Source organism: Paenibacillus albidus, assembly GCF_014644435.1.
GTDB classification, from domain to species: domain Bacteria; phylum Bacillota; class Bacilli; order Paenibacillales; family Paenibacillaceae; genus Paenibacillus_AQ; species Paenibacillus_AQ albidus.
Genome location: NZ_BMKR01000010.1, coordinates 173,015 through 229,714 on the forward strand (window position 1 = coordinate 173,015; position 56,700 = coordinate 229,714).

56 protein-coding genes, 1 pseudogene and 1 riboswitch (1 of these 58 running past the window's edge) are annotated in these 56,700 nt (G+C 53.2%); of the genes and pseudogenes, 14 read left to right on the forward strand and 43 right to left on the reverse strand.

From position 1 onward, the window contains the following. Nucleotides 1-826, forward strand: partial view of an oleate hydratase gene (locus IEY53_RS14230; protein ID WP_268240772.1) — the 3' portion only. It extends 794 nt beyond the left edge of the window; 826 of the gene's 1,620 nt are visible here — the last part of the coding sequence; its start codon lies beyond the left edge, outside the window; it ends in the stop codon at nucleotides 824-826. Between the two features lie 181 nt (nucleotides 827-1,007). Here IEY53_RS14230 and IEY53_RS14235 read toward each other — a convergent pair whose 3' ends face one another. The 3 genes from IEY53_RS14235 to IEY53_RS14245 form a co-directional block, all read right to left on the reverse strand. Beyond that, complete coding sequence (locus tag IEY53_RS14235) at nucleotides 1,008-2,162, reverse strand: glycoside hydrolase family 5 protein (protein WP_189025929.1); 1,155 nt, start codon at nucleotides 2,160-2,162, stop codon at nucleotides 1,008-1,010. A 389-nt stretch (nucleotides 2,163-2,551) separates the two neighbouring features. Further along, nucleotides 2,552-3,283, reverse strand: a complete 732-nt coding sequence (locus tag IEY53_RS14240) for a DsbA family oxidoreductase (RefSeq protein WP_189025931.1) — start codon at nucleotides 3,281-3,283, stop codon at nucleotides 2,552-2,554. 492 nt (nucleotides 3,284-3,775) lie between these two features. Continuing rightward, nucleotides 3,776-5,029, reverse strand: a complete 1,254-nt coding sequence (locus IEY53_RS14245) for a glycosyltransferase family 4 protein (RefSeq protein ID WP_189025932.1) — start codon at nucleotides 5,027-5,029, stop codon at nucleotides 3,776-3,778. Nucleotides 5,030-5,229: 200 nt separating this feature from the next. Between IEY53_RS14245 and IEY53_RS14250 the strand changes: the two genes are divergently transcribed. Next, complete coding sequence (locus tag IEY53_RS14250) at nucleotides 5,230-6,162, forward strand: glycosyltransferase family 2 protein (protein WP_189025934.1); 933 nt, start codon at nucleotides 5,230-5,232, stop codon at nucleotides 6,160-6,162. 163 nt (nucleotides 6,163-6,325) lie between these two features. After that, entirely contained in the window at nucleotides 6,326-7,474 is a 1,149-nt protein-coding gene (locus IEY53_RS14255) for an FAD:protein FMN transferase (protein WP_189025936.1), read from the forward strand. A gap of 69 nt (nucleotides 7,475-7,543) precedes the next feature. Here the strand turns inward: IEY53_RS14255 and IEY53_RS14260 are convergent, their stop codons facing one another. The 10 genes from IEY53_RS14260 to IEY53_RS14305 all read right to left on the reverse strand — a co-directional run bounded on the left by IEY53_RS14260 (nucleotide 7,544) and on the right by IEY53_RS14305 (nucleotide 16,191). Next, complete coding sequence (locus IEY53_RS14260; RefSeq protein ID WP_189025938.1) at nucleotides 7,544-8,254, reverse strand: HAD family hydrolase; 711 nt, start codon at nucleotides 8,252-8,254, stop codon at nucleotides 7,544-7,546. Between the two features lie 11 nt (nucleotides 8,255-8,265). Further along, on the reverse strand, nucleotides 8,266-8,733 hold the full coding sequence (locus tag IEY53_RS14265) for a GNAT family N-acetyltransferase (protein WP_189025940.1): 468 nt from the start codon (nucleotides 8,731-8,733) through the stop codon (nucleotides 8,266-8,268). Between the two features lie 98 nt (nucleotides 8,734-8,831). Continuing rightward, a complete protein-coding gene (locus IEY53_RS14270) occupies nucleotides 8,832-9,338 on the reverse strand; it encodes a metallophosphoesterase family protein (protein WP_189025942.1) in 507 nt (168 codons plus the stop codon). A 110-nt stretch (nucleotides 9,339-9,448) separates the two neighbouring features. Beyond that, entirely contained in the window at nucleotides 9,449-10,669 is a 1,221-nt protein-coding gene (locus IEY53_RS14275) for an anti-sigma factor (RefSeq protein WP_189025944.1), read from the reverse strand. Continuing rightward, complete coding sequence (locus IEY53_RS14280; protein ID WP_189025946.1) at nucleotides 10,662-11,165, reverse strand: sigma-70 family RNA polymerase sigma factor; 504 nt, start codon at nucleotides 11,163-11,165, stop codon at nucleotides 10,662-10,664. Before IEY53_RS14280 ends, IEY53_RS14275 begins: the two co-directional genes overlap by 8 nt. Before the next feature lie 380 nt (nucleotides 11,166-11,545). Beyond that, complete coding sequence (locus IEY53_RS14285) at nucleotides 11,546-12,832, reverse strand: AAA family ATPase (protein ID WP_189025948.1); 1,287 nt, start codon at nucleotides 12,830-12,832, stop codon at nucleotides 11,546-11,548. A gap of 2 nt (nucleotides 12,833-12,834) precedes the next feature. Next, on the reverse strand, nucleotides 12,835-14,283 hold the full coding sequence (locus IEY53_RS14290) for an RtcB family protein (protein ID WP_189025950.1): 1,449 nt from the start codon (nucleotides 14,281-14,283) through the stop codon (nucleotides 12,835-12,837). A 465-nt stretch (nucleotides 14,284-14,748) separates the two neighbouring features. Further along, nucleotides 14,749-15,516: a DUF3169 family protein gene (locus IEY53_RS14295; protein ID WP_189025952.1), complete on the reverse strand. Its 768-nt coding sequence runs from the start codon at nucleotides 15,514-15,516 to the stop codon at nucleotides 14,749-14,751. Next, nucleotides 15,516-15,734, reverse strand: a complete 219-nt coding sequence (locus IEY53_RS14300; protein WP_229696149.1) for a helix-turn-helix transcriptional regulator — start codon at nucleotides 15,732-15,734, stop codon at nucleotides 15,516-15,518. The genes IEY53_RS14295 and IEY53_RS14300 overlap by 1 nt, the downstream gene beginning before the upstream one ends. A gap of 196 nt (nucleotides 15,735-15,930) precedes the next feature. Continuing rightward, the gene (locus tag IEY53_RS14305) at nucleotides 15,931-16,191 is read right to left on the reverse strand and encodes a YqkE family protein (protein WP_189025956.1); all 261 of its coding nucleotides are present in this window, start codon (nucleotides 16,189-16,191) and stop codon (nucleotides 15,931-15,933) included. A gap of 85 nt (nucleotides 16,192-16,276) precedes the next feature. Here IEY53_RS14305 and IEY53_RS14310 point away from each other — a divergent pair, with 85 nt between their 5' ends. Next, nucleotides 16,277-16,630, forward strand: a complete 354-nt coding sequence (locus tag IEY53_RS14310) for a winged helix-turn-helix transcriptional regulator (RefSeq protein WP_189025958.1) — start codon at nucleotides 16,277-16,279, stop codon at nucleotides 16,628-16,630. 15 nt (nucleotides 16,631-16,645) lie between these two features. On the opposite strand, the gene IEY53_RS14315 is transcribed toward IEY53_RS14310, so the two are convergent. Next, nucleotides 16,646-17,149, reverse strand: a complete 504-nt coding sequence (locus tag IEY53_RS14315; protein WP_189025960.1) for a GNAT family N-acetyltransferase — start codon at nucleotides 17,147-17,149, stop codon at nucleotides 16,646-16,648. A gap of 47 nt (nucleotides 17,150-17,196) precedes the next feature. Then, nucleotides 17,197-18,036, reverse strand: coding sequence for an SDR family oxidoreductase (locus IEY53_RS14320; protein ID WP_189025962.1), 840 nt, complete (start codon nucleotides 18,034-18,036; stop codon nucleotides 17,197-17,199). Between the two features lie 172 nt (nucleotides 18,037-18,208). Between IEY53_RS14320 and IEY53_RS14325 the strand changes: the two genes are divergently transcribed. Further along, complete coding sequence (locus IEY53_RS14325) at nucleotides 18,209-19,303, forward strand: M24 family metallopeptidase (protein ID WP_189025964.1); 1,095 nt, start codon at nucleotides 18,209-18,211, stop codon at nucleotides 19,301-19,303. A gap of 314 nt (nucleotides 19,304-19,617) precedes the next feature. On the opposite strand, the gene IEY53_RS14330 is transcribed toward IEY53_RS14325, so the two are convergent. Further along, nucleotides 19,618-20,346 (reverse strand): queuosine precursor transporter, encoded by a 729-nt coding sequence (locus tag IEY53_RS14330; protein WP_189025966.1) that lies wholly within the window; start codon nucleotides 20,344-20,346, stop codon nucleotides 19,618-19,620. An 11-nt stretch (nucleotides 20,347-20,357) separates the two neighbouring features. After that, nucleotides 20,358-20,403: riboswitch (PreQ1 riboswitch) on the reverse strand. Nucleotides 20,404-20,696: 293 nt separating this feature from the next. Between IEY53_RS14330 and IEY53_RS14335 the strand changes: the two genes are divergently transcribed. Both IEY53_RS14335 and IEY53_RS14340 read left to right on the forward strand, forming a co-directional pair. Then, nucleotides 20,697-22,391, forward strand: a complete 1,695-nt coding sequence (locus IEY53_RS14335; RefSeq protein ID WP_189025968.1) for a methyl-accepting chemotaxis protein — start codon at nucleotides 20,697-20,699, stop codon at nucleotides 22,389-22,391. Between the two features lie 135 nt (nucleotides 22,392-22,526). Further along, complete coding sequence (locus IEY53_RS14340; protein WP_189025970.1) at nucleotides 22,527-22,697, forward strand: hypothetical protein; 171 nt, start codon at nucleotides 22,527-22,529, stop codon at nucleotides 22,695-22,697. A 338-nt stretch (nucleotides 22,698-23,035) separates the two neighbouring features. Here the strand turns inward: IEY53_RS14340 and cobS are convergent, their stop codons facing one another. The 11 genes from cobS to IEY53_RS14395 all read right to left on the reverse strand — a co-directional run bounded on the left by cobS (nucleotide 23,036) and on the right by IEY53_RS14395 (nucleotide 33,883). Then, a complete protein-coding gene (gene cobS, locus IEY53_RS14345) occupies nucleotides 23,036-23,854 on the reverse strand; it encodes an adenosylcobinamide-GDP ribazoletransferase (RefSeq protein WP_189025972.1) in 819 nt (272 codons plus the stop codon). Beyond that, a complete protein-coding gene (gene cobU, locus IEY53_RS14350) occupies nucleotides 23,851-24,417 on the reverse strand; it encodes a bifunctional adenosylcobinamide kinase/adenosylcobinamide-phosphate guanylyltransferase (RefSeq protein WP_189025974.1) in 567 nt (188 codons plus the stop codon). Before cobU ends, cobS begins: the two co-directional genes overlap by 4 nt. After that, complete coding sequence (cobT, locus tag IEY53_RS14355) at nucleotides 24,414-25,475, reverse strand: nicotinate-nucleotide--dimethylbenzimidazole phosphoribosyltransferase (protein ID WP_189025976.1); 1,062 nt, start codon at nucleotides 25,473-25,475, stop codon at nucleotides 24,414-24,416. The genes cobU and cobT overlap by 4 nt, the downstream gene beginning before the upstream one ends. A gap of 66 nt (nucleotides 25,476-25,541) precedes the next feature. Further along, entirely contained in the window at nucleotides 25,542-26,705 is a 1,164-nt protein-coding gene (locus IEY53_RS14360; protein ID WP_189025977.1) for an aminotransferase class I/II-fold pyridoxal phosphate-dependent enzyme, read from the reverse strand. Next, nucleotides 26,695-27,636 carry a D-alanine--D-alanine ligase gene (locus tag IEY53_RS14365; RefSeq protein WP_189025979.1) on the reverse strand — a complete coding sequence of 314 codons (942 nt, stop codon included), beginning with the start codon at nucleotides 27,634-27,636 and terminating at the stop codon, nucleotides 26,695-26,697. The genes IEY53_RS14360 and IEY53_RS14365 overlap by 11 nt, the downstream gene beginning before the upstream one ends. Before the next feature lie 14 nt (nucleotides 27,637-27,650). Continuing rightward, the gene (locus IEY53_RS14370) at nucleotides 27,651-29,105 is read right to left on the reverse strand and encodes an aminotransferase-like domain-containing protein (protein WP_189026042.1); all 1,455 of its coding nucleotides are present in this window, start codon (nucleotides 29,103-29,105) and stop codon (nucleotides 27,651-27,653) included. Nucleotides 29,106-29,222: 117 nt separating this feature from the next. Continuing rightward, nucleotides 29,223-30,245, reverse strand: a complete 1,023-nt coding sequence (locus IEY53_RS14375) for a glycosyltransferase family 2 protein (RefSeq protein WP_189025981.1) — start codon at nucleotides 30,243-30,245, stop codon at nucleotides 29,223-29,225. 246 nt (nucleotides 30,246-30,491) lie between these two features. Beyond that, entirely contained in the window at nucleotides 30,492-31,451 is a 960-nt protein-coding gene (gene cbiB / locus IEY53_RS14380; protein ID WP_189025983.1) for an adenosylcobinamide-phosphate synthase CbiB, read from the reverse strand. A gap of 40 nt (nucleotides 31,452-31,491) precedes the next feature. Next, nucleotides 31,492-32,229 (reverse strand): adenosylcobinamide amidohydrolase, encoded by a 738-nt coding sequence (locus IEY53_RS14385; protein WP_189025984.1) that lies wholly within the window; start codon nucleotides 32,227-32,229, stop codon nucleotides 31,492-31,494. Between the two features lie 56 nt (nucleotides 32,230-32,285). After that, the gene (locus IEY53_RS14390) at nucleotides 32,286-32,516 is read right to left on the reverse strand and encodes a hypothetical protein (protein ID WP_189025986.1); all 231 of its coding nucleotides are present in this window, start codon (nucleotides 32,514-32,516) and stop codon (nucleotides 32,286-32,288) included. 224 nt (nucleotides 32,517-32,740) lie between these two features. Beyond that, entirely contained in the window at nucleotides 32,741-33,883 is a 1,143-nt protein-coding gene (locus tag IEY53_RS14395) for a pyridoxal phosphate-dependent aminotransferase (protein ID WP_189025988.1), read from the reverse strand. Nucleotides 33,884-34,107: 224 nt separating this feature from the next. Here IEY53_RS14395 and lplA point away from each other — a divergent pair, with 224 nt between their 5' ends. Beyond that, on the forward strand, nucleotides 34,108-35,109 hold the full coding sequence (lplA, locus tag IEY53_RS14400) for a lipoate--protein ligase (RefSeq protein WP_189025990.1): 1,002 nt from the start codon (nucleotides 34,108-34,110) through the stop codon (nucleotides 35,107-35,109). Nucleotides 35,110-35,236: 127 nt separating this feature from the next. Here lplA and IEY53_RS14405 read toward each other — a convergent pair whose 3' ends face one another. After that, complete coding sequence (locus IEY53_RS14405; protein WP_189025992.1) at nucleotides 35,237-35,956, reverse strand: metal-dependent hydrolase; 720 nt, start codon at nucleotides 35,954-35,956, stop codon at nucleotides 35,237-35,239. Nucleotides 35,957-36,134: 178 nt separating this feature from the next. After that, a complete protein-coding gene (locus IEY53_RS35740) occupies nucleotides 36,135-36,260 on the reverse strand; it encodes a hypothetical protein (protein ID WP_268240773.1) in 126 nt (41 codons plus the stop codon). Here IEY53_RS35740 and IEY53_RS14410 point away from each other — a divergent pair. The 3 genes and pseudogenes from IEY53_RS14410 to IEY53_RS14420 all read left to right on the forward strand — a co-directional run. Then, nucleotides 36,241-36,550 (forward strand): annotated as a pseudogene (locus IEY53_RS14410) (EamA family transporter); the annotation flags it as partial. The gene IEY53_RS35740 and the pseudogene IEY53_RS14410 overlap by 20 nt on opposite strands. 15 nt (nucleotides 36,551-36,565) lie before the next feature. After that, on the forward strand, nucleotides 36,566-37,378 hold the full coding sequence (locus IEY53_RS14415) for a Cof-type HAD-IIB family hydrolase (RefSeq protein WP_189025994.1): 813 nt from the start codon (nucleotides 36,566-36,568) through the stop codon (nucleotides 37,376-37,378). A gap of 103 nt (nucleotides 37,379-37,481) precedes the next feature. Next, the gene (locus IEY53_RS14420) at nucleotides 37,482-37,742 is read left to right on the forward strand and encodes a LamG-like jellyroll fold domain-containing protein (protein ID WP_229696150.1); all 261 of its coding nucleotides are present in this window, start codon (nucleotides 37,482-37,484) and stop codon (nucleotides 37,740-37,742) included. Between the two features lie 46 nt (nucleotides 37,743-37,788). Here the strand turns inward: IEY53_RS14420 and IEY53_RS14425 are convergent, their stop codons facing one another. From IEY53_RS14425 to IEY53_RS14450, 6 genes are all read right to left on the reverse strand, one after another. After that, on the reverse strand, nucleotides 37,789-39,600 hold the full coding sequence (locus IEY53_RS14425; RefSeq protein WP_189025996.1) for a sensor histidine kinase: 1,812 nt from the start codon (nucleotides 39,598-39,600) through the stop codon (nucleotides 37,789-37,791). A 17-nt stretch (nucleotides 39,601-39,617) separates the two neighbouring features. Next, a complete protein-coding gene (locus IEY53_RS14430; RefSeq protein ID WP_189025998.1) occupies nucleotides 39,618-41,189 on the reverse strand; it encodes a helix-turn-helix domain-containing protein in 1,572 nt (523 codons plus the stop codon). A gap of 139 nt (nucleotides 41,190-41,328) precedes the next feature. Continuing rightward, nucleotides 41,329-42,162 carry a carbohydrate ABC transporter permease gene (locus IEY53_RS14435; protein WP_189026000.1) on the reverse strand — a complete coding sequence of 278 codons (834 nt, stop codon included), beginning with the start codon at nucleotides 42,160-42,162 and terminating at the stop codon, nucleotides 41,329-41,331. Beyond that, complete coding sequence (locus IEY53_RS14440) at nucleotides 42,159-43,106, reverse strand: carbohydrate ABC transporter permease (RefSeq protein ID WP_229696151.1); 948 nt, start codon at nucleotides 43,104-43,106, stop codon at nucleotides 42,159-42,161. Before IEY53_RS14440 ends, IEY53_RS14435 begins: the two co-directional genes overlap by 4 nt. Nucleotides 43,107-43,180: 74 nt before the next feature. Beyond that, a complete protein-coding gene (locus tag IEY53_RS14445; protein WP_229696152.1) occupies nucleotides 43,181-44,749 on the reverse strand; it encodes an ABC transporter substrate-binding protein in 1,569 nt (522 codons plus the stop codon). Nucleotides 44,750-44,947: 198 nt separating this feature from the next. Continuing rightward, nucleotides 44,948-45,721 carry an MBL fold metallo-hydrolase gene (locus IEY53_RS14450; protein WP_189026001.1) on the reverse strand — a complete coding sequence of 258 codons (774 nt, stop codon included), beginning with the start codon at nucleotides 45,719-45,721 and terminating at the stop codon, nucleotides 44,948-44,950. A gap of 146 nt (nucleotides 45,722-45,867) precedes the next feature. Here IEY53_RS14450 and IEY53_RS14455 point away from each other — a divergent pair, with 146 nt between their 5' ends. Continuing rightward, a complete protein-coding gene (locus IEY53_RS14455; RefSeq protein ID WP_189026003.1) occupies nucleotides 45,868-46,605 on the forward strand; it encodes a class I SAM-dependent methyltransferase in 738 nt (245 codons plus the stop codon). 145 nt (nucleotides 46,606-46,750) lie between these two features. On the opposite strand, the gene IEY53_RS14460 is transcribed toward IEY53_RS14455, so the two are convergent. The 4 genes from IEY53_RS14460 to cysT form a co-directional block, all read right to left on the reverse strand. After that, entirely contained in the window at nucleotides 46,751-47,824 is a 1,074-nt protein-coding gene (locus IEY53_RS14460; RefSeq protein ID WP_189026005.1) for a sulfate ABC transporter substrate-binding protein, read from the reverse strand. A 294-nt stretch (nucleotides 47,825-48,118) separates the two neighbouring features. Continuing rightward, the gene (locus tag IEY53_RS14465) at nucleotides 48,119-49,183 is read right to left on the reverse strand and encodes a sulfate/molybdate ABC transporter ATP-binding protein (RefSeq protein WP_189026006.1); all 1,065 of its coding nucleotides are present in this window, start codon (nucleotides 49,181-49,183) and stop codon (nucleotides 48,119-48,121) included. Nucleotide 49,184: 1 nt separating this feature from the next. Next, a complete protein-coding gene (locus IEY53_RS14470) occupies nucleotides 49,185-49,982 on the reverse strand; it encodes a sulfate ABC transporter permease (protein ID WP_189026008.1) in 798 nt (265 codons plus the stop codon). Further along, a complete protein-coding gene (cysT, locus tag IEY53_RS14475) occupies nucleotides 49,979-50,794 on the reverse strand; it encodes a sulfate ABC transporter permease subunit CysT (RefSeq protein WP_189026010.1) in 816 nt (271 codons plus the stop codon). The genes IEY53_RS14470 and cysT overlap by 4 nt, the downstream gene beginning before the upstream one ends. Before the next feature lie 216 nt (nucleotides 50,795-51,010). On the opposite strand from cysT, the gene IEY53_RS14480 reads away from it, so the two are divergent. Then, nucleotides 51,011-51,412, forward strand: coding sequence for a secondary thiamine-phosphate synthase enzyme YjbQ (locus tag IEY53_RS14480; RefSeq protein WP_189026012.1), 402 nt, complete (start codon nucleotides 51,011-51,013; stop codon nucleotides 51,410-51,412). Between the two features lie 141 nt (nucleotides 51,413-51,553). Here IEY53_RS14480 and IEY53_RS14485 read toward each other — a convergent pair whose 3' ends face one another. From IEY53_RS14485 to IEY53_RS14495, 3 genes are all read right to left on the reverse strand, one after another. Then, on the reverse strand, nucleotides 51,554-52,135 hold the full coding sequence (locus IEY53_RS14485; RefSeq protein ID WP_189026014.1) for a TetR/AcrR family transcriptional regulator: 582 nt from the start codon (nucleotides 52,133-52,135) through the stop codon (nucleotides 51,554-51,556). 5 nt (nucleotides 52,136-52,140) lie between these two features. Beyond that, on the reverse strand, nucleotides 52,141-52,773 hold the full coding sequence (locus IEY53_RS14490; RefSeq protein ID WP_189026047.1) for a YigZ family protein: 633 nt from the start codon (nucleotides 52,771-52,773) through the stop codon (nucleotides 52,141-52,143). Nucleotides 52,774-52,904: 131 nt separating this feature from the next. Beyond that, nucleotides 52,905-54,260 carry a glucose-6-phosphate isomerase gene (locus IEY53_RS14495; protein ID WP_189026016.1) on the reverse strand — a complete coding sequence of 452 codons (1,356 nt, stop codon included), beginning with the start codon at nucleotides 54,258-54,260 and terminating at the stop codon, nucleotides 52,905-52,907. Between the two features lie 308 nt (nucleotides 54,261-54,568). Here IEY53_RS14495 and IEY53_RS14500 point away from each other — a divergent pair, with 308 nt between their 5' ends. Beyond that, nucleotides 54,569-55,471 carry an NAD(P)-dependent oxidoreductase gene (locus tag IEY53_RS14500; RefSeq protein ID WP_189026018.1) on the forward strand — a complete coding sequence of 301 codons (903 nt, stop codon included), beginning with the start codon at nucleotides 54,569-54,571 and terminating at the stop codon, nucleotides 55,469-55,471. 234 nt (nucleotides 55,472-55,705) lie between these two features. On the opposite strand, the gene IEY53_RS14505 is transcribed toward IEY53_RS14500, so the two are convergent. Next, complete coding sequence (locus IEY53_RS14505) at nucleotides 55,706-56,518, reverse strand: alpha/beta fold hydrolase (protein WP_229696153.1); 813 nt, start codon at nucleotides 56,516-56,518, stop codon at nucleotides 55,706-55,708. Nucleotides 56,519-56,700 lie beyond the last annotated feature (182 nt).

Genomic DNA, 56,700 nt, shown 5'->3' on the forward strand with positions numbered 1-56,700 from the left:
TGTACGGCGGCAGGGTGCAGAGGATGTCATCGAGGTGAACGAGGGTGATCTTGTCATTGTGACAAATGGTTCGATGACTGAGGGGGCAAGCCTCGGATCGATGAATTCCGCCCCAAGCCTTAATGGCAAGGGCAGTTCATGGAAACTATGGGAGAACATTGCCCCCAAGAAACCGGGCCTTGGCAACCCTTCTTCCTTTAACGACCATGTGGATGAGTCGAAGTGGGAATCCTTCACCGTCACGTTCCACGATTCCACATTCTTCGATCTGATGGAGAAATTCACACGCAACCGTGCAGGTACCGGCGCTCTTGTCACCTTCAAGGATTCCAGCTGGTTTATGTCGGTCGTGTTGGCCTTCCAGCCCCATTTCCGTAACCAGCCGGAGCATGTGAAAGTCTTCTGGGGGTATGGGCTGTATCCGGACAAGGTTGGGGACTTCGTGAAGAAGAGAATGAGCGACTGCACCGGGGAAGAGATTATGGAAGAACTGATCGGACATCTTCATTTCGAAGAGCACAAGGAGGCCATCATGGCCACCGCCAATTGTATCCCGTGCATGATGCCTTACATCACCTCCCAGTTTATGCCAAGACTGAACAGCGACAGACCGAAGGTTGTTCCTGAAGGCTCCACCAACCTGGCGTTCATCAGCCAATTCTGTGAGATTCCGGACGATGTGGTGTTCACCGAGGAATATTCAGTCCGGGCAGCGCGTATCGCCGTCTATACCCTGCTCGGCATCAACCGGCCGATTGAACCGATCAATCAGTATCAATATGATGTACGGACATTGTTCAACAGCTTTGTAACTTCGTTTCGGTGATCCCCTGCCTGTCCAGAGATTACTCCAGCAATCACCCCCGGGTAACCGGCGGGTGATTGCTTTTTGCCTTTCCATACCCATGACAAAATTGGCATATCCCATCCCCCTTGTCGACCGCAGGCGCCGTCGATCCTGCTGTCGGCTTCGGTGTGGCCAATCCTGCTGCCTGTTTCGGAGCGGCTTACTTGGCACTGCCGTTCAGGGGCTTCATGACCCTGGCAAGCATTTTTTGCTTCGGCTTGTTCCATGTATTCCAGTCGTCTAACAGCAACCCGCCGGTATCTCCGCTGTTCGGATTAAGGCTCCAGTAGGTCCAATACAGATCATTCCGGCCGATGTAGTCGACAAGCGCGTTTTGCCACTTGCCCTCCTTCGAAGCCGAATCGACGTTGCGGCCTCCGAACTCCCCGAGCAGTATCGGCGCGATTTGTTCCTTGTGGATGTAGCCCCAATTAGCATCCCATACGCTGGACAGGTTGGCGGGAAATTTCTGATCGGCGAACCACGGCTGCGACGAAACACCCGGACCGTAATCGTGCGGTGAATAAACGAGCCGGTTAGGTACTTTCAGCCGGACCGGATATTTGCGCACACCCTTCAGATTGCCGCCCCACCAATAGGAGCCGCTCTGTCCTTTTACATTCGCGTCCACCCCTTCCACAACGATCAGCCAGTCCGGATTGACAGCGAGAATCGCATTGCCCGCCCGTTCTGCAGCCAACCGCCAATCGCTGGCTGAATCGCCGCAGCCCCAGCATACGGAACCGTGCGGCTCGTTATGCAAATCGGCGCCGATCACCGTGTCGTTGGCCAGGTAGCGCTTTGCCAGCATCGTCCAATCTTTAATCCATGTCTTTTCGGGAACCGACTGCGTATACCATCGCTCCGCTTGCCCCGAGGCGGTTGGGCGGTGGCGGTCAAGAATGATTTTCATACCGCGTTTTCCCGCCTTCTGGATGAGCTTGTCCAGCAGTTGGAGCGGCGTCAGCCCCTTCAGATCGGGATTTTTTGTATAGTCGATCCCGCTTGGCTTTTTACCGGGCAGCAGCATTTCGTTCGTATACGGAATACGCAGCAAGTTGTACCCTTCTTTGGCAAGCTGGTCCAGCATGCTGTCCATCGACCGTGTCCACAAGCCGTGGGGAGAGAAATTGTCCGTCTCCAATCCGAACCAGTTCACCCCGTTGAAACTAGCCGGTTTGCCCTGCGTATCGACGATGCGGTTGCCTGACGTGTGGTAGTAGCCCAAAGACGATGCGGGCTTGCCTGCAGGAGTCGCCCCGATGCCCGTTACGAGCACGGCCGCCAGCAGCAGGCAGGTTCCTATTCGTTTCATCCGATCCTCCCTTTCTATTATCCGTGATTAAACGGGCCTTTCACGATCTATCCGCAGCTGATGCGGACAGGAAATCCCTTACTCGGGGAGGATTCGTCGATTCAGCAGGACAAACGGACAGAGATTCCGCTATTTGTCCCCTCTCCCCTCATTCCAGGCTCAATCGAACGATATAACGGCTTCTGAGTCCGGATTCGCCAGGAAAGCAGACTTTTTCACAAAATAAGGTCCTCTCTGTCCGCTTCACTCCGCTGTTGAAGCCCAACCCTCCTGCACCGCCGGTTTCATCTGAAGCTTTTTGGCATTGTATAATTTCCTATACAACAAAAAAAAACCGGAGCCACCGGAAATTCCGGTACTCCGCCCCACTCCGCTCACCGCGGATGTTGTTATAGCTTGCAGGAGCCGTCCGCGCAGCCATCTTCGTTACCATTCGCTGACGCAGCCGGGTCCGAGCTGCCCAGCACTTGCAATGCCGGAGCCTCCTGCTCCTCGGCCCATACCGTATCAAGCACCTCCGTGAATACAGGACCGGGTTGAGCACCGGAAACAGCATATTTGCTGTTGAAGACAAAGAAGGGCACGCCGGTAACGTTGAGGCGCCGGGCTTCTTCGATATCTCCATTCGCTGCATCCGCATAAGTATCCGACTTCAGCAGGGTGCTGACCGCTGCGGCATCAAGTCCCACCTCGGCAGCGAGCGCCACCAACACTTCGTGGTCGCTAATATTAAGCGTGTCGGTGAAGTAAGCACGCAGCAGCCGTTCCGTCATCTCGGCAGCTTTGCCTTGGGCGGCGGCATAGCGGTTTAGACGGTGGCTATCGAACGTATTTGCATGCACCACCGTATCAAAGTTAAACTCCAGCCCGACCCCTCTGGCCTGCTCCGCCAGCTGCTCATTCATCGCCTTGGCCTTCTCGCGGGTCATGCCGTACTTGGTGGCAAGCATATCATGGATATCCTTACCAGGCTGTACTTTAGCATTCGGGTCCAGCTCAAAGCTGCGGAAGACCACCTCAACCTGATCGCGATGCGGGAACTGGCTGAGCGCGTGTTCCAGCCGTCTTTTTCCTATATAACAGAACGGACAGGCATAATCCGACCAAATATCAATTCTCATCATATTACCTCCTAATGGTTAAACGTTAACCAATCATATTTCGCTTACAATTATATAGTTATAAACCCAAAAACACAAACTTTATATTTGTGAAAATATCCGCCTATATAAAATGAACTTGAAATTTTTCTATTTGGGAATCACCGTGACTACGGCGAATGTTTGGACTTCCGGCCGCTGCCCGTCTGCAGATTTCTTTATTTATACCGATCTATACGGTTGAAATCTTCAGACAAAGGCGGTCGCTTCCGCTCCTCCAGTTCCAAAATCCCCCTCCGTCACTGTTCCCTTATTCTTAAATGTTCAGGTTCAATCTATATAATTCAAACCCTTAAGAAATAACGTTTCTAAGCACTGCACACCAAAAAGAAGTACCTCCCCATTCTCTAAAACATTAAAAAGGGAGATACTCCTATAATAATAATCTGCAATTTAAAGCAAAGTGCATCACTGACTTATCCCCTGCAGTCACAGCGGCCCAGTAGCTCCCCCTTAGCGTACGGCCGCCAGAGGTTTTGCCTTACCATGGATACTTTTGTTCAGCAGCTCGTTCAGCTTGCCGCCGATGATCTCCTCCGTATAGTTGGAGCGGACGATTTCACTGGCAGCTCCCCCCATCTCTGCACACAAAGCGGGGTTGCCGAGCAATTGGCCAAGAGCGTCCGCAAGTGCAGCGGGATCCAGGTTCTCGGCCAGCAAACCGTTCACCCCATTCCGCACCAATCCCCTTACACCCATGACATTAAAAGCAACCGTCGGCAGCCCGCAGGCACTGGCCTCCAGTATGACGAGCGGCAGTCCTTCATAGCGGGAAGGTAGTACAAACAATTCGGAAGCATTGTAGTAATTCGCCAGGACTTCCTTGTCACGGATCGAGCCCAGCAGAATAAAGGTGTCTTCCAGCCCATTTTCCCGGATCAGCTCTTTCAGGCTCTGCTCATCCGGCCCGCTGCCGGCGATGAGAATCTTGAGATCCTTCAGCTCACGCAGCTGCTTCGCCGCCTCCACCAGCAGCGAATGACCCTTCTGATGCTCGAACAGACGGCCTACAGTAATGATATACCTGCTGTCTTGGTCCAGCCCAAGCGCAGCCCGCGCCTCCTCCTTGTTCCGCTTATAGAAAACAGACGAATTCACGAAGTTCGGCACCAGCTTGATCCGGTCGGCCATCGACGGGAACTGCGCAACCATACTGCGGTGCTCGTCCTCATTCAGCGTCGTGAGAAAAGCGGCCTTATGCAGCGTCCTTTTTTTAATCGGCATAATCCACTTATGAATGCTTCCCCCGTGATACGCAGCAATAATGGGAATGTCCAGCTGCTTGGCGGTCGATGCCAGCCGTTCGAACCGGCCGGAAGCATACTCCTGGGCATAGATAAGATTGATCCCGTCACCACGCAAAATATTGCCCAGATCATTCTGGATCGTGGACACATATTGGGAGACGAACTTGCCGATCGGCGTACGGTGTGAGAACGGAATGGAACAATAAGCTTTATAGAGCCCGCCCACCGGGATAAATTTCACGGTACAATCAATTACTCCATGTTTATAGGAACGCACCTTGCTGCCACTACGCGTAAAGTTGTAAATGGTCGTACGTATTCCGTTCTTGCGCAGGAGACGTGCATAATCGAAGGAAAAATCGTTATGATACGAGTTCACATACTCCTCTTCACTAAGCCCCAATCCCTTGACGAAGAAGTCTTCAAAGTAATTGGTGTGCATAAAGATACCGACATGCATAACGTAACCTCCTTTTTTATTAAAATGAATTGAAAACGCAGCATTGCTTTCATTTCATTATAAACGCTGGAGGACTAAATAAAAGTAAACGAAAGTGGTATATACGCTCTACTTCAGGGGGGAGTAAAATGAGACTAACAAGAATCTTCGGAGCCAATCTATGAAAAAGGACGCTGCAGACGTCCGGAAGGAGAAACGGCATGCATGATGTATCCATAGTAATTCCCACCCGCAACAGGCTGGAAGACCTGACGCTGTGCATTGAATCCATCGGCAGGCAGACCGGTCTCGAAGCAGTCTCCATCGAGCTGTTGATTGTGGACGATGGTGATATTCCGGAGGAGGTGCTCGCCCATTTCCGCAAGGTGCTGGCAGAAATGCCGCAAGCCGAGCTGCGTTATTACCGCAAAACAGAGCCCGGCGTCTGGCTGTCCCGCTATGAAGCACTGGGGCTGGTCGACGGTGAAATTCTGCTCTCCTTTGACGATGATGCCGAGCTGGACGACCCCCTCTATATCCGCCGCATGCTGGACACCTATGCTTCTGATCCCTCGATTGTCGGGGTAGGCGGCATCGCCAAAGGCCTCTCCAGCAGCCGTTCTGGCAAATGGCTGGGCAGGCTAACCTGCCAGATGTCCGCTTCGCCCGGCAAGTTGTCGGCCAGCACACTCGCCGGCTCCCTCCTTCTCTGGAGTGAGACGAAGCAGACCTTTGAGACCGATTTTTTCCATGGCTGCAATATGTCATTCCGCCGTTCCGCACTCCAGGATATGAAGCCTTATCCGTGGATGACGAGCTATGCGGTGGCCGATGATATCTACATGTGCCATCTTGCGAGCCGTTACGGCAAGCTTGTCATCAATCCCGAGATGAGGATCACCCATCATGAATCCCCAAGCTCCCGTGACAAGGCGGGACGTGTCGCCCGGGCCACCGCCGTCAATCATTACTATTTGCTTAATCTCCGCAAAGCCTCCACGCTGAACTATGCGGCACTGCTCTGGACACTGACCTACCTGGCCGGTAAGTCCACGCTTAAGCGCAACTTCAATGCGCTGAGCGGATATGCCCAAGGCATTCTCTTCGTATTAAATCCCCGCAAGAATAAATACAGCGAATATATGCTCGATTAACCCCCGCTCACCCCATCCCCCTACCGGACTCTGCCCTGAAATTCGGGTGCAGAGTCTTTCGCTTGTCCGAATTTGTCAGCAAATGAGGTTCCCTCCCCCACCGTTCTGGGTTATGATAGGTGATGATGTGGTTCTAAGAAACTAATATTATGGATGGTGGAGTATGTTCAAGAACAGTAAAGTTACGGTCGCTTTGGTCACACTTGTGATTATTGCCGTTGCCGTTGTCGGCGTATGGTTCCTGGTTGACCAGAATAACAAACCCGCTTCCGAGCCCTCCGGCAATGAAGCTGCCGTCAATGGGGAAGCAGGCGGTGCCAAGGTCACGGATGAGAAGGGAACCAAGGCGCTGGAGCAGACCTTTTACATTTATGATACGGTCGTTAATATTAAGGTCATTGACGATAAAGTAACCCAGCAGAACATGGACGATATCCAGCAGCTGATGGAACGTATGGATATGGAGTTCAGCCGGACCAAGGAAGGCGGCGAAGTGTACGCCATTAATCAAGCGGCCGGCAAAGAAGCCGTAGCCGTCTCGGACGAGACACTTGACGTTATACAATTGTCCATTAAATATGCGGAAGATATGGACGGACTGTTCGATCCAACAATCGGTCCGCTGGTAGACCTGTGGAATATCGGCAGCGGAGGCGAGCAGGTCCCGGCTCAAGCCGCCATAGACCAAGCCACGAGCCTTATCAACTATAAGGATATTATCATTAATGAAGCCGCCAAGACCGTGAAGCTCGCCAAAGAAGGTATGGTGCTGGACCTTGGCGGTATCGGCAAAGGATATGCGGCGGACCGGATTGCGGATTATTTGAAGGAGCAGGGATTGCAGAATGCGATGATCAATCTCGGCGGCAGCAGCATTATTGCCCTCGGCACCAAACCGGATGATTTACCGTGGAACATCGGTCTGCAGGACCCTGACAAAAGCCGGGGCACACAGCTGGGAACCATCAAAATCTCGGATGAAGTAATTGATGCTTCCGGCGTGTATGAGCGTTTTTTCTTGCAGGACGGGGTTCGGTATCACCATATTCTTAATCCTCGTAACGGCTTCCCTTCCCAAAACGGACTCAAAAGCATCACGATTATGAGCCCGAATGCTACGGATGCGGATGCCTTGTCTACAGGAGTGTTTCTGATGGGCCTGGAAGAAGGCATGAAATATATTGAATCCCTGCCCGGGAACGTGGATGCCTTCTTCATTACGGAAGACAACAAGATTTATGCCACTTCCGGGATTAAGGACAGACTGAATCTGACTGACACTACGTATACTTTTGAGGAACTGCAACCCTGATGATATGTAAAAAGGTGCCCTACCAGCCGACAACGAACGAATGGCTTCCTGGGCACCTTTTTTGTGCTGCTACAGAATCGGCAGCTCGCTGAATTCCTTATAATTGACAAAGGTATAACTCGGTTTATGATTCGGTCCCGGCTCCCGGCCGCGCGGATTATACCAGCACACTTTCCAGCCTGCCTCCAGGGCTCCAACAACATCATTATCCCAGGTATCCCCGACATACATCGAGTGTGCTGCCGACGTTCCGGTCTTCCGGTTCACATAAGCAAAAATCTCCGGGTCCGGCTTGGCAATGCCCACGGCATCCGAGATAAAAATCCGCTCCGCCGGAATGAGCTTGTCTACACCCAGTCCGATGATTTTATTCATCTGATGCTCCCGGGGGCCATTCGTGATGATGCCTACCGTATGCCCGGCCGTGAGGAAACGTTCCAGCTGCGCCCGTACCCCGTCTATCATTTCAATGGTATATTGCCGGGCAATATACGCTGCTTGGATCGCTTCGGCCTGACTCCGGTCCAGGTGCAAATCGTATTCGGCAAAAGCGCGCTCTATCCGCAGCAGCCGCGTCTCTTCCAGCGGAAGCTCTCCCCGCAGATACTTCGGCCACAGCAGATCGCTGTGATGCCTTACCCTGTAGAATAAATCCGCATCATTCAGACTGCCTTCCGGCAACGGATACACTTCCCGTACCGCTTCCCTGAAAGGGACCAAGTGATCATACAGCGTATCATCCAGATCAAAAAACACCGCCAGCTTGCTATTGGTCTCCATGTCACCGCTCCTTACTTTTCAAAAAACAAATCATAGATAACCATCTCTTCATCCTTGATAAATCCCATAGCCTCATAGAGCCGCTGGGCGGCGGTATTATCTGTCATCGTCGTCAATGTGAGGCCTTTGGTTCCGGTACTCCGGGCCCATTCACGCGCAGCCGACAGAAGCATGGAACCCAAACCTGCCCCGCGTCTCCCAGCGTCCACGAACAAATCGTTAAGTATCCAGAGCCGCTGCATGCTGACCGATGAGAAGGACGGGTAGAGTTGGGTAAAGCCCCACACACGTCTGTCCGCCCCTTCTCCCTCCACAGCCATGAAGATAACCGCTTCATCCAGTTCCAGTCTTTCTGTGAGAAAAAAACGTGCACCGCCGGGGTCAGAGTCCTGACCGTAAAAGACCCGGTATCCGTCAAATAGAGGGATCAGCAGCTCCAAGTCTTCGAGTCCCGCCCGTTCAATACGATAGCCATTCATAAGGATCTCCCGCTTTCCATGTTCAGTATACAGCAAGTGTATCCTGAAACTTCCGGCCTGCCCATGGAGAGAAATCCACATGATTTGGACATTTCACTCTATTCCTTTGAATCGTACAAAATATGCCGGGCATTCACTTCGCCATCCGCAATATCCAGCAGGCCGAAGGAATATTGCTTCTCCCGCCGCTTATCCGTAGGTGAACCCGGGTTGAACAGGAGAATGCCCTTCTCCTTCCGCAGCAGCGGCTGATGCGAATGCCCGAACAGAATGATGTCCACAGACTCTCCTTCAAAAGCAAGCAGCGCATTCCCGTCGGTCCCTTTGCGGGAGTATGGCGCATGCCCGTGAATCATGCCGATGCGCATCCCTTCCAGGGTAATGATCTTACGTTCACCGAACCGGCTGATAATCTCAGCGCCGTCATTGTTCCCGGCGATTCCCTCGACAGGGGCCAGCGCTGCGAGCATTTCATAGACCTCCAGCGCGACCCAGTCCCCCAGATGCAGGATCTGGTCCACTTGACGAAATTCCTCTACCAGCGCTTTCGGCAGGCTTTTGGCCGTTCGGCTCATATGTGTATCTGCTACGACTCCGATTCTCATCTCGCTTCAGCTCCTAATCTAGTGCAATTCGTATCCAATAATTGTACGATTTGCACCCGGGAGAAGCAAGTTTGTGTGAGGTATGGCCCGTGCAAGCTCTCCGAAGTTCTCTAATTATCATCCCTGTCACGCCAATTCCAGAGCCGGACTTCTCCCACCCGCAGATGGCTGATCCGCGGTTCTTCCCGCAGCTTCAGCAGTTCCTTGACCGGACCTGTAACAACGGCTCCATAGAGACGGACTCCGTTCTCTTCGAGATAGCTGACCGATTCATCCAGCCGGATAAAAGGAGCGACTTTAGCAGCAATAGATTTGTATTCCTGCATCAAATACAGTGTCTTCATGAAGTTCTCCTCACGCAGTTCACCGCTCCCATAGGATTCTACAGGTGGAGAGGAAGATAACACTGATCTTGAGCCTGTCATGCCGAACCAGCCAGCTTTGGTCTCCTTGACCTCCTGAACGATCATATCATCGGCATGCCAAATCGGCTGATATGGAAATCCGAGTGGAGTTGTGAGCACTTGTCCTTCTGCATCCACGGCGTCGGGACCTGTATCTGCGGCAAACCACACCGGTTCCATATTCCTGCCTTCAAACTTTTGCAGCAACTGATCCGTAGTGAACAATTGGTCAAAAGAAAGATAAACCTCGGCTACCGTCCCCTCCGGCAGTTTCTCCAGTTTGCCCCATTCCTCATCGTCCCAGCGTTCACCGGTTCCAGTTGGGGTTCCCGCCCGTGGATAATAAAATACACCCCCGTTCACGCTCTGCTCATCCAGCCATGAATATTGAGATATTGAGGCCCTGCCCAGCAGCATCCGCAGCGAATAATCACCAACCGTTACTTGCTCGTCCCCAATCCGCTTCACCAGCTTACCGGCAAAGTCCGTCGTAAAAAAAACATGGGTGCTGCCGTTCAACTGCACACTCGTATTCGGCCGGGAAACGGCCAGCGCAGAAGAGACTACATCGCGGTAATTCTCCCTCCGAGCTCCAGTTTCATAAAATACCGAAGTAATAATACTGCTAAGAACCGTGATGATTAAGAGTGCCGACAGTACCGTGAATGTATTGGCGATCCGAGCCCTCCATTTGCCCCGGCGGATAATTTTTTTATCCGAGCCCGGTCTGCCGGGTTTCTTACCGCTGCCCCGGGGCTTCGAACCCCCATTCTCCGCTTCCGGCGTTTCCTCTGCACCCATCAGCTCATCCAGATACGTCTGGTAGGCTTCCATCTTCGCAAGCTCCCGCTCCATTTCCTCCCGCTCTTCTCCAGGAAGGGAGCCTTCGCTATATCTCCGCAGCTTCTCCTTGAAATCCTCACTCATTGGCGTTCCTCCTCCTCTTAGCCTCCCGCAGCTTCTGTCTGGCCCGAAAGATGAGTATTTTGTATTGGGAGAGGCCCACATTCAGAATCCCCGCTGCCTCCTGGTAGGTCAGTCCATGAAAATCATGCAGCAGCAGAGCATGACGCTGATTCTCAGGCAATCCTGCTATCACCAGGTTAATCTGCTCCCATTCTTCCTGCCGCAGTAGTGTCTCTTCCGTATTGTCCGGGTGTGCGATTGTCCTGAAAAACGCCTCTCCCTGGACCACACTCCTGCTCTCCTTGCGTGTATAGTCCACAAAAACATGGTAGGCCACGCGAAACAGCCAAGGCTTAATTTTATCCTCCCTGCAGTCCTCAAGGTACAAATACGCACGGTAAAAGGTCTCCTGCATCAAATCTTCCGCGGCATGATGGTCTTGACAGAGGGAGCGCAAATAACGGTATATGTCGATTACGTACAGCTGATAGACCTCATCCAGTGAATTTGCCTTCATCCTCTCCCCCCTTAACCTATCCACGTATGAGTCCTCCAAAAGTTACAAAAAACGGGGCTGTTCCTAGAGCAGCTGTTTCTACCACTAGAGACAGCCGCTCCTCATTTTAGTAACCGTAAAAAATCAGCATCGCAGCGATGCTGATTGTCCTCTTCTAAATCTATTGGCAGGAAAAGATGGCCATGGGTTATTGAATGTACAAAAAGCAGCGGAGAGAACGGAATGATGTGGAAAAGCGGTAGCGGTCGCCTTTGGATCCGGATTTTCACCGCTAACCGAAATTAAAAAATCCGGATACAACAGCGATTGGAACAACAGTCCGTTCGCGGAGCGTCCACATCAAGCGCTCACGCAGATCCTTCTTCAAAAAAACCAGTCATTCAATAAAAACCAATGGATGACTTGTCGTCCTTCATCCATTCCTGCTTGCGGCCTTTGTCCAGCTCGCCGCGCATGCTCCGGACCAGAGCTTCGACACCGGCGGTGCCGTTCTCATGCCATTCCAGTGCGGCACTGACATACAGCTCGCCGAGCTGCGTCAGCGAGAAATGCTCCGTCAGGCGGGCCGCCAGGGCGGTGCCTTCCTCGCCCGCAAAGACCTGGAAACGGCGCAGCCGGAGGTATTCCAGCCGGAGGGCCTCATCCGGCATGCGGATCTCGTAGGCCCGGTCGAACCGGCCGGCTCGGTTCATGAGGCCAGGGTCGATTTTGTCCGGATAATTGGTCGTTCCGATCAGGAAGATGCCCTCCTTGGAGGTGGCGCCGTCCAGGGTATTCAGGAAGAAGGAGCGTACCTCCTGCGGCATGGAGTCAATATCCTCAATCACCAGCACCATCGGCGCGAGCCGGGAAGCAGCTTCGAACACTTCGCCTACGGACTCACTGCTCGTATACTCGGTAATTTGCCAGTATACGACCGGACCCGGCACACTGCCGGCAATGGATTTGACCAGCGTGGTCTTGCCGTTGCCCGGATGGCCATAGAGCAGGACCCCTCTTTTGTAAGGAATATCGTACGTCAGATAAAAAGAACGGTCCGCATCAAAAAACTGGTCGAGCGAGCGGTAGATCTCCTTCTTGATTGCTGCATCCAGCACAACCTCCTCCCGGCCGACCGAACGGGTAATCGGCTCGTCCTCGCGGGACATTCCGTTGCGCATATCCGTAAATACGGTGACCTTGTTGATATTCTGCTCGCGTTGCCGTGTGCGCACATTCCCCAGGAAAGCCTGGAGCTGGCTATCGGAAGCGGCAAAGACATAATCCTGAAAGTTGATCCCATGCTCCTGAAACACAGGCACCCGTGCCAAGGCGACGCCCAGTGCAGGATAAGCCAGCACATTGTTGCGGATGGACAGGTGGATGTTGTAATCCGGCTGTTCTTTGTCGTCATCATAAGCAAATGTCCGTTCCTCCAGCCGGTCAAAGATCCGCGCCACATGCTCCACCTCGGGATTGCCGCTTTTCACATCGTTCTCCAACAGCTTCCAGTATTCACTGTTGGGATCATCGCTGGCATAAAGCTCATACTCCACACCATACCGGGCAAAGAGGGCCCCGCTGATTCCGTCCACCAGGCGGGCATACGCCGCATACCCTTTGATCGTGCCGTCCGTTTGCTCGTCATACTCATATATTACAGTCTGCTTCTTCCACTCCGTCTCCATGGTTACTTGCTCCCCTTTATCGCTGCGAGCGGCTTGCATTTGGCGACAACAGCAGCCAGACCTGCGCCCGTAACGCTTTCTATGATTTCATCTACATTCTTATAGGCTTGCGGCGATTCGTCAATGATAGATTCCAGGGAATGCTGATTGACCACGATCTCATCCGCTTGACCGACCCGGAGCGACCGGGCGAATTCTCCTACAGTCACCAGCCGTTTCGTGGCTGAACGCGAGCGGGCCCGGCCTGCACCGTGGCAGATCGAATAATAATTCTCTTCGCCGCCGGGCTTGCCGACCATCAGATAGGAGGCTGTGCCCATCGAGCCCGGAATCAGCGCCGGATGCCCGGTAGCCGCATAGGGCTTAGGGTTGGCGGGGTGCCCGGCAGGCAGGGCACGCGTTGCTCCCTTGCGGTGCACAAATTTGGCACCGGACGAGGTGTTCTCTTCCCAGGCGTAATTGTGCATCAGATCGTACAGGGTCCGCAGCTCGCATTGGGTGCCGAACACCTCACGAAAAGCCTCACGGACCGAAAAGGCAATCAGATGCCGGTTCACGACAGCGTAGTTCAGCGCGGAATACATCAGGTTCACATACTGCTGCGCTTCAGGATGGGCAAGCGGTGCAAAAATCAGCCGCGGGTCAGCAGTGCCGAGCCCGAGCTTCCCCATCACCTTGGCAAAAGCCGGGGTGCAGTACTGGTTCACCGCACCGCCCCAGGCCCGGGAGCCGGAATGGACCATGACCACAATCTGTCCGTCATAAAGGCCCCAGGCTTCAGCCACCTCACGTTGCTCCTCCGCGATCTCAATCGCCTGAATCTCGACAAAATGGTTGCCGCCGCCCAGTGTTCCAAGCTGCCGGTGCCCCCGGTGCCAGGTCATATCGGGAATCCCGTTCAGCACTTCCTCGTCAAAGCTGAGCTTGCTGATCTCCACGTGGGACAACGCGGTCGATTTCTTCGGGGTATAGCTGTCGGGGATATATTTGTTCGGCAGTCCATGCAGTCCTTTGCGGACAATATGCTCCAGCCGGATGTCGCCGAAATGCCCCCGCTGCTGTGCTTCCATCGGCAAATATTTCATGATAGCCCGCACCAGCTTGCGGCGCAGCTTCACCTCCTGCAGATCATCCTTGTGCAGATTGGTCAGATGCACACGCATCCCGCAGCCGATGTCGCTGCCCACAATTGAAGGTGAGACATAACCCGCTTCGGCATCCCATACCGCCGTAGTGCCGATACAGGTACCTACACCGACATGCACATCCGGTGTATAACTCATAAATTCAATATTCGGAATATGCAGATTGTTGTTCGCCATATCCAGCACTTTATAGTCCAAAGAAGCGAATAATTGGTCGCTGGCATAGACTTTAAGATCGCCTCCCGGCAGTTTCACTTCATGTTTATATCCGGGCTCATAGCCCGTAGATGGTTGCTGAGTATTCATAAATAAGTTTCAATTCCCTTCAGGTATTCAATGAATTTAATCATTTAATATTTGGTATTGTTCATTTCGGGCATAGCAAAAAGAGCCGCAGATCATCAACTGATCCACGGCTCCCTTGGAGCATAATGCAACTTCGCGGCGGGCACAGGTATCCCGGGGGGATACACCTGCCGCCTTCTTTAACAGGATGAGCCGCAGCGCATCACGTTGTCCGATTGAGGCCGATAAGATCAGATCTTACATATGCAGTTGTCATGGATGATAACGGCAACAGCGACAGTTTCAAGCTTCTGTATTCAATCATGACCCATCGGCCTCCCTTCTCTAAATGATAAATCCAATATTAAACGGCTAAGCTGCTCATTGTCAACCCTTTAACTGGAAATTGATATTTGTGCAGTGAGTTATATTGACCTGACTTGATTCCGTTCTTAAGGGAAATCTTCCGGACTTTAGCAGATCCGTCTACTTGCTTAACTTGCCGGCTTCACGGTAATAGGCTCCTTGCTGAATCAGCAGAATAAGCGCCAGCACGATAATCGGAAGCGGTGCAAATCCGAAGAACAGGGAGTACAGCGTGAACAACACAATACCGCCAATCAATGTGGAATTAGTCGCTTTAAAGGCAGCGAAAGAGGAACGGTAAACGGTCCATCGTTCAGCTTCGTCCAATTTGGCAAAAAATTCGCGCTGTGCCTCGCGTGTGTTTCCCACTCTCAGATCCAGGGTACGCTCAGGGTAATATTTGTTGTATTTAACAAGTGTATGATGCTGCAGCAAAAAGGTGACCAGTATAAATACGACAGCTGTAATCATATTCACCAACATAAAAGTCTTATCCTCCGCAGGCTGCTCCTGTGCCCCCAGCGCATAAGCAAGCGACAGAAAAGTCCACATTAACGAAATAATCACATTATAGGAACTGGTCTTCATCAGATTGCCCAAGAGCTTCTCGGCAGGACTTAATACAAAATCTTCATCTTCTCTTGGCATGCTGCCAACCCGAAGCAATCCGGTCGCATTCCATACAGCTAACAGTAAGGAGACCAGAGCAATAAATCCAAACAGCAAATCGTATTCATAGACCAGCTTGATATTCAACTGGAAGTCCTCAGGCACCTTCACTGAACCGGATGCAAAAATATAACCTATGGTTCCGCCAATAATCATATACAAGAGCAGTTTGGAAATCCCTCTGACTCTGGCCGTTTTCTTTACCTGACTTGTATTCATTACGAATCACTCTCCTTATCATTTATACTGAACACATCTTCAACCTTCACATCAAAAACCTTTGCAATCTTCAGAGCCAGAACTACCGACGGCGAGTAATCGCCCCTTTCAATTAAGGCAATGGTCTGACGGGATGCTCCAATTCGCTGGGCCAGCTCATTCTGGGACAACCGCTCCCTGGCCCTCAATTCACGCACATGATTGTATAGTTCGCTCAAATGTTCCAACCCCCATAACATAAATTGTATATTATCATATCCCTTTTGTAAATTATAATATACAAATTGACTATAATTATTTACAAAAAAGAGATGATTTTTTCTTCCTCGCACCAAAAGAGCCGTAGATCAACTGCTGATCCACGGCTCTGATATAACGTTGTTCTATTTATTGCAGCATAAGGCTTCATGAAGCTTATTTGAAGTTATGCCAGTCCTGCTTGCTGTTCTCCAGCAGATGGCCAAAATCGTTCTCCAGCCGCTTCTGTTCCGCCTTGCGCTCATCCTCCACAGCCTTGCGGGCCGCTTCCTTACGGTCATTCTCCTCCGTTTTGAGCGCATCGGACTGTGCCTTGAGCATATCCAGAACCTCGCTGCTCAGCAGGTCCTTGAGTGTGGCAGGACCGTCCGGCGTTGCGGTACGCGGAGTAGTGGGCATTTTCTTCTTTTTAGCCATGATAAATCTTCCTTTCGTTCTGGGGCTTCCCCCTGTTTTAGTCCCCGGTCTTTTCGTTTATAATGTACAGTAAGAGGTGAGCTTTATGAAATCCACAGATTTATGTCCCCGCTTACAAAAAAGCATGGACATTATCGGCAGACGCTGGACCGGTTTAATTATTTATCAGCTCCTGCAGGGCCCCCAGCGTTTTAGCGCCATTGAAGCTTCCCTGCCCGTCAGCGGCAGACTGCTGTCCGAACGGCTGAAAGAGCTGGAACAGGAGGGCATTGTCCTCCGCGAGGTGTTCCCTGAAACTCCGGTACGAATCCAATATTCCTTGACCGACAAAGGACTGGCGCTGAAAGCTGTCATCCGCGACTTGCAGCAGTGGTCCGATGCCTGGATTGAGCCGGGGAGTTCTCCTGGAGAGGATGACCCTTCATCGTCTTGTCCTTAGCAATTCTGAGACGGACTATACCTTACGACCAACAATAACCAAATCCCGCGGGACGCCATCCAATTCTGCAACCTCAGGCAGCCGTCCCCATTTCTCAAAGCCGAATTTCTGCAGCAGCCGCAGGCTTGACTCGTTATGCCCAAAGACAAATCCCACCAGGTTCTTAATTCCGAGGCGCGGACATTCCTCCAGCGCTTTGGTCATCAGCAAGCTTCCGGCTCCGCTTCCGCGGTATTTCTCCCCCACATATACGCTGATCTCAGCTGTCACGTCATAGGCGGGACGTCCGTAGAACGACTGGAAACTGAACCAGGCGGCAATCTCGCCTTCTTGTTTCAGCACCCAGAGCGGGCGATGATGGCTGTTATGCTCCCGGAACCACGCTTCTTTCGCTTCCACGCTAACCGGCTCCAGATCGGCTGTCACGGTTCTGCCGGCAATAGTCGAATTATAAATCTCCACAATCGTGGCCAAATCGGCGTGAACTGCATTCTCTATTCTATAATTCTGCCATCCCATACTTCCATTCCTCCACACTGATGTTTATATTCCTTCACAGGCTTCTGCTAAAGACCAACCTGGGCGAGACTCCATTGCCACAGCTGTTCCGCCGCTTCCTTGTCCGCTGCCCTTGGTGCCAGTTCCTTCCTGTTGCGGCGGTAATAATATTGACCGGATACCTCATGCAGCTCCGGGGCCGTGGCCAGATATATAGCCGTATCCGCTCCCTGCTCGGAGGTCAGAAAGAAATACGCGGCCAGCTTCATTACAGAACGGCCAAACCCGGTGTCCCGGTTGACGCCAATATTAGTGCCTACAGCCCCCGGATGTACACAGTTGACCGTGATCCCGCTTCCCTCAAGCCTTGCAGCAAGCTCTTTTGTAAAGAGGATATTGGCCAGCTTGGATCTGGCATAGGCTTTCGCCGGATTGAAGCCACGGGATAAGGTCGGGTCGTCATAGTGCATGGCTCCGATTTTGTAGGCACCTGAGGCAACAACAACAATCCTTCCTTGCGGTGCCGCCTGTAAAGTATCCAGCAGCAGATTCGTCAGCAAAAAATGACCTAAGTGGTTCACGCCAAGGTCCATCTCAAAGCCGTCAGCCGTAAGCTGGCGCTTGACGGTAACGACCCCGGCATTGTTGATCAGCACATCCAGCACCGGAAAACTGGCCCTAAACTCCCGGACAAAGGCACGGATACTATCCAGAGAAGCCAAATCACACAGCATGAGCATAATGTGGTCCGAGCCGCTCTGACGTTTGGCTTCCGCCAATGCCTCTTCTCCGCGCTGGCGGCTGCGGCAAGCCATGACTACGGCCGCACCTCTGCGGGCCAGTTCGATCACCGTGGCCAGTCCCATTCCGGAATTGCCGCCGGTTACGATAACAACCTTCCCCTTCATCCCGTGTCTCCCCTCTCCCGGCAGAGCCTGCCGGCACATACACCCGAAAGCGAGCCCTTCTGGTCTTTTAGGGCAATATGTTTTAAGATTATGTTACATCATTTCATAGGCTTAAGAAAAGCATTCATTGAACCATCCTGCAGAAGCGGAATGAAAGGGGAACACAACCAATATGAACAACGCTCTGATTAGCCTGGAGCAGCAAATGACAGATGCAGGCCTTACTGCCCTGCTTGTCACTGATCCCAAACATGTCTACTACTTAACCGGTTTCGCCAGTAATCCGCATGAACGTTTTCTTGGATTGCTGCTGCGCCGTGGAGACGAGCCTGCCCTGATAGTGCCTGCCTTGGATAGTGAAGCGGCCCATGCCTCCTCCTCCGTCCAGAACATCCTCACCCATAGCGATACAGACAACCCTTACCTGCTGCTGAAGGAAGGCCTGGGCAGTGCAGACCTTGGCAACTTCGGCATCGAAAAGGAACATTTCTCCGTAGCCCGCTACGAGCAGCTCGCAGCGTTTGTACCGGCGAAAACATTCAGCGACATCGGCCCTCTGCTGCGCAGCATGCGCTCCAAGAAAACACCTGAGGAAGCGGGCCGCATGAAACATGCTGCCGAGCTTGTGGAGGAAGTGCTGCGCCGCGGGCTTGAGCATGTGAAGACAGGTGTAACTGAGATTGAACTGGTGGCGGAGCTTGAATATCTCATGAAAAAGCTGGGTGCCTCCGGGCCTTCCTTTGACACCATGGTACTCTCCGGACCCAATACCGCTCTCCCGCACGGTGTGCCGGGCAGCCGCGTGATTCAGCCGGGGGATTTCCTTATGTTCGACCTGGGCGTATATGCCGCAGGTTATGCTTCCGATATTACCCGCACCTTCGCCGTGGAGAAAGCGGATGACAAGCTGACTGCCATTTATAATACCGTACTGGCTGCGAATGAAGCTGGAATCGCGGCTTCCCGTGCCGGAGCCACCTTTGGTTCCGTGGACCGCGCCGCCCGTGATGTGATTGAAGCTGCAGGGTACGGCCCCTACTTCATGCACCGGGTAGGACATGGACTGGGCATGGATACGCATGAATATCCTTCTCTGCACGGGCTGAATGAGGACATCATCGAGCATGGCAATGTATTCACTGTCGAGCCGGGCATTTATGTGCCGGAGCTTGGCGGCGTGCGGATTGAAGATGATGTACTGGTTACAGAAGACGGGCCGCAGACTCTTACCAGCTTCCCAAAAGAACTGACCGTGCTGCATCTGTAGAACGGCTATCGGTATCCCGTCCCGAAACCTGCGCAGAGCTTGGCCCTTCAGATTAGGGGGTGTCCCAAAAGCCATGAAATGGCTGCTTGGGACACCCCCTTTTTTTTGAGTAGGATGGAAGTGGGGACTTGTGTGGCGCTCCGCGATCAGACTGTTATTTCCATCGCTATTGTCCCCGATTTTAAAGAAATCGCCCTTTCTAAATGGTTTTATCGAGCAACCATTCAAAAATGAGCGATTTCTTTGACTCTCCAGAAAGTCACCTCGTCCGTGTCCAGGCCCCTATATAGTAGCGCCGGGTATGCCCGCGCTGCTCAGGCCGAATTTCCCCCGGAATCCGTACGTTTCTCTATCAAGGGCTGCTCATCCGCGAAGGTGAACGAACGGGCCAGATACAGAATGGGCGTTCCAGCTGCAGTTAATACAAATTTCACGATATAGGTGGTTAGCAGGATCTCTAACCAGATGCCCCAGTCATACATACCGGCAAAAGCAATCGTGCAGAAAATCAGCGTATCCACAAAGGAGCTGACCATTGTGCTGCCGTTGGAACGAATCCATAGCTGACGGGAGCTGCCGTAATAACTCCGTATCCACGAATATAAGCGTACATCCAGCAGTTGGCTGATGAAATAGGCGGTAAGGCTGCCGAGTGCCAGACGCGGCAAAAGCCCAAAGAGGGTCTGCAGGGAAGACTGTGCAATATCCGTCTCCTGCGGCTCAAATATCAGCACCATCTGCATGATCACAGTTGTCATCAGCAGAGTGAAGAAACCGAACCAGACGGCCGTACGCGCTTCAGCCCGGCCATATTTCTCATTAAGCAAATCACTGGCCATATACAGCGTCACATACATCGTATTGCCCAGCGTCATAACAATGCCGAACGGCATTTCAATAGTTTTAGCCACCTGAATATTCGCTATGACCGTAGCCACTCCTACCCAGGCATACAGGCCTTTTTTACCAAACAAACGGTAACACAATAAAAACAAAGCAAAATTGACCAGAACAAATAAAACTCCCCACCACAAATTAAACATGATTCTATGGACTCCTCCTAGTTTTGTTTACGCGGGATGGTTACGAACCGCGGCTCCGAGTTCCGGAACAAAACATAAATACTCTATCATATTCAGGACCTGGATACTAGATTAAGCTAAAATTTTCATGAAAACAGTCAAGTTTCTGAAAATTGTGCTGCGAAATTCAAATTTTTCACTATTCAACCGAGGGTTAATTCTATAGAATAGTTATCAATCACGTCGGCTGGACCTAAAAAACCAATAGCAGGTTATATGACCTATTTTTCACAGAGAAAATATTGCCGCTAACCTATGACCCAGGGCTTAAGTGAGATTCTGACTCATTCTATGGAAGAGGAGAGAGTACTATGTTTCGTTTTAAGCATTCGATAAGTCGGAAATTCACGCGTTTGTTATTTGTCGTCCTGCTCCTTACATCACTTTTGTTAAGCATCAGCTTCTACTTCATCTCCATCAACACCATCAACAACTATGTCATGCCACAAATCACGAAACAGCTGAGCGCTGCTGCAGATGATGTATACAAGAATCTGAATGCCACCCATGCCCAGCAAACGCTGAATAACAGCGAGCAAGCCACCAGCAATGTCAAATTTTATTTCGACGATAAACGCAAACAGCATGATGTGGAAACCATCTTTCTGCTCAATTACAAGGAAGGCAGGGCAACCATTCTCACTGCCAACCGGGATTCAGCCATGAAGCGTGAGGATAACATTGCTGTCTCCCCGGCGATAGAACAAGCCGCGAAGAACAAAGGCAAATCCGGAATCAGCGATGTTTACAGCGACAGTTACGGTATACATAAGACAGCTTATATGGCCGTCCCCGGCAGCACCATGCTGGTTGGCGTAAGCTCGGATGTAGGTTTTGTAGACGAGAAAAAACACAGCATTCTCTGGACCAGCGCCGGCATTACGCTGCTGGCGATGATCGTCGGCCTCAGCGGAGCCTCCTTCATGAGCCGGAGAATTACGCGGCCGATTACACAGCTTGCAGCCTACAGCAACAGACTGGCCAGCGGCGACTTTACGCAGGAGCTGACGATCAAGGGCACTGACGAGGTCGGACAGCTCTCGGACAGCTTCCGGACCATGACCCTTCACTTGAAGGAAATGATCGGCCAGGTTCTAAACACCTCTGGGATCGTAGTAGCGGATGCCAATGATCTAAATAAGCGCGTGGATGTATTAAATGAAATGACGGAGCAGTCTGCAGCTTCGGTTGTAGAAATTGGCACTGGCAGCTCGTCTATTGCCGGCAGCGCCCTCGACAACTCCAGAGCTATGGATGAGATCAATTTCGGTATTCAGCATATCGCCTCATCCGCCGGCGAGGTTACCGAGCAAATCAGCGAAGCTTCCATGGAAGCGGCCTCCGGCAATGACATTGCCCAAAACGCCGTGGAGCAAATGCGCCAGGTCGAACGGGCTTCCGAGCAATCCCTGGAGCAATTCCGGGTAATGAACGAACGTTCGCTGATGATTGGCGAAGTCTTGCAGGGGATTACGGAAATCACCAAACAAATTCAAATGCTCTCCCTCAATGCCTCCATTGAGGCGGCGCGTGCCGGAGAGCATGGACGCGGCTTTGCCGTCGTGGCCGGAGAAGTCCGCAAGCTCTCGGAGCAGTCGCGGAATGCCACCGACCAGATCCGTGAATTCCTGCTCGGCCTGCAGGAGGATATGGCCCGTTCCGTAGCCGAGATGAATCACGTAAACTCGGAGATTTCCTCCGGGGCTCACAAGGTTGCAGATGCGGGGAATGCTTTTAATCACCTGCTGACCCTGATTCAAAGCATCAACCAAAGCATCCAGTCTGTCTCTGCGGCTACACAGCAGATCTCGGCCGGCACGGAGGAAGTCAGTGCCTCTGTGGAAGAAACAGCACAAATCACCGCCAAATCACAGACCAGTGTGGAAAGTCTCGTCCAGAATTCCGAGCGGCAGCGCCTTGAGCTGGAGGGAAATGCCCGTACTGTATCGCATCTGCACGAGCAAGCGGTCAAGCTGCAGGAAGCGGTAGGCCAGTTCAAGATCTAGCCTTCCTTCCGGTAAGATGGAAACAGGAAAACAAAAAAAGAGGGTGTCCAAAAGCCATGGAAATGGCCTAGGACATCCTCTTGCTATTTAAGGCGGCCCCTCTGCGGTAAAAGTCCGGGCACAAAGACGGCAGCGGTGGATTGGTGGTGGATTGGCGGAGGATTCGTAGAGATTGACGGTGGATTCGCAGAGGATCCGCGATGGATTCGCAGAGGATTCGTAGAGAATTTGCAGAGAATTCGCGATGGATTGGCAGAGGATTGGCGGAAGTATGTCGGTAGATTCACAGAGGATTGGCGGTTCTGATGTATTTCGTACAGCCAAATCACTCTGGATTCCCCTCAAAGTCCATTCTGATGTATTTTGTACATTGAAAAATTGGAACACTTAGAAAAAAGGGCCTTATTTGCTTTTTCTGATGTATGAAATGCAGCCAAATCGCAAAAACGCCACGTTTTCCCGCATACTGATGTACATAATGCAGTCAAATGACCCCTTCCCTTATCCCAGCTGTGGTCCTCTGGCCTGCAGCCACCCGTAGGCCGCCCTCATAAGTACAGCATGTTGGCGGCGCGGGCTGTACAGCAGGTGAACAGGCCGGGGCCGTGGTCAAATAACGGCAGCCCTGATGTCTGGCTGCGCGCCTACAGGCCGCTGTGCTGGAGCAGCACCAGCACCAGCAGCAGCGCGGCCTCCAGCAGCTCATTCAGCGCACCGTATACGTCGCCGGTGAGCCCGCCGAGCCGGCGGCTGGCCCGGCGCGCGGCCAGGGTGCCGCAAGCATACGCCGCGCCCGGCACCAGCAGCGCCGCGGCCAGATGCAGCGGCCAGGCTGCTGCACCGGGGCCGCTTAACGCCAGCGGCACCCCGGCCGCGGCCAGCGTAAGCAGCGCGGCCAGCGCCAGCGCGCGCCGCTCCTGCACGGCCGCCAGCCCCGCGAAGCTGGCGGCCAGGCCATCATCGCCGCGGGCGATTGGCAGGCGGGCCATGGCCCGCACCATGAACCAGCGGCTCCACACCGGCGGCAGCAGGAGCAGCGGCAGCGCGGTATAACCGCTGCCCGGGATCCATGCCGCCAGCAGGGAAGCCTTCAGCAGGAGCAGCAGCACACAGGCGAGTACGCCCATCGCGCCCACGCGGCTGTCCTTCATGATCTCCAGCATCCGTTCGCGGGAGCGGTGGCTGAGCAGTCCGTCGGCGGTGTCCATCCAGCCGTCGAGATGCAGCCCGCCCGTCAACAGCACCCACAGGATCAGGGTGATCACAGCAGCGGGCAGCGGCGGAAGCAGCAGCCCTGACAAGGCAGCGGCCGCTGCCACGCACAGCCCGATAGCTGCGCCTACCAGCGGGTAGTAGACTACGCTGCGGTGCAGCAGCTCCCTGGAGAAGCCGGGATCGCCGGGAACCGGGAACCGGGACAGGAACTGAAAGGCGGCAGCCACCGCATCCCTGCGCCTGATCACAGCTTGTACTCCCGGCTCTTCAGCTCCACGGGAATCCCGGCCGTCACCAGAAACACCTGCGCGCACTCCCGGGCCAGCAGCGCGTTCATCCGCCCGGCCAGATCACGGTACAGCCGTCCGAGGGCATACTCGGGCACAATCCCGTCACCCACTTCATTGGTAACGAGCACTAAAGTGCCCCGGAAAGCCTGCACACTCTGCACCAGCCTGCTTATCTCCCGCTCCACAAGCTCCTGTCTGTCAGCCTCCGCTTCCACGGACAGCAATACATTCGACAGCCATAACGTCAGGCAGTCTACCAGCACCGCTTGGCCTTTGGCGTTGACCTCTCCACCAGAGAGCCGTGCCAGCAGCTCCGGTACATCAAGCGGCTCCTCCAAAGTCGCCCAGGGGTAACCTGCGGCCTCCCGCTGCTCCCGATGCAAAGCAATCCGCTGCTTCATCTCTGCGTCAAAAGCTTGTCCGGTAGCCACATATACCGCTTCCCCTGCCAGCTTCATCGTCAACTTCTCGGCAAAGCCGCTCTTGCCGCTGCGCGCACCGCCTGTCACAAGGATGCTCATGCTTCAGCCGCGCCGGAAATGCCGGCACTCTCAAACGTCGCCATCTCGCTCATTATCCGGCACACCGCTTCAATGAGATGCAGACACAACACGCCTCCAGTGCCTTCCCCCAGCCGCAGGCCGAGGTCCAGCAGCGGCTCCAGTCCAAGACGTTCAAGCATCAGCTTGTGGCCCTGCTCACCGGAGACATGCGACGCGATCAGATAAGCCCTCGCTTCCGGTGCCAGTGCCGTGGCCACCATTGCCGCCGCGCCGGAGATGAACCCGTCCAGGATGACGGGGGTCTGTAAGGCCGCCGCACCGAGAATCAGCCCGGCCAGACCGGCGATCTCAAGTCCGCCTACCTTGGCCAGCACATCGAGCGGGTCGGCGGCATCCGGACGGTTCACGCGCAGCGCCCGTTCCACCACGACGGTCTTGCGGGCGAGCCGTTCATCGTCGATCCCGGTTCCCCGGCCAACTGCGGCCTCTGCGGACAGACCTTCCAGCGCGCAGAGCACAGCCGCACTGGCCGTCGTATTGCCGATCCCCATCTCACCTGTGACAAAGATGTCCGTACCGCTCTTGACCGCTTCCTGCGCAATCTGCACACCAGCCAGCACCGTACGCCCCGCATCCTCGCGGCTCATCGCCGGTCCCTGCGCCATGTTGTCCGTCCCCCGGCGGATCTTGCGGTTCACGAGCAAGGGATGCTCAATCTCCCCGTTCATGCCGATATCGACAAGCTTCACTTCGGCTCCGGCCTGACGGGCCAGCACATTCACTCCGGCCCCGCCGCCGAGAAAGTTATGGGCCATTTGCAGTGTAACTTCCTGCGGAAAAGCACTGACCCCTTCGCAGCACACGCCATGGTCTGCAGCCATCACCACCACCGTGCGCTTGGTATACTCCGGCTGCGGCCGGGCCGATATCCCGGCCAGCCGTACAGCAAGCGCCTCAAGCCGCCCGAGGCTTCCGGGCGGCTTGGTCAGACTGTTCAGGCGGAGCTCCGCCTGCCGAATGGACTCCTCAACCGGCGATGCGATTTGTCCCGCTGCTTCCAATATAGTAGTTAACATCATCCATCCTCCTCTTCTCCGGCTTCTTCAACTTTGGATTATAGGGGAAAGACACTTATTTAACAATTAGATTTTGACCTTCATGAAAGCTTCCATCCGTTCCAGCGCTTCGGTCAGCTTCTGGGTGGACACTGCATACGAACAGCGGAGATACCCCTCACCGCCTGCCCCGAACACATGGCCCGGAACGGCAGCAACACCGGATTCCTTCAGCAGCTGCACAGCAAATTCCCCGGAACTGAGTCCGGTATGGGCGATGCGGGGAAAGGCATAAAAGGCGCCCTCCGGCTGATGGCAAGGCAACCCGATCGAGCGGAAGCCTTCTACAAGCAACTCCCGGCGCTGACGGAATATTTCCTTCATCGCTTCCTTGTGCTCAAGCCCGTTTTGCAAAGATTCGATCGCCGCAATCTGCCCCAGCACCGGTGCACACATCGCCGTGTACTGATGGATTTTGAGCATCGCCGCAATCAGCTCCCGGCCGCCACAGGCATAACCTACACGCCATCCGGTCATTGCAAACGCCTTGGAGAAACCGCTGATGACAATGGTCCGCTCCAGCATGCCCGGCAGAGAGGCAATGCTGACATGCTTGCGGTCATAGGTCAGCTCCGCATAAATTTCATCGGAGATAACAATCAGATTATTCTGCTTGACAATCTCGGCGATCGGCAGCCAGTCTTCATAAGTCATTACCGCGCCTGTCGGATTATTCGGAAAATTGACCATCAGCAGCTTGGAACGCGGGGTAATCACTTTCAGGAGTGCCTCCGCCGTAAGCTTAAAGCCCTCTTCCGCGGAAGACTCCACCTCCACCATAACTCCGCCATTCAGGTGCCCAATAGGGGAGTAAGCAATATAACTCGGAGAAGGCAGGATGACTTCATCCCCCGGAGCGATGAATGACCGCAGCGCCAGATCCACAGCTTCACTGCTGCCCACAGTAACCAGCACCTCATGCCCCGGATCATAACTAAGCTCAAAGCTTGCGTGCAGATAGCCGGCAATTTCCTCCCGCAGCTTGGGCAGACCCGCATTCGGTGTATACATCGTCTCGCCCCGGTTCAGCGCCTCTATGCATACTGCCCGGACATGCTCCGGTGTCACAAAATCCGGTTCCCCTACGCCCAGCGAGATCATCTCACTGTTGCCAGCACTCAGCTCAAAAAATGCCCGGATGCCCGAAGGCGGAATCTCCCGCACCCGCGGGGCAATCAGCTTATCCAGCATATACCGTCTCCCCTTTCTCCTGCCCGCGCAACGAAAGCGAGCTCTCAATAATCCGGTCGAGCAACCCGCCGAAGGTCAGCCCTGCCGCCTGTGCGCTTCTCGGAAGCAGACTGGTCTTTGTCATTCCGGGCAGTGTGTTCACTTCCAGCACGACTGGAACGCCATCCTGCAGCAGCATATCCACACGGGCATATACGCTGCATTTCAGTGCTTTCCATGAGGCCAGAGCCGCAACACGTACCCGCGCCTCTACCTCTGGCGGCAAAACGATAACCTGCTCGATCGCCCCGCCTTCCTCATATTTAGCCGTATAATCGAACCACTCGGCGCCTGCCGCAGCAATTCCGATAATCGGCAGCAGCTCCCCCTCCAGGAGAGAGCAGGTGATTTCCTGTCCCGTTGTGAACCGTTCGATCAGGACCGCCCCATCAGGATCACTGGCAAAAGCCTGCAGCACCGCAGCCCTCAAGTCCGCCGGATCATTCACCTTGGCCATCCCGATGCTGGAGCCGCCTGAGTTTGGCTTCACCATCACCGGATAGCCCAGCCGCTGCACAGCTTCCGGCGAATAGTCATCCATGCTGTCCCAGCAGAGCCATTCGGGCGTAAGCACACCATCGCTGCGCAGTATTTTTTTGGACATATCCTTATTCATGCATAGGCTGCTCGACAAAACGCCACTTCCTGTATAGGGAATCCCCAGTGTCTCCAGCGTCCCCTGCACCGTGCCATCCTCGCCGTACGTCCCATGCAGCGCCAGGAGCGCAAGATCCAGCCCCTTCACCTGCTCTATCCAATCCTCCCGGTTGCTGATTACAATCGGAGTTACCTCATATTTACGCGAATCCAGATGGTTCAGCATTTCCCGGCCCGTTCTCAGGGACACCTCGGCTTCGAGGGAAATCCCTCCCATAATCACACCTATCTTCATCTAAAAGCACCCCTTTATCCCATAAGTTGCCGTGTCGCTGCCCGGCCAATAATCTGAATCCCCTTGCGGATCTCCGCATCCCGAACCCTGGAGAACCCAAGCCGCATCGTATGCTGCCCGCCGCCATCGGTATAGAACTGATCGCCCGGTGTAAATATAACCCCCTGCGCACGGCAGGCTTCCAGCAGCTCCCTCGTCTTGAACCCTTCCGCAAACGCCACAAACAGATGTAGTCCGCCGTCCCCCGACAGCGCCGTATACGGCAGAAATTCCTTGCAGCACGCCAGGGTCAGCTCGTATTTCCGTTTATATTCGGCCCGCGCCTTTTTCAAATATTTCTCCAGATTCCCGTTATGCAAATATTGATACAAAATGGATTGATCCAGCGTTGAAGTATGAATCGTCCGCGCCCGCTTAAGGCTCTCCAGATAATAGATCAGCTCTTCATCCGCCACCACCCAGCCGACCCGCAGGCCCGGGAACAGCACTTTGGAGAAACTGCCCAGGTAGATCACACTGTTGCCTGCACCCGCCGTAGCTATCAGCGGCGAGACATGCGACCCCGAATAGCGCAGCTCTTCATTAAAACCGTCCTCAATCACCGGAATATCATAACCCGCCATCAGCTTCATCAGCCCTTGCCTTTTCTCGGGTGACATGACAATTCCCGTCGGATTATGGTACGAAGGCACGAAATAGGCGCAATCATATTCTCCTTCAGCCAATGCCTGTTCCAGCTCACCGAGATGAATCCCGTCCCGTTCCATCGTAATCCCTGTAATCCCAAAGCCATGCAGCTTCAGGTTCTTGATTGCCGTATGATGCGTCGGATTCTCACAAAGCACCGAGCCGTGTCTATGATCAAGTGCGGACAGCACCAGATCGAGCCCTTCCGTGAACCCGTTCGTGATCAGCATATCTTTGCCCTTCATGTCCACGCCCTTGTGCTCCAGATAAAGCCGCAAATAGTCCATTAATGGCTTATACCCCTTGGCGTAACCATAGTTCAGCAGCACATTGCCTTCCACCGCCATGCGGTCCATGAAGGCTCTTTTCACGTTATCCAGATCGAACAGACTCTCATCCGGTGCGATACTGGTAAAAGAAATCGTCCCTTTCTCGGCGCGAATCCCGCGCTTCATCAGATCCAGCTCCTCCGCCAGCCTGGCGTGCCCGCTCAGATGGTCCTGCCAGTTCATCGGCCGCGAAGCTACGGTCACACTGCCAGGCGTGGTCATCGCCACAAAATTGCCTTGGCCCGGCACCGCATAAGCGAAGCCGTCGTCCTCAAGCCCGGCGTAGGCAGCAATAATGGAGTTGCGGCTTACTTTAAGCAAAGTGCTGAGCTCTCTGGTGGAGGGCAGCTTTTGGCCGCCCTGAAGAGCGCTTTTTATAATTAAATGTTTCATGTAATCCTGTACTTGGATATATACCGGCCGTCCGGCAATGAGCTTAAAGTCCTTGAACATGCTATCCATCGCCCCCATAGCTATCATGGCACAGTCCGCCGGGTAAAAAAAGAACCACAGCCCCGGATTATTCTTCCGGCTGTGGTTCCTGGGTTCCCTAACGGCTAACGCTCAGCATCAATTTTTGCCTGCTGCACTCTTGAGTATAAACTTGGTCCGCTGCTTGATGGACAACCTGCGGTTGTTGATTAGCGGCGATTTCCAGAACTGTGTCCACACCCACCATCCCAGATTGCGGGAGCGGCTGCAGACCAGATACCATTTCTGGGCCAGCTGATTGGTAAAGGCAGGCTCGGCATATATTTCCTTCGCACGGTTGGCAGCCTGGAGCTTCATCAGCCAGGTATGGCAGCTCTCAATGAATGCCCTGTCCGGCGTAAAGGGCCAGGGTTCAAAGTTGAACCTCCGGTGCGTGTCAATCTCCGCTTCCGCTGGCTCAATCCCAAGTCTTTTTAGATAAGGAATGAACACCTTACGGTTGTTGAAGCTCTGCTCGTCTTCATAGAGACGGCTGACACTGTTATCGTTGAGCCGGTAGTGCAGCAGAATTTCCTGGAGATTATGCAGCTTGTGCTCCATGCTGATATGCGACCAGAACTCCCAGTCTTCGACATGGGTATACTGGGGATCATAACGAAGCGCGGGGTCCTCCAGAATGCTGCGGCGCACCGTCACGCCGGGGTGGGAGATGCAGTTCTCAAACAGCAGCCGGGCTTTGATCTCCTCATGGGTCATTGGAAATTTCCAGATGTGGCCGGCATTCTCGCCGATCATATCCGCCCAGCAGCCGCAGACTGCAATCCCGGGATTCGCGTCGAGAAAAGCCACCTGCCGCTCAAGCCGCTGCGGCACACTGATATCGTCCGCATCCATCCGCGCCAAATAAGTGCCTCTGGCCAGCCCGATCCCTTTGTTCAAGGTCGCAATCAGCCTAAGGTTCTGTTCGTTATGTACCAGTCTGATCCGCTCGTCCTTGTAGGACTCGATAATCTCTACCGTCCGATCCTTCGAGGCATCGTTGATGATCAGAAACTCAAAATCGGCAAATGTCTGATTCAGGATGCTCTCGATCGCTTCCGCCAGGTACTTTTCTCCATTGTAGACAGGCATCAGTACAGTGACTGCCGGTTCCTTCTTCATCCCAAATCTCCTTTGCGGCTGTAGATAAGAAACTGTCTCCTATGAAAGATTCTTTTCTGAAAGCCAAATTGATTAGTTTCATCTTATCTAGTCGCCAGAGTACCGAGCAACCTGCGGAAGTAGGGGAGACGCTAATACTTTAGTATACTGTCAGCCGCCGGCAGCCGCAGAGTGCCACTTCCCTCCTTGCCATATCAGCACCCGTTCAAGCTTCTGCTTTGCGCTTGTGTCCAACATCTTTCATGCTTATCCTCCCGTCCATAGCCAGGCCGCCGCTGCACAAAAACTCACGAACAAAGTAGAGCACAGCAGCATCAAGCGGGAAGCAAGGATGATATCCTCCGGCTCCATCGTCCGCAGCGGCTCGCCCATATACGCCCGAAAGGAAGCCACTCCGTGATAGACATTGTAACCGCCCAGCCGGATACCCAGCGCCCCGGCAACAGCCGATTCCGGGTAGCCGCTGTTGGGGCTGGGGTGCCGGCGGGCATCGCGGCGTACCGTAAGCAGGCAGTTGCGATAGTCCAGCCGCAGCAGCCATGCACACAGGGTTAGCAGGAGCGCGGTAATCCGCGCCGGTATGTAATTGGCGACGTCATCCAGCCTGGCGGATGCCCAGCCGAGGTCACGGTATTTGTCATTTTTGTAGCCAACCATGGAGTCAAGCGTATTCACGGCCCGGTAAGCCATGGCCAGCGGCGCCCCGCCAAGAAGCGCATACAGGAGCGGGGATATAATGGCATCGACGATATTCTCTGCCACGGTCTCGACGGTGCCGCGCACCATTTCCGGACTGTCCAGAGCCGCCGTATCCCGGCCGACGATCATGCCAAGCGCTTTGCGCGCAGCCGGAATGTCTCCCTTGCGCAGTTCGCTGTACACCGCCATTCCGGCATCCCGCAGCCCTTTGGCGGCAATCGTCGTCGAAATCAGCCAAGCCTCGGCGATCCAGACGAGCCAGGGGGACATCAACGACAAACTCCACAGGAGTAGTGCCGTTACACCCCAGGCTCCGCCTGCTACAATCAGCGGCAGCAGCACACCGGCCCGCCGCAAGCTGCGCGGCTGTGTCCACCGGCGGCGGATTCCCCGTTCCACCGCGGCAATGACTTTCCCCATCCCTACCACAGGGTGGGGAAGCCGGCGCGGGTCGCCCACCAGCCGGTCAATCACATAGGCTGCCAGCAGAATCCATGCCGTCACCACAGCAGCCTACCCTGGCGCATTCTACAGATAGCGGCATTCATCAGCTACCCTTCCCTGCCTGCACCGACTTAAGGCTGCCCGTCACGGCACCGTAGACCAGCCTGCCGATGGCGCCCCCGAGATCGGTGGCTGTTCCGGCGTATACATGCTCTGCGCCATACCGCCCGCTCTGGCTTACGGCCAGCACCATGGCATCCGTAGTTGTGCCAGTAGCCATCAGGCCATTCTCGGGATCGGTGATGCCGAGATCAGCCAAGGCTGCAGCTTTGGCCTCCGCCGCTGTCAGCATGGCGTTGACCATTGCCGCAGGATTCAGGCGGCCATCGATGCCCAGCATGATGTTGATCGTGCCGGGGCGGTAGGCTGCCAGCACGCTGCGCAACACCCCTGCACGGGCCGCATTGCCCGCAGCGGCGGTGACGCAGCAGAAGATGGCCGCCGAACCGGTGTCCTCTTCCGCAACTGCCGCATGCACAAGCGGCACTGCCGTCATCAGCCCGGCACTGCCTGCAGCCGCATATCCCCATTCCTGCAGCTTATGCTCCATGTCGCGGACCGGATTGCTGCATTCATAGTCGCGGCTCACAAACTGATTGACCACCTGCTTCAGGCGGCCCATTCCACCGCCATAGACCGCACTCGACAAGCCATCTGCTTCGGCCGGAAACTCCAGCAGCAGATGGTCTTCCTTCAGCTCCAGGGTCAAGCCCGCCCATACTGCGGACCGATAAACCGCTCCGCCCGTTTGTTGCATAAAAGGCAATCTCACTTCGCTCATCCGTTACTCCACCTCTCGAACCGTCGTTTGTTGCCCAAAGGGGCTATTCCTCACCTTTACACTATACACTGCAAAAAGTGCAGCAGAACAAGCTCTATTGGGCTGAAAATAGCAAAACGCTTCATTTTGTACACCAGAATTTTGTAAAACCTCGGTATGAGCAGGTTTTCTGCTCTTTCCACTGCACAAAATGCAGCAGAATGATCTTCGACACAATTTCCCGCCGGTTTTACTGCACAAAATACACTAGAATCAAAAGTTGCTCTTTGTTGCTCGAACTCACTCACTCACTCACTCACTTACTCTTACCTACTCATACTTACTCTCTCGTTACTCTCACTTACTCTCACTTACTCTCACTTACTCTCACTTACTCTCACTTACTCTCACTACTCTCACTTACTCTCACTTACTCTCACTACTCTCACTACTCTCACTACTCTCACACATATTCCCTACTACTCTCCCGCCGATTTCACGATTTTCCCGGCCAGAGCCATCTTCCTTAACCCTATTCTGTCATACCCGCCTTCAGGATTTCCCCCATGCGCTGCAAAAGTACGGCATTGTCCTCGGGGCCTTTGACAGCGACCCGGATATGGCCCGCTTCCAGGCCGGGGTACATGGCGCAACTACGAACCAGGATGCCGCTGCGGCCCATCCGGTCCTGCAGCTCCGCCGCAGTCCACGGCGAGGGCAGGCTGCACAGCAGAAAGTTGGCTTCGCCCGGCGGCACCTTGCAGCCAAGTTCCAGCAGCCCCGAGCGCAGCGACTCGCGCTCGGCCGTTATAAGCGAACGCGTCCGCCGCTCATATGCAGCTCCGCTGAGCAGGCAGGCTTCGCCGGCAAGCAGGGCCAGCGCGTTCACGCTCCACGTGACCTGCTTGCCGGTCATCGCGGCGGCCAGCGCCGGATGCGCGACTGTATAGCCAAGCCGCAGTCCCGGGATGGCGTAGAATTTCGTCATTGAGCGCACCAGCACCGTGTGCGGAAACCGCGCAAGCTCCGGCAGCAGCGATTGCCGCCGCCCAGGGTCAATAAAGTCAATAAAAGCTTCATCTACTGCCAGGTAAGTGCCCGTCCGTTCCGCCTGCTCCGCCAATTGCGTCAGCTCCTCCACGGCATACTGTACCCCGTTCGGATTGTTCGGCTGGCCGAGGAACAGCAAATCCACCTGCTCCAGCAGTGCAGCAAGGTCTTCCACATTTGCCTTATAGTCTCTCGCACTGGCTCCCTGTACAGATTTCACCACAGCCCCAAACTGCTCCGCAAGCTGGCGGTATTCGGAGAAACACGGCTCTGCGATGCCGACCGTACGCGGCCCCACCGCCAGCAGCAGCAGTGCCATCGACTCCGCGGCGCCATTGCCGACGGTCAGCCAGTCGGCACCCGTGCCCGTATGCTCGGCCAGCATCCGCTTGAGACGGCGGTGTCCGGGGTCCGGGTAGGCGGTCACCGCCGGCAGCAGTTCGCGCAGGCTCTCCAGTACACCCGGCGGCGGCCCGAGCGGGTTGATATTCGCGCTGAAGTCCAGGAAAATGCCGCTGTGTCCGCCATGGCCTCCGTGCCCATCTTGGCTTTCCTTGCCGCTTTTACTCCCATAGAGTTCCGCTGCCGTCAGCAAATCACCGCCATGGCCGTATTTTTCCAGCATCATGCCCCTCCTTATTTTGCTGCCTTGTTTTAGGTAAACTATTGCCCTCATTATTGCCCCTATGCCGGATCAACGTCAATGCTTTACGTCGAAAGCGCGGCGCTGGAGCCGGATTCCAGCGGTTTGGCAGTATATGTAGCTGTACTTTGGCTTTTGTTTATTCCTCCCTTTTGGTTTAAAATAAAAGCTGTATTCCATATAAGTTGCAACGGAGGAATTTGAATATGCTTTTTATCGATAACACCGGAATCACAGACCCGTCCATCAATCTCGCGATTGAAGAATATGCCCTGAAACATCTGCCGATGGACGACAGCTATCTGCTTTTTTATATCAACAGTCCGTCTATAATTATCGGCAAACACCAGAATACCATCGAAGAAATCAACCAGGAGTACGTCAAGGACAACAACATCCAGGTGGTGCGGCGGTTGTCCGGCGGCGGTGCCGTCTATCATGATCTCGGCAATCTCAATTTCAGCTTTATTACCAAGGACGACGGGCAGTCGTTCCATAATTTCTTGAAATTCACGCAGCCGGTCATCGACTATTTGCAGAGCATGGGGGTTAATGCCGAGCTTAGCGGGCGCAACGATCTGCAGGTCGGCGAGCAAAAAATATCCGGGAATGCCCAGTTCTCCACGCGCGGACGCATGTTCAGCCACGGCACCCTGATGTTTGATCTCAATCTGGACGATGTGCAGGCTTCGCTTAATGTAAATCCGGAGAAATTCAAATCGAAGAGCACCAAATCGGTACGCAGCCGGGTAGCCAACATTAAAGAGCTGCTCGGAACCGACATGACCATCGAGGAATTCCGCAACGGACTGCTGCGTTCCATCTTCGGCATGGAGCCCTCCGAGGTGCCGCAGTACAAGCTGGAGCAGGACGACTGGGTAACGATCAATGCAATCTCCAAGGAGCATTACCAGAATTGGGATTGGAACTATGGCCTCTCACCAAAAAGCAATGTGAAGCATACCCGCAAATTCCCGGCAGGGCTGATTGATATCCGGATGGATATTGAAGATTCCCTGATTAAGGACATCAAAATCTACGGCGATTTCTTTGGAGTCGGCGATGTGGTGGACGTGGAGAATGCACTGCGCGGCAAACGTTATGAGCAGGTCGAAGTCAGACAAGCCCTCGCGGATCTGGAACTGGGGCATTACTTCGGGCGCATTGAGCCGGAGGACTTTATCGGACTGATCTTTCTGGAGGAATAGGTTGTCCCAAGATATACAAAAGGCTTTCTGCTGCTGCTAGGCAACGGAAAGCATTTTGTGATTCTGGAGCATCTGATAAAAGCGGAGTTGCCTCATATTCTTGAGGCAGCTTGGCTTGTTTACTGTTCTACACCCATGAAGATAACACAAAGGCATAGAGGACCAGCACAAGCGTGAGCATAATGCAGATATTCTCCACGGCGCCGCCTTTTTTGGTCCCGGTGCTCATCAGCTTGAAACGCAGCTTGAAGGGCAGCGGCGGCAGTGGTGTGATTCCGCGCTGAGTCAGTGAATCAGCCAGCAGATGGAGCGCATAGGACATGCCTCCGGCAATCCATAAGCTGTCCCCGTCCTGCATGCCTGCTGAAGCGAAATACAAAAGCGCCCCCCAACCGGCAACGCTGTATAGCGTATGCGTCAGACCGCGGTGCGGCACAATCGATGACACCACAAGCACACAGGCAGCGATAACATTCCAGGGATCGTAAGCCTCCGCAAAGGCAAACAGCCCCAGGGCAATCAGCAGCATGACGAGATGACGCAGTCTTCTGTCCGGCAGGAAGGAGACACTGCCTACCAGCAGCGACAAGGCAATATTCCAGGGAGGCTCGGCAACCCCGGCAAAATAAAGATAAATAGCCGCTCCGATCAGAGCTGCCTGCAGCCCCTTGAGCAGGAACTCGGGAATGGCCTTGCGGACCAGCAGCGAGTTCGGCTCATCAATATCCGGCAGCAAGGCGCTTACTACTGTCACGGCCACAGCCGGGATGGTAATTTCATGCCCCAGCAAATGCATAACCGACAGGGTAACCCCGGTGCTGATTATTAAATGGGATTTGCCCATCATCGTGCAACCGCTCCTTTCTGGATGTCAAACAAGAACATATGTACGGTTATCGTAGTATACCAAGGCATTCCTTTTTTGTCCAGCGCGAGGGAAGATGTATTCTTTAAAATGAAGACATGCCGGCCAGTTGTGGCTTGTCCTCCCCCCTGATTTAGGATACAATTTGGTCAACTTGAACTTAAGCCAGGGAAAGGATGACCGGTGTGAACCGCTTGCGTATCGCCGATTTCAGCTTGCTGCTGGTAGCGATGATGTGGGGCTGCCCTGCTGCTGGCTTTGCGGAGGTATTATGGGCACTGCTCATCTCCACCCGGGCCAACGAGTGCGTTTGCCTTTTGGATTCAGACCGCCTGCCAGAAATACACCACACCTTCACGGGTCGCCATTATTTATGCTATGGAGCCGGTATTTGCCGCACTAACGGGCCTCACTTTTGGCGGGGAGACGCTGGGAGTTTCCGCTCTTCTGGGCTGTGGCTGCATACTGGCCGCGATGCTTCTGGCGGAACTGGGGCCGGGTCCGCTCACCCCCGGGCGGCGCCGTGTGTATAAACAGGATCGCTTTTTTATCTTCCATCTATTTAGAAAGAAATAAGGAGAGAACTCACGTATGTACAAACTGATCGCTATTGATATCGACGACACCCTGATTAATGACAATAAGGAAGTAACCCCTGCTACCCAGACAGCTCTCGAACAGGCAGTCGCCGCCGGCGTGGTTGTCACCCTTGCCACAGGCCGTGCTTATTCCTCCGCTCAAGCCATTGCCCGCCAGACCGGACTTAACGTGCCGATTATTACATATCAAGGGGCGCTCGTGAAGAATCTGCTGGATGAAAAGGTACTGTATGAGCGTTATGTGCCGCAGGATGCGGTGAGCAAGCTGTTCGATTACTGCATTGAGCATAATTTGCACTTGCAGACCTATATTGACGATAAGCTGTATGCCCGCGAAGAGAACCAGAAGCTGATCGACTATGCAGCCCTGAACAAAACCCGGTATTATCTTGAGCCTGACTGGAAAAAGCTTGTGCCGCAACAAACGCCGAAGATGCTGATTATCGATGAGCCTGATTTCCTTGACGAGCTCGCTCCTATTCTGCGCGATTTGCTGGGGGATTCCGTGCATATTACCAAATCGAAACCTTATTTCCTTGAGATCATGCACCATGAAGGAACCAAAGGCCTCGCACTTGAGTTCCTCGCCGGCCATTTCGGCTGTGACCTGTCCGAGACTATCGCTGTAGGCGATTCCTGGAATGACCATGAGATGCTTGAGGCTGCGGGACTTGGCATCGCTATGGAGAACGCCATCCCTGCCTTGAAGGAAATCGCCGATTTCGTTACGCTCAGCAATAATGAGGACGGCGTCAAGTATGCCATTGACAAGTTCATTCTGCAAACGGCCGGAGAACAGGCGTAAGCAGACCTGCACAACAGCCAGTTTAGCTTAAGTCTTATTGAGTCAGATCTTTCAAACACAATTACATTCTGGATCAAAGTCGCAATTCTCCGGTTATTGGGGATTGCGGCTTTTTGGGTCAGTCCTCATTGTTTCCTATGCCTTCAATGAAACGGGCGGTACAACCGCCGCCGATACCGTAACCCTGAACGGAACTACTGGGATTCTCTATGCCGATGGCCTGGAGGCCGCACGCAATTCAGCCATGAGTCAGACACCGGCCAGCCTGGGCAGCTCTCCGCTGATTTACATCGGCACATCCCAATGGAATGACCCTTACCTGAGCGGGCAGATCGATGACTTCGCATCTACAACCGGGCATTAAGTGCTGCTGAAATCGCAGCCTTGGCCCAATAAAGGTACCACCCGCTCTAAGTCTCCAGCCCTGCTGATAGAGGAATGGTCACGGTCACTACTGTTCCTCTTTCTTCTTCCGATTCCAGCTGCAGCGAGGCCTCAGTCCCGTACATAAGCGCAAGCCGTTTCCGGATATTACGGATGCCAATGCCGTCGTAATCCTGGGCAAGCAACGCTTCCAGCTGCTCCCTTGACATGCCCTTGCCGTTGTCGGCAACGGAGAAACAGAGTCTCTGGCCGCACATCCGCCCGGAGATCGTAATCATACCCTCCTTGGTAACGGCAGCCATACTGTGAATGATCGCATTCTCGACGATCGGCTGCAGAAACAGCTTCGGCACGACAGTATCCAGCGGCAGCTCCTCCAGCTCATATTTGACTTCAAATACGCCCGCATAACGGTTCTCCATAATATGGGTATAGCTCTGCAGCCAGAGCAGATCATCCCCCAGGCTAACCTTCTCCTGACCATTGTTGACGGTATACTGCAGCATCGTCGAGAGACTGACGATCATCCTGCTGATGGCCCGTTCATCCCGCTCAATCGCCATCCAGTTGATAATGTTCAGGGTGTTGTACAGAAAATGCGGGTTCAGCTGCAGATTCAAAGCCAGCATCTCTGCCTCTTTCTCACGCCGGGTGCTCTCGTAATTCTCCTGCAGCAGCTCCACAATTTTTTCATTCATTTGGTTGTATTTCTTGATAAGAATACGGAATTCCAGTTGGGACTGATCGGGGATCTTGGTCGAGAAATCACCTGCTCCGGTAAGCTGAATAGCCGCCATCATCCTTTTAATCGGTTTGGTCAACCGGTCGGAGATCACATAAGAGATCCCTATCGACAACAGGATCAGCGCCAAGGCTGTCAGCAGGTCAGTATACCGCACCAACGGCAGATTGCGCAGCAGCTGCTGATAGGGTACTGCATACACGGTGACCCAGCCGGTCACTTCTGACACAGCGTAGCCCATCAGGACATCCTCTTGGCCATCCTTTACAATGGAAGTGCCAGAGGGCTGCCGGAATTCCCGATACCACCCATTCTTGTCACTATGACCAAGCTGGCTGCTGTCGGGATGGGTTACGATCTGCCCTTCTTTGGAGACTACGTAGAAATAGGAGCCCGCAGCCGCATCAGCCTGCTCCCCGTTCTGGCGGTAATACTCCTCGTGGAAATTAATCAGCAGGACCGGACGCTCCACATGAGCCGGCCAAGTGCGGCTCATCCCGTCAATAATCGGAGAACTGTTAATAACCCGTCCGATGGAGAATATCATCCGCAGCTTCGCATCCATACCCGATAGTTCCGGCTGATTGAAGACCCTTGTCATGTCATAGGTCGGAATCCAGACCAGACTGCCCTGACTCTCTACAATCCGCTCATGGATGTAGGAACCGGTAAATCCGCCCGACGGTACGGAGATAAAAGGGGAGCTGGAAGTGTAGCCTGTATTCCCAAGGCCGAAGCTGTAGTAGCTTGTGACCAGCTGGGGGATGTAGAGGTCCTGCTCCTTCCTGAAATATTTGCTGAGGAGCGCTGAAGCCTCCCGGTCCATCTTCAGCAGCTCATAATCATCCTGCGGCTGCTCCCGGTCAAACAATCTGTACAGATCGGGATCGGAAATCAGCGCAATTGTCCGCTCTTCAATTTGTCTGAGCATCAGATCGCTGATTTCATTTTTCTTTTGGACAACCTCCAGGATGCCGTCTTTGGCATTGCTGATAATAATTTCCGAGCTGGTCTTATAATTAATCATAATGTTGATGATGGAAGGGATCGTAATCAACAGCACAAAAAACAGGATCAGCTTGCTCCTGAATTTCATGTTTTTCCATAGATTGTTCACTCTGCGGATTCCGCCTTGCTGCGGGCCAGAGAACGGTATTCCTCGGGAGTGAGGCCAAATTCTTTTTTGAATACCCGGTTGAAATACTTCACATCCCGGTAGCCCAGCTGGTGGGCGACCGTATACACCTTGTCACTGGATGCAGCCAGCAGCTCCTTGGCCTTGCTCAGCCGGAGTCCTGTCACATATTGGCTGAAGGTGATATTTAGCTTGCTTTTGAAATAATGACAGAAATAGCTGGGGTTGAAATGAAAGGCCTCGGCTACCGATTCCAGGGACAGCTCCTCCGTGTAATGCTGGTTAATATAATCCAGGCAGCGGGCCATCAGCCCGTCTTTCCTGTCTCTCCGCGCCTCCTGCAGAGCCTCGGTAATCTCCACCAGAAACACCTCTACCGAAGCCGCCAGCTCTGTAAGTCCTCCATAGCCCGGATGGAGGGTGCTGATTCGGTTAAGTAGTTCCCTGCGGGCCTCCGGCTGCAAGAGCTCCAGATCATGCACCACCTTGAATGCCAGCTGCCGGATATTGCGGGCCAGCTCCACCGGGAGCGGGAGACCGCCACCCGCCAGCATTCTGGAGAGCAGGGCTGCCGAAGCTTCCGCAGCTCCTTTGCCATGACCGGAACCGTTGACCGCTTCGGTTATTAGTGCCTCCAGCCTCAGGGCAGGTGTAAGCCGCCGCTGCGGATCGATCCGGGAGCGTTCAGCCAGATATACCCTGCTCTCCCCCGGCCGGGCATAAAAACCTTCCATGACCGCATGGCGCGCCTCCGTATAGGCAGCGGGCGCAGTGGCAAGCAGGCGGGGGCTCCAGCGGCTGATGCCGACAGAGACTCCGGGTGCATTCAGCTGCCGGAGCAGTTCCTCCTGCGGATAAACTTCGGACACGATAACGAATAACCGTTGATCCTGACGGGAATGGAAACCGGCAGCACGGCCGCAGGCACGGACCCGCGCCGTCAATATCTCCTGCACCGCTGGGGGACATTCTGCAGCGCCTTCCAGGCAAGCTACTATCAGGCAGCCCCCATCCCCGCGGAAGCCCAGGAGTCCGGCAATTTCAGCGAGGCCAGCGGTATCGGCGGAGCCGGAGGGGGGCTGCTCGATCCAGTCATTCAGCAGCCGGTGGTTGTAAGCAGGCTCAGCGGCGTTTAATCTCGCGGCCAGCTGCTCACGCGCAAGCAGAGAGTCCAGCTCCTGCTCCAGACTTTTTTCCGTTTTCTCCAATACGCTCATAAATTTATCCACATCCAGCGGCTTCAGCACATATTCAAAGGACCCCAGGCTCATCGCCTTCTGCGCATAATCAAAATGATTGTAGCCGCTTAAATAAATGACTCTGCGCGGGGTGGCTCCCGGTGATAATTGCTCCATGAAATGCAGACCATCCATCACCGGCATCCGAATATCGGAAATGATGATCTGGAAGCTGTAGCGGCTGCATTCCTCCAGGGCTTCCCGGCCGTTCCTGGCGGTATGGATCCCGTAGTCCGGGCGGATTCTCTTCAGCATTCTGGAGAGACCCGTCAGATGCCCCGGTTCATCATCCACAAGCAGTACATTGTACATGACCCCGTCCCTCCTGCTCTGCTTTATCCAAATGTGCGTTTCCTAAGAGTTTCCTGTGATCCGATTTCCGGATACCCTCATAGTAGTAGACGGTTACAGGCTTTGCAATCAGAGAATTTGCCGAAATCGCGGTCTGTGCCTACCCTTTGATTCCCGTCATGGCAATCCCCTCGATAAAATGCTTCTGGGCGATCAGAAACACAATCAGCGACGGAATGACAATCACTGTAGTTGCCGCCATCATCAGATTCCATTGTGCGGAATAGGAGCCCTGGAACAAGGTAAGCCCCTGCATCAGCGTGTAGTTTTTCTCGGAAGTAATGAAGGCCAGGGGGCCGAGATAGTCATTCCAATTGGCCAGAAAGGTCAATAATCCGATCACAATCATGGCCTGCTTGGCGAGCGGCAGAATAATCTGCCCGTAAATCCGGAAATGTCCCGCTCCGTCCACCTTCGCAGCTTCATCCAGCTCACGCGGAATGCTGAAAAAGAATTGGCGCAGCAGAAAGATATTAAAAACACCCCCGCCAAACCACGCAGGCGCAACAAGCGGAGCAAACGTATCGGTTAAGTGCAGGGCGTTCCAGAACACATATTGCGGAATCATGACCACAAAAAAAGGTATCATCAGTCCGGTCAGAATGAACCCGAATACCTTATCCCGGCCCTTCCACTCGATGCGCGAGAAGCTGTAGGCACATACCGAGCTGGAGAACAGCACACCTACAACAGCCAGTACCGTAATTATTGTACTGTTCATAAAGAACCGGGCAAAGGGATAGGCCTCCAATGCTGCCTTGAAATTGTCCCAGCTTAGGCTTTTGGGAATCAATGCCGGAGGGATCTGGTACAAATCACCCATAGTAATCAGCGAGGTGCGTACCATCCAGAAGATCGGAAATAGACAAAACAAGCTGCCAATAACCAGTACAACATAAACTAACCCTTTCATCATCAAAGATTGCCGTTTCATGACTTCCCCCCTTTTCCTTCGTAATAAACGAATGATTTGGAGAAGAAGAAGATCACTGCCGTGAACAACGCGATAACCAGAAACAGCAGAACGGAAATTGCACTGGCACTGCCCATCCGGGAGGACTTGAAGCCTTCATTAAAAAGATACAGCACATAGAACAGGCTTTTGTTGTTGGGTCCGCCCTGTGTCATCACCGAAGGTTGCACAAAAGCCTGAAAACCGTTGATAAACGCAATGACCGTGTTGAAAAAAATAATGGAAGAGCTCATGGGAATCGTAATATAAAACAGCTTGTGGAACCGTCCACCGCCGTCGATCTCGATGGCATCGTAAAGATGTGCAGGGATGCCCTGCAGACCGGCCAGAAAAATCACGATTGTATTCCCAAGTGTCCAGAAGCTGAACAGGATCAGGGTCGGAACAACGGAGGTCGTATCCCCGAGCCACTGTGATGTCGGCAGATGGAGCAGCTCCAGCACATAGTTGACAATACCGAAATCAGGCTGAAGCAGCCACATCCAGACCATGGAGGAAGCAGCCAGCGGTATGATGACCGGCAGATAGAAAACTCCGCGGAAAAAAGCTCTGCCTTTAATCTTCTGATTCAGCAGCACCGCCATAAAAAAGGAGATCACAATCCCCAGCGGCACGCTGACAAAGACATAATAAAAGGTTGCGGTAACCGCAGGATAAAAGAACGGATCAGCTCCGCTGAAGAGTGTTTGATAGTTGGCGGTTCCGATCCACTTCGGCAGGGTCCCCACGCTATATGTGGTGAAGCTGAGATAAATACTGGCAACGATCGGAAACAGAACGAACAGCAAATAGCCTATAAGCACCGGCGAGGCGAACAGCAGCCCATAACGGAGCTCCTGGCCGGATTTCCGTTTACCTTTGGGCAGCGCTGCATAAGGCCCCGGCATGACAGGATTTGATTTCATGGCATTCCTCTCCAAACCTCTTGAAATGGGAGGGGTAGCCGCATCTTTGCCGGCTCCCCCGCGGATATCTGCTATTATGGCGTTACATCATACCGGCCCTGGATTTCCGGCTGAATCTTCGGCTCCAGCTCCTTCATCGCCTCAAGTGCGGTCTTCCGGCCCAGCCACACCTCATCCATACCGGAGAAAGTAATAGCGTTTATCTTGGAGAAGTTCTTGATATAGTAAGAACCGTTAGGCACACCATTCTCCAGCAAATTGTTCATCATCGCATCCTTGAAGCCGGCCGGATGCGCCGGGTTGTTCTCCGCCCATTTGGCGACAAGCTCAGGATCGGTATACCATTTGGTCATTGTAGGCATCCACAGCCCACCTTTGTACAGGTCAATGGAGCCTTCCGGATTCTCCAGAAATTTGGTCAGCATCCAGGCTTCCTTCTGGTGCTTGCTCGATTTATAAATGACCGAAGCCCCGCTGATGCCCATCGGCACACTGCGCTTCATTTTGGGCAATACACCGATGTCATAATTGACGTTCGCTGCGCCCAGATCCAGATTAATCCACTGTCCGTGCATCGACATAGCTGCCAGCTTCGATTGCAGGGCAACAGCTTGAGAAGGAATCGATTTCATCTGCACCGGCGAAGGAGCCACATGATACACATTGATCAAATCGGCAAGCCGCTGAATTGCCTCAGCCGCCTCAGGCTGGCTAAAGCCGAATTTGCCATCTTTTGTGATCCATTCGCCTTCATTGTTGATGACGGTAGCATGGACCGGCCCGTGCCAGGTTTCAAACGAAACTCCGAACTGCTTAATGTTGGTATGATCGAACTCGGGGTCCGCCGCATTTTTGCCGTTTTTGTCCAGCGTCAGCTGCTGGGCCACTTTAACGAATTCGTCCCAGCTCCAGGCCTCCTCCGGCTTGGCCGGCGGATATTCAACCTTCGCCTCATCGAACAGATCCTTATTGTAGAACAAGCCAAACGTCTCGCCAGCCGTACTGATGCCATAGGCAAAGTCTTCCGACGATTTAAACCAGATGTAGTCCAGGAAATCTTCACGTTTCAGTTCATCATCATTGTCCAGCAGCTCGAACAGATTGACGAATTTGCCGTCCTTCTGCCAGGGGTCGGCCAGCTCTCCGTGCATATAGCCCAGATCAGGTGCTTCATTTCCTGCGACCATCGCTGTTATCTTGGCATCATAATCTGCTTCCGGGATATGAATGGCATCTACCTTAATCTTCGGATATTTCTCAGTGAATTTCTGCGTTGCCTGCTCAATCGCCGCCTTTTCCTGCGGGCTGCCCCAGAATGTGAATTTCAGTGTCACCTCTTCCTGCGCTTCACCATCCGGCTTAGCTCCGGCGCTCCCTTCCGCAGCTTTTCCGTCCGTAGTCGCAGGTTCAGTGTTAGCCCCGTTAGATACGTTTCCGTTGCCGTTGCCGGAGCATCCGGAGAGCACCGTGGCCATGAGCAGAACCATCAGCATAAGCATTGACATTACCTGTTTGCGCCGTTTCACCCGCTTGTTTGACCCGAAGTCCCCGGCTTGCCCTCTTTGTCTGCCCTGCATCCTGCCTTCCCCTCCCCTTGCTTCTGAAGTTTGCCCCAATCCGCTAACCTCTTTGGTGTTCTTCATCATTAACCTCCCCTGACCTGTCGGCTGTATTTCCTTTGCTTAATCTCATAAAAGTGATTACGCTTACATTTTAAAATTCCAATATTTTTGTAATTGTGGATTATCTTTAGGTTTTACCGCAGATGAGTCCACAACCATGTAAAAGGGACGTCTCCCCGCCTAAATTACGGCGTAAGGGACGTCCCTTGTGCTGCACCCTCAATGTCCGAGGGGGATTGACATTCCTGTACGGGCCAGCGTTACTATATCCGGCAAAATATACGGCTTGCGGAAGTCCACATCATGCGACATATGCGTGTACACGACCTTGCGGGGCTTCACTTCTCCCAGCAGCTCGGCGGCTTCCGTCATATCGTACACAGAGCGGGTGGACAACTCCGCGGCTTCGTAATAGAAGCTTGTACCCAATACGAGCAGATCCGCTCCTTGCATATGCCGGGTTTCTTCCGGCCCAAGGGAGATGGAATCCGGACAGTAGACCCACGTGTACCCTGCTTTCTCCAGCCGGAAGGCATAGGAGTAGCCATTTTTGCCATGGCAGACTTTCCAGGTCGTGATCTTCCAATCATCCAGCACCACGCCCGCATCACAGGGAATCATCTCTATGTGGCTGCCGAGCCATGGATATTGCCGCAGAATCACCGGTATTACTTCCGCAGGTGCGTAGAGTTCCCCTTTATGTCCCATCCAGCGGCAGGCATCCGCCCATTCCGGCAGGCCGCCAATGTGGTCAAAATGGGCATGGGTCACCAGCAGCCGGCGCATCGTGCGAACCCCCTGCGCCTCCATTTGCCGCCGCCAATCCGGCCCGCAATCAATCACGAAAAAATCACTGCCGCTGTCTATAAGTACAGAGGAGCGCAGCCGGACATTAACGCCTTCTCCGCGGGCTTCCGTACATGTCGCACAGCTGCAATATACCCGCGGTACCCCCATTGCATCTCCGGTTCCCAGGAACACCAATGTATCCATAAGTCTCTCTCCTTTATTTCCTGTCGAAGTTGTCCAAGTCTTTTCATTATAGTGCAGAGACTGGTAAGATTACAAAATGGAAAGAATGCACAACGCTCATTCACCAGCCTGATCACAAATTCATCCGAACCCAGGAGGTTAGACCCGTGAAGCAAAACATTTACGATCATCCCTTATTTTTTGAACAATATGCCGCTCTGCGCAATACCGGAATCACCTATAATGATTTTATAGAACAACCAGCCATGAAATCTGCCCTGCCGGTTCTGGAGGGATTGCGAATCTTGGATTTAGGCTGCGGAACGGGTCAATTTGCAACATACTGTATCGAGAACGGAGCCTCCAGTGTGACCGGCGTCGACATCTCCAGTAACATGATTGAGCAGGCTAACAGAGAGAACAAACATGAACGGATAGAATATATCAACATGCCCATAGAAGATCTGGAGCTGCCTCCCGGGCAATTCGATCTCATTGTCAGTTCTTTGGCGGTCCATTATATAGAAAATTATGATGGTTTCGTGGAGAAGGCCAGCGGACTTTTGCGGCAAGAGGGCTCATTTATACTTTCGACGGAGCATCCCATCGTGACAGCCCGCAGAGAAATGAACAACTGGATCCACGATGAGGCCGGGAACAGACTGCACTGGGCACTGGATGATTATCAGGAAGAAGGCATACGGGAGCAGCACTGGTATATTGATGGAGTGATCAAGTACCATCGTACCCTCTCCACCTTGATTAACACGCTTATCGCCCATGGACTTGTACTGGAAAAAGTGATTGAACCACAATCCATCCCTGCCGGGCTGGAGCTTATGCCTGGACTAAGCAACGAAAGGCGCAAACCAAGCTTCATCCTTCTTAAATCAGGCAAAAAGTAACCCCCACCGCAAGAAGAAACGGCTTCGCCGTCCTCTGGAAGAGGAGGGTATCCGTTTATATTTTCACAAAAAGACCGTTCCTCTGCAGAAAATTCTGCCGGGAACGGTCTTCTTTGCCGTGCTTGCATAATAAATGGCGCTGTACCTAAATCCCGGCCAGCACCTGGTACCAAATTCCCCGCTTGGAATAAAGAGTGCTGCGCACCTCGTCCCAGCCGCCCAGGTAGTGGATATCGAAGAGATCCGCAGGCTTCGGGTAGCGGCTTGCGTGCGCGGCGTACACTTGCTCATCTACCGGCCGGAAGCCATGTTTCGCAAATACCTCCTGTGCCTGCGGTGTCAGCAGAAAATCCACCAGCGCCTCAGCAGCTTCCCGAGTTCCGCGTTCATCGGCATATTTGTCCACCACAGCCGCCGGATTCTCAATCAGGATCGTATCCCGGGGGATAATGATCTCATAGGGAACCCCTTTGGCGATCCGGGCCAGCAGCTCGTTCTCATAGGTGACGATCACATCACCCACACCATACTCGAAGGCGGCCATCGAGGCCCGGCCACTTTTGTCCAGGGACTCTACGTTCTGGTGTACACTCTCCAAAAAAGCTTTGGCAGCCGCGGGATTCTTGACCCCTTCCTGCTTCTCTGACAGCTTCAGGCCCGCCCCATAGATGGCGTTGATGTCCCACTGCGCCCCGCCTGAGGTCTTCGGATTGGGGTACAGCACCTTCACCCCCGGCTTCGCCAGATCGGCAAAGCTGGTTATGCCTTTGGGATTGCCCTCACGGGTTCCGAGCGCTACCACCGAACGGGTCACCATCCCGTTCTCGCCGCGCTCCTTCCAGGCCGGGTCCACTAGCCCGGCTTTGACCAGCTTCTCCACGTCCCCCTCCATAGCCAGCAGCGTTACGTCCGCTTCAAACCCGCCGGTTATGGCCCGGGCCTGGGTGCCGGAAGCCTCGTAGGATTGCTGAAAAGCGATCGCCTGTCCGGTCTCCGCTTTCCACTTTGCCGCGAACAGCGGCAGGATCTCGCCCATGGCATCCTTCACTACGCTGTACGCCCCAATCACGAGCGTTAGATCCCCTTGTTGTGCAGAATCAGCTTCCGCTGCCGCAGAATTCCCGCTTTTTCCGCAGCCGGTAACCGCCAACGCCAGTATAACCAGCAACAAGGCGGCCAACCCTCTATGCAGTTGTCTGCTTTTTTTGCGAAGCTTCATTGCGGCCCACATCCTTTGAAGTATGGCGTTCTGATATAAATTGAACAAAAGAAATGCCCAACCCGCATAAGCGTAACTGCGGTGAATGTTTGGACTTCCAGCCGCTGCCCGTCTGCAGATTTCTTTATTAATACCGCTCTACACGGTTGAAATCTGCAGACAGCTTATGCTTACGATGCGAGCTTTTCTCCGAAAAGCTTTCGGGCGGTCGCTTCCGCTCTTCCAGTTCCAAACTTCCCCTTCGTTCCTTTTGCTATTGGTAGAATCTTTAGTTCAATCTATATAGATTATGACTTAAATAAATACCGGCATCGGGTCTTCTTTCAGTCCGTTTTCCTGAATCCAGCTATGATCGTCGTTGAACAGGTAGGCACGGTGTACCAGCACGGAGATGTCCTGGCCGGGCTGCAGGGTATCTTTTTCGAGGGAGCGGTAAGTCACGAGCTTGTGTCCCTTCACTTCCACCTCGACCAGCCATTCACTGCCGCGGAAATGCAGATGTTTCACGATGCCCTGCTCAGTGGCCGAAGCCATCTTGAACTCATGCAGGCTGCCAATCTCGATATATTCGGGGCGGATCAGCGCTTTGGTCGGCTTGCCGCCGCCAATACCTGTGAACCCCTTCAGTTCGGCGGCATTCTCGATCAGTGTAGATTCCCCGATAAAGGTGGCCACAAACGGTGTCTTCGGCTCCTTATAGATATCCCACGGCGTCCCCTTCTGTTCCAGGCGCCCTTGATTAATGATCATAATCTCATCCGCTACCTCAATCGCCTCATCCTGGTCATGGGTCACAAAGATGGAGGTAATCCCGACACGTTCGATCAGTTCCTTAAGCCATGAACGCAGCTCCTGGCGGATCTTGGCATCGATGGCTGCAAACGGTTCGTCCAGCAGCAGCAGCTGTGGTTCCGGAGCAAGGGCTCTGGCAAATGCCACCCGCTGGCGTTGTCCGCCGGACAGCTGATGCGGATAACGCTTCTCGAAGCCTTTCAGCCCGGTCAGCTCCACAAGCTCCATCACACGGTCACGGATGGCTGTTTTACTGGCCTTTTTCACTTTAAGCCCAAAAGCAATATTCTCAAAAACAGTCATATGTTTAAACAAGGCATAGTTCTGGAAGACAAAGCCGATGCCGCGTTCCTGTGGAGGAAGATTATTGACGGCTCTGCCATGAAAAATAATCTCTCCGGCATCCGGCGTCTCCAGCCCTGCCAGCATGCGCAGAATCGAGGTTTTGCCGCCCCCGCTTGGGCCCAGCAGTCCGATCAGATGACCTTTGGTAATGCTGAAGTTCACATCCTTTACCGCATGAAAATCTCCAAAATGCTTATTGAGTCCCCGGACTTCCACATGCATATCAGTGCACTTCCTTTCTTCTCTTGGTCCATTCCATAAGCAGCAGCAGTCCCACAGAGAATGCAGCCAATACCAGAGCCACACCGCCCGCAGCGGTCACATTGAAATTCTCTACATCCTGATATACCAGCGTAGTTGCTGTCTGTGTTTTGTTCATAATGTTGCCGGAGACGACAAGTACAGCGCCGAATTCACCCAGCGACCGGGCCACAGTCAAAATAACGCCATAGATAACGGCCCAGCGGATCGAAGGCCAGGTCACCTTCCAAAATGTCGTCCATCCGTAAGCGCCCAGCGTCGAAGCCGCTTCCTCCTGCTGTGAGCCGATTTCCTGCAATACCGGCATCACCTCGCGCACCATGAGCGGAAACGTTACGAACAAAGTGGCAATGGCCATACCGGGAAAAGCATAAACAATTTTGATGCCCATGTTCTCAAATAGAGCACCCAGCGCACTGTCAGGACCAAGCAGCAGTACAATCATCAGTCCTCCAATGACAGGCGATACCGCGTAGGGCAGATCAACGATGCTGTTGAGCAAGCCCTTGAGACGGGGATGTATCCAGTTCGCCCGCACGAGATAAAGAGCCAGCATAATGCCAAATAACGTATTGAATACTGTGACCACAATGACAACAAAACCCGTCATCATCAGCGCATGCAGAGCCTCAGGCCGGGCCAAAGCATCCCAGAACCCGCCGAAGCCCTGACTGAAGGCACTCATCGTCATCTTCCCCAGCGGCGCTGCTATCAGCAGGAAAAAGATCAGATAGGTCAGCCCGATCCATAAGTTTCTCATGATCTTCTCCCCCTCATCTGCAGCATGTTGATCAGCCATAGAATCAGAAAGGACAAGGTCAGCAGAATAATGGATACCGCAGCAGCCCCTACGGGGTTGTCACTTTCGACTTCACCGAAAATAAAAACGGAAGATACCAGTGTACGGCCCGGAATATTGCCAGCCACCAGGACAACGGCACCAAACTCCGCCAGTGCCCGCGAGAAGGCCAGCATCCCTCCGCCAATCATACCCGGAGCCATCGAAGGGAAAATAACCCGCCAGAAGACCCGGCTGCCTTTCGCTCCCATCGTATAAGCGGCTTCCTCTTCAGACGGATCAAGCTCCTCCAGCAGGGGCTGCACCGCCCGAATGACGAAGGGAAAGGTTACAAAGATCATGGCAATCACAATGGCAGGCTGGTGAAAAACAATCTCGAAACCAAGAGCTTCCGCCATTCCGCCAATCAGACTGCCTGGACCCAGCAGCAGCAAAATCATGAGCCCCCCTACCGCGGTAGGCAGCGCAAACGGCAAATCCACCAGACTGTTCAGCAGCGCTTTACCCGGGAATTTATAGCGGATCAGAACCCAGGCAATCATCGTACCCGCTGCAACATTAAAAAGTGTGGCGATGATAGCGAGCTTCAGTGTCAGGAACACCGATTTCCAGGCGATCGGGTCGCTTAAGCTTTCGGCAAAGGTGCCAAAACCAAGCGAAAATGAATTGTAATAGACTCCAAGAATCGGCAGTACGATCAGCACTACAAAATAAAGCAGGATCGTCGTCCGGAATCCCCAGGTCCATCCCTTGTGTCTAAGCAGCGAATTCAACGTATGTCCCCCCACCTCCGGATACCCGGTCGGTATACTTGGCTTCTTTCACGTCCATTATTCCTATTAATATACTTGGTTTTAAATGATTATCCCTACTTTACCAAAAACGTGTTGCTATCGTCAATTACTTTCGGGCGGTTTCTGGGTAAAATATTATAGAAAGCTGTATTACGCTGAATCATGAATCCAAATCAATCGAAAAGGGGAATACGAATGCTGCATACGATAGAGCTCTCCACGAGCAAACGGGATGAAATGCGGGACATTACCCGTGAAGTTAAAGCCTATGTCAAAAAAAGCGGGATTCAACACGGGATTGCTCTAGTGTATTGTCCGCATACCACAGCAGGTATTGCCATTAATGAAAATGCCGATCCCGATGTGAAGCGTGATGTGCTGATGCGGCTGGATGAGGTCTATCCCTGGGAACACCCCAACTACCGGCATGCCGAAGGAAACACGGCCTCTCATTTGAAATCCATGACTGTTGGGGCCTCCCAAAGCGTGATTATTCATGAAGCCGAATTGCTGCTGGGACGCTGGCAGGGGATCTATTTCTGTGAATTCGACGGCCCCAGACGCCGCCAATGTTATGTGAAAATTGTAGAGGATTAGAACACAAAGAAGGCCGCTCCCGATACAACACGAAGCGGCCTTCTATAAATTATATAGCTTCTAAAACACTTTCACCGAGCAAAGAAGCAAAGTTATACCAATGCAAAGCTCTAAAGCGTAAAGCCCCCAAAAAAAGTAGATTTACAAGCTGCGGCACAATACCTTAATGTGGGCGACTGCAGCTGCTTTAACATCTTCAAAAAGCACTTTGTCCTGAATGTAATAAGAAATAAATCCGTGTGCGGATAAGAATAACGTCAGCGGCACACTTTGCCAATCCTCCGATACATATCCTTCTTCCTTCATATGACGGCGCACAATGCTGGCGAACAACTCAAAACATCGACCTTGTTCGGCCCTGCAGTAAGCCAATAATTCTTCATCACGAATCATGAACATAATTTCATACTGATGCGGATGATTCAGTCCAAAGCGGATAAATTCCATAATCAGCTGCTCAACACGCGTCATGCCCTCTTCGGGCGGTTTATTCATCGCCTCATTGAGCAGGGCTGCCACATAGTTGAAATCCTCAACCACAATGGCATAGAACAACTCCGCTTTTTCTTTAAAATGATAATAGAGGGAGCCGTGGCTGTAGCCCAAATGCTGTCCGATGCTGCGCATGGAAATGGCCCGGTAGCCTTTGGTGATAAACAGATGCCTTGCCGCTTCCAATATTCTCTCCCTCGACAACTCCTGCTCCACTGCTCTTCTTGCCATTTTCTTTATTCCCCTTCGCTGTAGTAAATCCGCCGCCCTTCTGTTACCAAGGCTTGCCCTTGGGTTAAATCTGTTATCCATGCCATAAAAGCATCACCCTCGTCATTGCGGGGTAGGCAAAGCAGCGTTACTTTGTCTGTAAACAAGGTCTCGCCGGTCTGGATGCCTCGCCCCCGAAGCTCGTTCTCAACCTTGCCCAGCCAGGTATAATCGAGTTCCACGAATACCTCCCGGCGCAGTACACGGGTGATCACTTCTCCGGCTTCCAGCGCCAGCACCGCACCATCCGTGTAAGCACGGATAAGTCCTCCAGCCCCCAGCATAATGCCTCCGAAATAACGGGTGACAACAATTGCGACATTTTTAACACCCTGGTTGCGAATTACTTCCAAAATCGGTTTACCGGCCGTTCCACTCGGTTCCCCGTCATCCGACTGTCTCTGAATTTCATCTCTCTCCCCGAGCGTATATGCAGAGCAGTTATGTGTGGCGTTCCAATGTTTCTTCTTGATGTCCTCGATAAATTGCACCGCTTCTTCTTCGTTCTCCACCGGCATTACATGGCCGATGAATCGGGATTTACGGATTACGATTTCCCGGGAGCCGGGAGAACGCACCGTCCGGTATTGTTCCAGCATCATGGTTCCAGTCCTTATTTACGTATGGTTACTTGATATATAGAGAAGCAGTCCGCGGTAATGGCTCACCTATGGACTGCTCCCTTGTATATTGCTCTAGTATGAATGGTCTGCGTGAATATGCTGCAATATTATTCGGTGAGTCTGGCTTCCAGCTCTGCTTTTTCTTTCTCGTAGCCCGGTTTGCCCAGCAGCGCGAACATATTCTTCTTGTATGCTTCTACGCCCGGTTGATCGAACGGGTTAACGCCCAGCAGGTATCCGCTGATACCGCAGGCTTTTTCAAAGAAGTAAACCAGGTAACCGAATGTATATGGCGTTTGATCAGGGATGGTGACAATAAGGTTCGGTACTTGTCCGTCCGTATGTGCCAGCATCGTACCCTGGAAGGCCTTCTTGTTCACGAAGTCCATGGTCTTTCCAGTCAGGAAGTTCAATCCGTCCAGATCATCAGGATCATTCTCGATCGTTACATGATGTTCAACCTGTTCCACCTGGATAACCGTTTCAAAGATGTTGCGGTTGCCTTCCTGGATGAATTGGCCCATGGAGTGCAGGTCTGTCGAGAAATCAACGGAAGAAGGATAGATCCCTTTGAAGTCCTTGCCTTCGCTTTCGCCGTACAGTTGTTTCCACCATTCGGATACAAAATGCAGGGAAGGTTCATAATTCACAAGAATCTCCGTTGTTTTGCCTTTACGGTACAAGGCGTTGCGGACAGCGGCATATTGATAACTCTGGTTCGTAGCTACATCCGGGTTATTGAACTCATCAGCGGCTGCGGCTGCACCCTGCATCATTTCTTCAATGTTGATGCCTGCTACAGCAATCGGCAGGAGACCTACAGGTGTAAGTACGGAATAACGTCCGCCTACATCATCCGGAATGATAAAGGACTCATAACCTTCTTCGGTAGCCAGCTTCTTAAGTGCGCCTTTTTCCTTGTCGGTAGTCGCATAAATCCGTTTCCGGGCTTCTTCCTTGCCGTATTTCTTCTCCAGCGCTGCGCGGAAAATGCGGAAGGCGATAGCCGGCTCAGTAGTTGTACCGGACTTGGAGATTACATTTACGGAGAAGTCTTTGCCTTCTACAAGGTCCAGCAAGTGGGTGATGTAAGTCGAGCTGATGTTGTTGCCGGCAAAATAAACTTCAGGAGTCTTACGTTTGTCTTTGGAAAGGTTATTATAAAAGGAGTGCGAAAGCGCCTCAATCGCAGCGCGAGCGCCCAGATAGGAACCGCCGATACCAATGACAATCAGCACGTCGGAATCACTTTGGATCTTCTTGGCAGCTTCCTGGATACGGGCGAATTCTTCCTTGTCATACGCTGTTGGCAGATCGATCCAGCCAAGGTAGTCGGAGCCGGCACCGCTCTTGTTATGTAGCTGTTCATGGGCCAGCTTCACCGGAGCTGCAAAATAGTCGATTTCTTGCTGGCTGAAGAAAGACAGGGCTTTGCTGTAGTCAAAATTAATCTTCTTAGACATGGGTAATGGTAACCTCCTGTTTATCTCTTTATATTTAACACCGTTTGTTACAACTTTATAATTAGGATACTTTAATTTGCCTGGGCTGGCAAGGTCTTAGGGCACATCCCGGGCTTTTGGCTTATGTTGGGATGAATCCATGGAAGCGTTTGCCCCTGCCTGGCCTCTCCCCATGCTGTGGTGCATGCCGGAGGGCCGTGATAGAATGAGAAAAAGCGTTACTGCCTGCAAGAAGAAACAGCTGGGCCAACCTTACAGAAGTGATCACAACCTAATTAAAGTTATCCTAAAGCAAAGGTGGACATGCAATGACAACAATTGGTTTTATCGGACTCGGAACAATGGGAGCGCCCATGGCTTCCAATCTGCTGCGAGGCGGTTTTCAGGTGACCGTATACAACCGGACGGCCTCCAAATGCGAACCGCTGCAGGAGGAAGGCGCACAGGCCGCCTCTACTCCCCGTGCGGCAGCAGAAGGCAAGGATGTTATTATTACCATGATCAGCAACGACGATTCCATCCGCGAAGTGTATTGCGGCAAAGATGGGATTCTGGATACAGTGCAGACCGGCACTGTTGTAATCGACTGCAGTACCATCTCCCCGGGGCTTGTTCATGAGGTAGCCGCAGCTGTGCAGGAGCGGGGTGGCCATTTCCTGGATGCGCCGGTGACCGGCAGCAAACCGGGCGCGGTCGGAGGAACCCTCGTATTTATGGTGGGCGGCAGTGCAGCAGTAATTGAGAAGTGCCGTGAAATCTTTGATACTCTTGGCAAAAAGCTGCTCCATATGGGCGACAACGGCAGCGGCGCGGTGGCGAAGCTGGCCCACAATGCCATGGTTGGCATTCATAACGTGGCACTGGCGGAAGGCTTTGCCCTTGCTGTGAAATCGGGCGTACCGGCGGACAAGTTCCTCGAACTTGTAGAGTCCGGTTCTGCGGGCAGCAAGCAGGCCGAGCTCAAAGGCCGCAAAATCATCGAAAATGACTTCAGCAACCAGTTCTCGCTGGCTTTGATGCTCAAGGACCTGAAGCTCGCCTCGTCCCTCAGCGACACTACAGGCGTCCCTTCCCCTATGCTGGGCCTGGCCAAAAACATGTTCCAGGCAGGATACACCCAAGGCTACGGTGAAGAAGACCTGTCCGCTGTCGTCAAATGTTATGAGGAATGGATCGGCCGGAAGATCGGCGGTCAAACCTCAGAAGCATAGGTCTCGCTGTGAACTATTAGCTACCGTCCCTGTACTCTCCCAAAGAGCTGCAGGGACATTTTTATATGCTGGATTTTGCCGAAGCCCGGCAGCGGGTTCTGGATCCCCCCTCCTGGGCACTCAGAAACTATCACCTTTATAAGAAGATGGGATTTGTGCAAACAGGACAGAGTGACCCGGACCCGAGCGGACAGGTGTTATATTGGTACAAACGGACGATCGCCGATGTCTAACTTAACCTAGTCTGTTCAACCATTCCCTGACCAGACTGTTAAAGAGCTCCGCCTGCTCCAGCTGGAGATTATGTCCGGCCCGGTCCACTGCAGCAAAGGTGGCATGACGGTAGGTATCCATCAGCCTCCAGGCGTCCTTATAGCCTACCACCGAATCCTGGCGGCCTGTTAGAATCAGGCTTGGTTTATCAAAAGGGGGGATATCATCTACATCAAAAGTGAAAGGATATCCCCCGTTTGCTCTAAGATTCTGCATAAACGCCTCATCCGCAAGGTTAAGCCCGCTCATAATCTCTTCTTGGAAGCGGGTCCACACTTGTCTGTTCTGCACAACACAATTGGCAGTGAATTCCTCCCTCTCTCCGGCAGACAGCTCTTCCAGCAACTTGGGATCACTGAACGCAACCTCATACGAAGGCAGGTCCCTCTTGTCAGAATCGGCAATGATACACGGACAAAGCAGGAAGACGCCTTCAATTAAAGGCCCATATTCCTTCACCAGTCCTCTTGCCAGATATCCGCCGTAAGACTCTCCTGCAACCGCAAAATGTTCCCCGGGAATTAAGGCTTCAACCATTAGACTGACTGCCTTCAGCATATCGTCTGAAGAGGTTATCCAGTCCGCTGCAGGGGATTGGCCCATACCCGGAAGATCCACATAAATTCTTCTGATGCCATCATCCGGAGTAAATACGGGCTCCATGCAAGCCGTCATCATCCGGTGGTCCGGCCCGTTGCCATGTATAATCAGCATCGGCATTCCAGCGCCGGCTTCTTCATAATTAAAGGTTATGTATTCATTGGAGTATAACAAACTATCCCTCCTTCTTAGTCATGGTAACACTCACATTCTTATTAGGAACATATGTTCTTGTGTCTATAATAGCAAAAAAATTCGTGTAACACAAACAAAAAAGCCCTGCGCTATTGCGCAGACAGATTGTCGAGAAACCCAGGTCATTTCTTTGACTCTGGGTTTCTTTTTACGTTCAGGCA

What these genes read in the sequence shown, in the direction of transcription:
- IEY53_RS14470 (WP_189026008.1), bottom strand. Translation starts at nt 49,982, where the DNA reads ATGAGAAACTTATGGATCGGGCTGACCTATCTGATCTTTTTCCTGCTG.
- IEY53_RS14315 (WP_189025960.1), bottom strand. Translation starts at nt 17,149, where the DNA reads ATGGGATGGCAGAATTATAGAATAGAGAATGCAGTTCACGCCGATTTG.
- IEY53_RS14280 (WP_189025946.1), bottom strand. Translation starts at nt 11,165, where the DNA reads ATGAAGGCAAATTCACTGGATGAGGTCTATCAGCTGTACGTAATCGAC.
- IEY53_RS14275 (WP_189025944.1), bottom strand. Translation starts at nt 10,669, where the DNA reads ATGAGTGAGGATTTCAAGGAGAAGCTGCGGAGATATAGCGAAGGCTCC.
- IEY53_RS14285 (WP_189025948.1), bottom strand. Translation starts at nt 12,832, where the DNA reads ATGGAGACGGAGTGGAAGAAGCAGACTGTAATATATGAGTATGACGAG.
- IEY53_RS14360 (WP_189025977.1), bottom strand. Translation starts at nt 26,705, where the DNA reads ATGCTGGATAAGCTGATTGCCCCGCGGGTGCGGGAGATTCCGCCTTCG.
- IEY53_RS14430 (WP_189025998.1), bottom strand. Translation starts at nt 41,189, where the DNA reads ATGTACAATGTACTGCTTGTGGATGATGAACCGGGGCATCTGACGGGT.
- cobU (WP_189025974.1), bottom strand. Translation starts at nt 24,417, where the DNA reads ATGAGCATCCTTGTGACAGGCGGTGCGCGCAGCGGCAAGAGCGGCTTT.
- IEY53_RS14445 (WP_229696152.1), bottom strand. Translation starts at nt 44,749, where the DNA reads ATGAAGAACACCAAAGAGGTTAGCGGATTGGGGCAAACTTCAGAAGCA.
- IEY53_RS14290 (WP_189025950.1), bottom strand. Translation starts at nt 14,283, where the DNA reads ATGAATACTCAGCAACCATCTACGGGCTATGAGCCCGGATATAAACAT.
- IEY53_RS14490 (WP_189026047.1), bottom strand. Translation starts at nt 52,773, where the DNA reads ATGCTGGAACAATACCGGACGGTGCGTTCTCCCGGCTCCCGGGAAATC.
- IEY53_RS14295 (WP_189025952.1), bottom strand. Translation starts at nt 15,516, where the DNA reads ATGAATACAAGTCAGGTAAAGAAAACGGCCAGAGTCAGAGGGATTTCC.
- IEY53_RS14465 (WP_189026006.1), bottom strand. Translation starts at nt 49,183, where the DNA reads ATGCATGTGGAAGTCCGGGGACTCAATAAGCATTTTGGAGATTTTCAT.
- IEY53_RS14250 (WP_189025934.1), top strand. Translation starts at nt 5,230, where the DNA reads ATGCATGATGTATCCATAGTAATTCCCACCCGCAACAGGCTGGAAGAC.
- IEY53_RS14260 (WP_189025938.1), bottom strand. Translation starts at nt 8,254, where the DNA reads ATGGAGACCAATAGCAAGCTGGCGGTGTTTTTTGATCTGGATGATACG.
- IEY53_RS14335 (WP_189025968.1), top strand. Translation starts at nt 20,697, where the DNA reads ATGTTTCGTTTTAAGCATTCGATAAGTCGGAAATTCACGCGTTTGTTA.
- IEY53_RS35740 (WP_268240773.1), bottom strand. Translation starts at nt 36,260, where the DNA reads ATGAGCAGTGCCCATAATACCTCCGCAAAGCCAGCAGCAGGGCAGCCC.
- IEY53_RS14255 (WP_189025936.1), top strand. Translation starts at nt 6,326, where the DNA reads ATGTTCAAGAACAGTAAAGTTACGGTCGCTTTGGTCACACTTGTGATT.
- IEY53_RS14500 (WP_189026018.1), top strand. Translation starts at nt 54,569, where the DNA reads ATGACAACAATTGGTTTTATCGGACTCGGAACAATGGGAGCGCCCATG.
- IEY53_RS14245 (WP_189025932.1), bottom strand. Translation starts at nt 5,029, where the DNA reads ATGCATGTCGGTATCTTTATGCACACCAATTACTTTGAAGACTTCTTC.
- IEY53_RS14460 (WP_189026005.1), bottom strand. Translation starts at nt 47,824, where the DNA reads ATGAAGCTTCGCAAAAAAAGCAGACAACTGCATAGAGGGTTGGCCGCC.
- IEY53_RS14325 (WP_189025964.1), top strand. Translation starts at nt 18,209, where the DNA reads ATGAACAACGCTCTGATTAGCCTGGAGCAGCAAATGACAGATGCAGGC.
- IEY53_RS14365 (WP_189025979.1), bottom strand. Translation starts at nt 27,636, where the DNA reads ATGAAGATAGGTGTGATTATGGGAGGGATTTCCCTCGAAGCCGAGGTG.
- IEY53_RS14415 (WP_189025994.1), top strand. Translation starts at nt 36,566, where the DNA reads ATGTACAAACTGATCGCTATTGATATCGACGACACCCTGATTAATGAC.
- IEY53_RS14485 (WP_189026014.1), bottom strand. Translation starts at nt 52,135, where the DNA reads ATGGCAAGAAGAGCAGTGGAGCAGGAGTTGTCGAGGGAGAGAATATTG.
- IEY53_RS14305 (WP_189025956.1), bottom strand. Translation starts at nt 16,191, where the DNA reads ATGGCTAAAAAGAAGAAAATGCCCACTACTCCGCGTACCGCAACGCCG.
- IEY53_RS14265 (WP_189025940.1), bottom strand. Translation starts at nt 8,733, where the DNA reads ATGAATGGCTATCGTATTGAACGGGCGGGACTCGAAGACTTGGAGCTG.
- IEY53_RS14395 (WP_189025988.1), bottom strand. Translation starts at nt 33,883, where the DNA reads ATGCTGGAAAAATACGGCCATGGCGGTGATTTGCTGACGGCAGCGGAA.
- IEY53_RS14450 (WP_189026001.1), bottom strand. Translation starts at nt 45,721, where the DNA reads ATGGATACATTGGTGTTCCTGGGAACCGGAGATGCAATGGGGGTACCG.
- IEY53_RS14425 (WP_189025996.1), bottom strand. Translation starts at nt 39,600, where the DNA reads ATGAAATTCAGGAGCAAGCTGATCCTGTTTTTTGTGCTGTTGATTACG.
- IEY53_RS14270 (WP_189025942.1), bottom strand. Translation starts at nt 9,338, where the DNA reads ATGAGAATCGGAGTCGTAGCAGATACACATATGAGCCGAACGGCCAAA.
- IEY53_RS14330 (WP_189025966.1), bottom strand. Translation starts at nt 20,346, where the DNA reads ATGTTTAATTTGTGGTGGGGAGTTTTATTTGTTCTGGTCAATTTTGCT.
- IEY53_RS14320 (WP_189025962.1), bottom strand. Translation starts at nt 18,036, where the DNA reads ATGAAGGGGAAGGTTGTTATCGTAACCGGCGGCAATTCCGGAATGGGA.
- IEY53_RS14310 (WP_189025958.1), top strand. Translation starts at nt 16,277, where the DNA reads ATGAAATCCACAGATTTATGTCCCCGCTTACAAAAAAGCATGGACATT.
- IEY53_RS14480 (WP_189026012.1), top strand. Translation starts at nt 51,011, where the DNA reads ATGCTGCATACGATAGAGCTCTCCACGAGCAAACGGGATGAAATGCGG.
- IEY53_RS14375 (WP_189025981.1), bottom strand. Translation starts at nt 30,245, where the DNA reads ATGAAGAAGGAACCGGCAGTCACTGTACTGATGCCTGTCTACAATGGA.
- lplA (WP_189025990.1), top strand. Translation starts at nt 34,108, where the DNA reads ATGCTTTTTATCGATAACACCGGAATCACAGACCCGTCCATCAATCTC.
- IEY53_RS14385 (WP_189025984.1), bottom strand. Translation starts at nt 32,229, where the DNA reads ATGAGCGAAGTGAGATTGCCTTTTATGCAACAAACGGGCGGAGCGGTT.
- IEY53_RS14235 (WP_189025929.1), bottom strand. Translation starts at nt 2,162, where the DNA reads ATGAAACGAATAGGAACCTGCCTGCTGCTGGCGGCCGTGCTCGTAACG.
- IEY53_RS14435 (WP_189026000.1), bottom strand. Translation starts at nt 42,162, where the DNA reads ATGAAACGGCAATCTTTGATGATGAAAGGGTTAGTTTATGTTGTACTG.
- IEY53_RS14370 (WP_189026042.1), bottom strand. Translation starts at nt 29,105, where the DNA reads ATGTTCAAGGACTTTAAGCTCATTGCCGGACGGCCGGTATATATCCAA.
- IEY53_RS14405 (WP_189025992.1), bottom strand. Translation starts at nt 35,956, where the DNA reads ATGATGGGCAAATCCCATTTAATAATCAGCACCGGGGTTACCCTGTCG.
- IEY53_RS14440 (WP_229696151.1), bottom strand. Translation starts at nt 43,106, where the DNA reads ATGAAATCAAATCCTGTCATGCCGGGGCCTTATGCAGCGCTGCCCAAA.
- IEY53_RS14495 (WP_189026016.1), bottom strand. Translation starts at nt 54,260, where the DNA reads ATGTCTAAGAAGATTAATTTTGACTACAGCAAAGCCCTGTCTTTCTTC.
- IEY53_RS14240 (WP_189025931.1), bottom strand. Translation starts at nt 3,283, where the DNA reads ATGAGAATTGATATTTGGTCGGATTATGCCTGTCCGTTCTGTTATATA.
- cobT (WP_189025976.1), bottom strand. Translation starts at nt 25,475, where the DNA reads ATGTTAACTACTATATTGGAAGCAGCGGGACAAATCGCATCGCCGGTT.